The organism is Mycobacterium sp. E787, from assembly GCF_001668725.1.
In the GTDB taxonomy this organism is placed as follows: domain Bacteria; phylum Actinomycetota; class Actinomycetes; order Mycobacteriales; family Mycobacteriaceae; genus Mycobacterium.
In genome coordinates this window covers 114418-172088 of record NZ_LZKL01000084.1, presented here as the reverse complement: position 1 = coordinate 172088, position 57671 = coordinate 114418, and the positions used below count along the sequence as shown (strand labels likewise).

At 70.0% G+C, this 57671-nt stretch carries 49 protein-coding genes and 1 tRNA gene (1 of these 50 running past the window's edge); 33 read left to right on the top strand and 17 right to left on the bottom strand.

Annotated elements, in window-relative coordinates:
- The 4 genes from A5705_RS16475 to A5705_RS16460 all read left to right on the top strand — a co-directional run.
- Window positions 1–1052 carry the final stretch of a type I polyketide synthase gene (locus A5705_RS16475; RefSeq protein WP_068278624.1) on the top strand. Its footprint begins 5332 nt before the window's first position, so the window shows 1052 of its 6384 coding nt (coding positions 5333–6384); its start codon lies beyond the left edge, outside the window; the stop codon is at window positions 1050–1052.
- 18 nt (window positions 1053–1070) lie between these two features.
- The gene (locus A5705_RS16470; RefSeq protein WP_068278622.1) at window positions 1071–7427 is read left to right on the top strand and encodes a type I polyketide synthase; all 6357 of its coding nucleotides are present in this window, start codon (window positions 1071–1073) and stop codon (window positions 7425–7427) included.
- Between the two features lie 3 nt (window positions 7428–7430).
- A complete protein-coding gene (locus tag A5705_RS16465; RefSeq protein WP_068278620.1) occupies window positions 7431–10490 on the top strand; it encodes a type I polyketide synthase in 3060 nt (1019 codons plus the stop codon).
- Between the two features lie 185 nt (window positions 10491–10675).
- Window positions 10676–11737 (top strand): type III polyketide synthase, encoded by a 1062-nt coding sequence (locus tag A5705_RS16460; protein WP_067879172.1) that lies wholly within the window; start codon window positions 10676–10678, stop codon window positions 11735–11737.
- Between the two features lie 85 nt (window positions 11738–11822).
- Here the strand turns inward: A5705_RS16460 and A5705_RS16455 are convergent, their stop codons facing one another.
- The 10 genes from A5705_RS16455 to A5705_RS16410 all read right to left on the bottom strand — a co-directional run bounded on the left by A5705_RS16455 (window position 11823) and on the right by A5705_RS16410 (window position 22520).
- Complete coding sequence (locus A5705_RS16455; protein WP_068278618.1) at window positions 11823–12569, bottom strand: GDSL-type esterase/lipase family protein; 747 nt, start codon at window positions 12567–12569, stop codon at window positions 11823–11825.
- Window positions 12570–12576: 7 nt separating this feature from the next.
- Entirely contained in the window at window positions 12577–14349 is a 1773-nt protein-coding gene (locus A5705_RS16450) for an ABC-F family ATP-binding cassette domain-containing protein (RefSeq protein ID WP_068278615.1), read from the bottom strand.
- Between the two features lie 7 nt (window positions 14350–14356).
- Window positions 14357–15073, bottom strand: a complete 717-nt coding sequence (locus A5705_RS16445) for a PAS and ANTAR domain-containing protein (RefSeq protein ID WP_067878652.1) — start codon at window positions 15071–15073, stop codon at window positions 14357–14359.
- A 93-nt stretch (window positions 15074–15166) separates the two neighbouring features.
- Window positions 15167–16285, bottom strand: a complete 1119-nt coding sequence (locus A5705_RS16440) for an enolase C-terminal domain-like protein (protein ID WP_068278613.1) — start codon at window positions 16283–16285, stop codon at window positions 15167–15169.
- A gap of 10 nt (window positions 16286–16295) precedes the next feature.
- A complete protein-coding gene (locus A5705_RS16435) occupies window positions 16296–16748 on the bottom strand; it encodes a hypothetical protein (protein ID WP_067878658.1) in 453 nt (150 codons plus the stop codon).
- Window positions 16745–17746 (bottom strand): SDR family oxidoreductase, encoded by a 1002-nt coding sequence (locus A5705_RS16430; RefSeq protein WP_068278607.1) that lies wholly within the window; start codon window positions 17744–17746, stop codon window positions 16745–16747. Before A5705_RS16430 ends, A5705_RS16435 begins: the two co-directional genes overlap by 4 nt.
- 25 nt (window positions 17747–17771) lie before the next feature.
- A complete protein-coding gene (locus tag A5705_RS16425; protein WP_068278605.1) occupies window positions 17772–19565 on the bottom strand; it encodes a glycoside hydrolase family 15 protein in 1794 nt (597 codons plus the stop codon).
- On the bottom strand, window positions 19558–21279 hold the full coding sequence (locus A5705_RS16420) for a GMC family oxidoreductase (protein WP_068278603.1): 1722 nt from the start codon (window positions 21277–21279) through the stop codon (window positions 19558–19560). The genes A5705_RS16425 and A5705_RS16420 overlap by 8 nt, the downstream gene beginning before the upstream one ends.
- The gene (locus tag A5705_RS16415; RefSeq protein WP_068278665.1) at window positions 21279–22022 is read right to left on the bottom strand and encodes a gluconate 2-dehydrogenase subunit 3 family protein; all 744 of its coding nucleotides are present in this window, start codon (window positions 22020–22022) and stop codon (window positions 21279–21281) included. Before A5705_RS16415 ends, A5705_RS16420 begins: the two co-directional genes overlap by 1 nt.
- A gap of 15 nt (window positions 22023–22037) precedes the next feature.
- Window positions 22038–22520 (bottom strand): hypothetical protein, encoded by a 483-nt coding sequence (locus A5705_RS16410; RefSeq protein WP_068278601.1) that lies wholly within the window; start codon window positions 22518–22520, stop codon window positions 22038–22040.
- A gap of 496 nt (window positions 22521–23016) precedes the next feature.
- Here A5705_RS16410 and A5705_RS27850 point away from each other — a divergent pair, with 496 nt between their 5' ends.
- From A5705_RS27850 to A5705_RS16395, 3 genes are all read left to right on the top strand, one after another.
- The gene (locus tag A5705_RS27850; protein ID WP_156763143.1) at window positions 23017–23346 is read left to right on the top strand and encodes a hypothetical protein; all 330 of its coding nucleotides are present in this window, start codon (window positions 23017–23019) and stop codon (window positions 23344–23346) included.
- Between the two features lie 123 nt (window positions 23347–23469).
- On the top strand, window positions 23470–26478 hold the full coding sequence (locus A5705_RS16400) for an acyl-CoA synthetase (protein WP_156738364.1): 3009 nt from the start codon (window positions 23470–23472) through the stop codon (window positions 26476–26478).
- 2 nt (window positions 26479–26480) lie between these two features.
- The gene (locus A5705_RS16395) at window positions 26481–26705 is read left to right on the top strand and encodes a Trm112 family protein (protein WP_068278663.1); all 225 of its coding nucleotides are present in this window, start codon (window positions 26481–26483) and stop codon (window positions 26703–26705) included.
- On the opposite strand, the gene A5705_RS16390 is transcribed toward A5705_RS16395, so the two are convergent.
- From A5705_RS16390 to A5705_RS16375, 4 genes are all read right to left on the bottom strand, one after another.
- Window positions 26671–27294, bottom strand: a complete 624-nt coding sequence (locus tag A5705_RS16390; protein WP_068278597.1) for a TetR family transcriptional regulator — start codon at window positions 27292–27294, stop codon at window positions 26671–26673. The two genes, A5705_RS16395 and A5705_RS16390, sit on opposite strands and share 35 nt — an antisense overlap.
- Window position 27295: 1 nt before the next feature.
- Window positions 27296–28114 (bottom strand): ABC transporter permease, encoded by an 819-nt coding sequence (locus A5705_RS16385; RefSeq protein ID WP_197521286.1) that lies wholly within the window; start codon window positions 28112–28114, stop codon window positions 27296–27298.
- Window positions 28048–28812: an ABC transporter ATP-binding protein gene (locus A5705_RS16380; RefSeq protein ID WP_068278595.1), complete on the bottom strand. Its 765-nt coding sequence runs from the start codon at window positions 28810–28812 to the stop codon at window positions 28048–28050. The genes A5705_RS16385 and A5705_RS16380 overlap by 67 nt, the downstream gene beginning before the upstream one ends.
- Window positions 28813–28915: 103 nt before the next feature.
- Window positions 28916–30187: an ammonium transporter gene (locus A5705_RS16375; RefSeq protein ID WP_068278593.1), complete on the bottom strand. Its 1272-nt coding sequence runs from the start codon at window positions 30185–30187 to the stop codon at window positions 28916–28918.
- 68 nt (window positions 30188–30255) lie between these two features.
- Between A5705_RS16375 and A5705_RS16370 the strand changes: the two genes are divergently transcribed.
- Complete coding sequence (locus A5705_RS16370) at window positions 30256–30867, top strand: DNA-3-methyladenine glycosylase (protein WP_068278591.1); 612 nt, start codon at window positions 30256–30258, stop codon at window positions 30865–30867.
- Window positions 30868–30950: 83 nt separating this feature from the next.
- On the opposite strand, the gene A5705_RS16365 is transcribed toward A5705_RS16370, so the two are convergent.
- The gene (locus A5705_RS16365; protein ID WP_255381522.1) at window positions 30951–31877 is read right to left on the bottom strand and encodes a bile acid:sodium symporter family protein; all 927 of its coding nucleotides are present in this window, start codon (window positions 31875–31877) and stop codon (window positions 30951–30953) included.
- Between the two features lie 80 nt (window positions 31878–31957).
- On the opposite strand from A5705_RS16365, the gene tyrS reads away from it, so the two are divergent.
- The 13 genes from tyrS (at window position 31958) to xerD (ending at window position 45084) form a co-directional block, all read left to right on the top strand.
- Window positions 31958–33244 (top strand): tyrosine--tRNA ligase, encoded by a 1287-nt coding sequence (gene tyrS, locus A5705_RS16360; RefSeq protein ID WP_067878695.1) that lies wholly within the window; start codon window positions 31958–31960, stop codon window positions 33242–33244.
- 44 nt (window positions 33245–33288) lie between these two features.
- Entirely contained in the window at window positions 33289–33648 is a 360-nt protein-coding gene (locus tag A5705_RS16355; protein WP_067878699.1) for a DUF732 domain-containing protein, read from the top strand.
- 149 nt (window positions 33649–33797) lie between these two features.
- Window positions 33798–34586 carry a tetratricopeptide repeat protein gene (locus A5705_RS16350; RefSeq protein ID WP_156738365.1) on the top strand — a complete coding sequence of 263 codons (789 nt, stop codon included), beginning with the start codon at window positions 33798–33800 and terminating at the stop codon, window positions 34584–34586.
- A 1-nt stretch (window position 34587) separates the two neighbouring features.
- Window positions 34588–35595, top strand: a complete 1008-nt coding sequence (locus A5705_RS16345) for an HAD-IIA family hydrolase (RefSeq protein WP_067878702.1) — start codon at window positions 34588–34590, stop codon at window positions 35593–35595.
- Window positions 35596–35607: 12 nt separating this feature from the next.
- Window positions 35608–35793 (top strand): hypothetical protein, encoded by a 186-nt coding sequence (locus A5705_RS16340; protein ID WP_067878704.1) that lies wholly within the window; start codon window positions 35608–35610, stop codon window positions 35791–35793.
- Between the two features lie 8 nt (window positions 35794–35801).
- Window positions 35802–36611, top strand: a complete 810-nt coding sequence (locus A5705_RS16335; protein ID WP_067878706.1) for a TlyA family RNA methyltransferase — start codon at window positions 35802–35804, stop codon at window positions 36609–36611.
- Window positions 36608–37540 carry an NAD kinase gene (locus A5705_RS16330; RefSeq protein WP_067878708.1) on the top strand — a complete coding sequence of 311 codons (933 nt, stop codon included), beginning with the start codon at window positions 36608–36610 and terminating at the stop codon, window positions 37538–37540. The genes A5705_RS16335 and A5705_RS16330 overlap by 4 nt, the downstream gene beginning before the upstream one ends.
- 13 nt (window positions 37541–37553) lie before the next feature.
- Window positions 37554–39311, top strand: a complete 1758-nt coding sequence (recN, locus tag A5705_RS16325; RefSeq protein ID WP_067878710.1) for a DNA repair protein RecN — start codon at window positions 37554–37556, stop codon at window positions 39309–39311.
- 186 nt (window positions 39312–39497) lie between these two features.
- Window positions 39498–40679, top strand: coding sequence for a putative cytokinetic ring protein SteA (gene steA, locus A5705_RS16320; RefSeq protein WP_067878712.1), 1182 nt, complete (start codon window positions 39498–39500; stop codon window positions 40677–40679).
- 19 nt (window positions 40680–40698) lie between these two features.
- On the top strand, window positions 40699–41643 hold the full coding sequence (locus A5705_RS16315) for a copper transporter (protein ID WP_068278589.1): 945 nt from the start codon (window positions 40699–40701) through the stop codon (window positions 41641–41643).
- 132 nt (window positions 41644–41775) lie between these two features.
- Window positions 41776–43530: a CTP synthase gene (locus A5705_RS16310; protein ID WP_067878718.1), complete on the top strand. Its 1755-nt coding sequence runs from the start codon at window positions 41776–41778 to the stop codon at window positions 43528–43530.
- Entirely contained in the window at window positions 43523–44146 is a 624-nt protein-coding gene (locus A5705_RS16305) for an NUDIX hydrolase (RefSeq protein WP_068278659.1), read from the top strand. The genes A5705_RS16310 and A5705_RS16305 overlap by 8 nt, the downstream gene beginning before the upstream one ends.
- Complete coding sequence (gene xerD, locus A5705_RS16300; RefSeq protein ID WP_067878734.1) at window positions 44143–45084, top strand: site-specific tyrosine recombinase XerD; 942 nt, start codon at window positions 44143–44145, stop codon at window positions 45082–45084. The genes A5705_RS16305 and xerD overlap by 4 nt, the downstream gene beginning before the upstream one ends.
- Before the next feature lie 76 nt (window positions 45085–45160).
- Here the strand turns inward: xerD and A5705_RS16295 are convergent, their stop codons facing one another.
- The gene (locus tag A5705_RS16295) at window positions 45161–45913 is read right to left on the bottom strand and encodes an O-methyltransferase (RefSeq protein WP_068278587.1); all 753 of its coding nucleotides are present in this window, start codon (window positions 45911–45913) and stop codon (window positions 45161–45163) included.
- Window positions 45914–46112: 199 nt separating this feature from the next.
- Between A5705_RS16295 and A5705_RS16290 the strand changes: the two genes are divergently transcribed.
- The 12 genes from A5705_RS16290 (at window position 46113) to A5705_RS16235 (ending at window position 57022) form a co-directional block, all read left to right on the top strand.
- Complete coding sequence (locus A5705_RS16290; RefSeq protein ID WP_067878740.1) at window positions 46113–46976, top strand: ParA family protein; 864 nt, start codon at window positions 46113–46115, stop codon at window positions 46974–46976.
- The gene (locus A5705_RS16285; protein WP_067878743.1) at window positions 46973–47785 is read left to right on the top strand and encodes a segregation/condensation protein A; all 813 of its coding nucleotides are present in this window, start codon (window positions 46973–46975) and stop codon (window positions 47783–47785) included. The genes A5705_RS16290 and A5705_RS16285 overlap by 4 nt, the downstream gene beginning before the upstream one ends.
- Window positions 47786–47837: 52 nt before the next feature.
- Window positions 47838–48533 (top strand): SMC-Scp complex subunit ScpB, encoded by a 696-nt coding sequence (gene scpB, locus A5705_RS16280; RefSeq protein WP_067878746.1) that lies wholly within the window; start codon window positions 47838–47840, stop codon window positions 48531–48533.
- On the top strand, window positions 48533–49276 hold the full coding sequence (locus A5705_RS16275) for a pseudouridine synthase (RefSeq protein WP_067878748.1): 744 nt from the start codon (window positions 48533–48535) through the stop codon (window positions 49274–49276). The genes scpB and A5705_RS16275 overlap by 1 nt, the downstream gene beginning before the upstream one ends.
- The gene (cmk, locus tag A5705_RS16270; protein WP_068278585.1) at window positions 49273–49956 is read left to right on the top strand and encodes a (d)CMP kinase; all 684 of its coding nucleotides are present in this window, start codon (window positions 49273–49275) and stop codon (window positions 49954–49956) included. Before A5705_RS16275 ends, cmk begins: the two co-directional genes overlap by 4 nt.
- On the top strand, window positions 49953–51353 hold the full coding sequence (gene der, locus A5705_RS16265) for a ribosome biogenesis GTPase Der (RefSeq protein WP_067878752.1): 1401 nt from the start codon (window positions 49953–49955) through the stop codon (window positions 51351–51353). The genes cmk and der overlap by 4 nt, the downstream gene beginning before the upstream one ends.
- A 206-nt stretch (window positions 51354–51559) precedes the next feature.
- The gene (locus A5705_RS16260; protein WP_231982477.1) at window positions 51560–52318 is read left to right on the top strand and encodes an SDR family NAD(P)-dependent oxidoreductase; all 759 of its coding nucleotides are present in this window, start codon (window positions 51560–51562) and stop codon (window positions 52316–52318) included.
- Window positions 52319–52331: 13 nt separating this feature from the next.
- Entirely contained in the window at window positions 52332–53162 is an 831-nt protein-coding gene (locus A5705_RS16255; protein WP_067878758.1) for a cyclase family protein, read from the top strand.
- Window positions 53159–53908 (top strand): IclR family transcriptional regulator, encoded by a 750-nt coding sequence (locus tag A5705_RS16250; RefSeq protein ID WP_068278584.1) that lies wholly within the window; start codon window positions 53159–53161, stop codon window positions 53906–53908. Before A5705_RS16255 ends, A5705_RS16250 begins: the two co-directional genes overlap by 4 nt.
- 60 nt (window positions 53909–53968) lie before the next feature.
- Window positions 53969–54045 (top strand) — tRNA-Pro (locus tag A5705_RS16245).
- Window positions 54046–54588: 543 nt separating this feature from the next.
- On the top strand, window positions 54589–55314 hold the full coding sequence (locus tag A5705_RS16240; RefSeq protein WP_082956509.1) for a DUF2993 domain-containing protein: 726 nt from the start codon (window positions 54589–54591) through the stop codon (window positions 55312–55314).
- 301 nt (window positions 55315–55615) lie between these two features.
- Entirely contained in the window at window positions 55616–57022 is a 1407-nt protein-coding gene (locus A5705_RS16235) for a NarK/NasA family nitrate transporter (protein ID WP_082956508.1), read from the top strand.
- A 100-nt stretch (window positions 57023–57122) separates the two neighbouring features.
- Here A5705_RS16235 and A5705_RS16230 read toward each other — a convergent pair whose 3' ends face one another.
- Window positions 57123–57470 (bottom strand): thioesterase family protein, encoded by a 348-nt coding sequence (locus A5705_RS16230; RefSeq protein ID WP_067878767.1) that lies wholly within the window; start codon window positions 57468–57470, stop codon window positions 57123–57125.
- Window positions 57471–57671: the final 201 nt, after the last annotated feature.

Here is a 57671-nt window from a genome sequence, read left to right as displayed (position 1 = left end):
TGCTCGACGACGGGTTGATCTCCTCGTTGACCGCCGACCGGGTCGATGCGGTGTTGCGGGCGAAGGTCGACGGCGTCTGGAATCTGCACGAGCTCACCAAAGACCTGAATCTGTCGGCGTTCGTGGTGTTTTCGTCGATGGCCGGGATCGTCGGCACCCCTGGACAGGCCAATTACGCGGCGGCCAACAGCTTCCTGGACGGCCTGGTCGCGCATCGACGCGCGGGCGGGCTTCCGGGCTTGTCGGTGGCGTGGGGGCTGTGGGAACAGGCCTCGGCGATGACGGCCCACCTCGGCGAGCGGGACAAGGCCCGGATGAGCCGCATCGGGTTGGCGGCCCTGTCCACCCAGCAGGCGCTGGAGTCCTTCGATACCGCCATGCTGGTCGACCGCCCCGTGGTGGTGGCGGTGCGGGTGGATCGAATGGCCTTGTCCGACAACGCCGCCGGGCTGCCGCCCTTGTTGCGGGCGTTGGCGGCCCGCCCCACGCGCCGCGTCGTCACGGACACCGATCACACCCCGTCGACGACGGGCCTCAAGGCGCGCCTGCACGGGTTGAGCCCCGAGGCGCGCCGGCGCGAATTGGTCGACCTGGTCCGCGCCAACGCCGCGACCGTGCTGGGGCTGCCCAGCGGCGCCGACATCGCCGCCGACCGCGCGTTCCAGGAACTCGGGTTCGACTCCCTGACCGCGGTAGAGCTGCGCAACCGCCTCAAAGCGGCGGCCGGCCTTACGCTCTCGCCCACCCTGATCTTCGACTACCCCACGCCTGCGATCCTTGCCGACCACCTCGGCGCGGAACTGGCCGGCACCGCGGACGGGCCCGCCCTGGTGTCCCGCTTCGACGACATCGTCCGCGAATTGCAGGCCCTGCTGGGCTCACCCGACTGCAAGCCCGACGACAAGCTGCAGCTGAGCGCCCGCATCCAGCACCTGCTCGCCACCCTGACACCTACCGACGGCCCCGACCCCGAACACCTTGACGACGATCTCCACGCCGCCGACGAAAGCGAACTCTTCGCGATCCTCGACGAAGAACTCGGCCGCGACTGAACCAGGAATGACCCAGCGATGACGACGCCGAGCACCGAAAAGCACGTCGATTACCTCAAGCGCCTGACCGCGGACCTGCGGCGGGCGCGGCGACGGATCGCCGAGCTCGAGGGCAAGCTGTCCGAGCCGGTGGCCGTGGTCGGCATGGCGTGCCGCTACGCCGGCGGGGTGGATTCGCCGGAAGCCTTGTGGCAGCTGGTCGCCGAAGGCCGCGACGCGGTGTCCGATTTTCCCGCCGACCGCGGCTGGGAGGTCGACGCGCTGTACGACCCGGACCCCGACGCGCCGGGCAAGATGTACACGCGCCAGGGCAGCTTCTTGCGGAACGCCGGCGACTTCGACGCCGGATTCTTCGGCGTCGGTCCCAGCGAGGCGCTGGCGATGGACCCGCAGCAACGACTCATGCTCGAGGTGTCGTGGGAAGCGTTGGAACGGGCCGGGATCGACCCGTTGTCGTTGCGCGGCTCGCCAACCGGGGTGTTCGCCGGGGTCATCCACGCCGGCTACGGCGGTGAGGTCAAGGGCGAGCTGGAGGGCTACGGGCTCACCGGCTCCACGCTGAGCGTGGCATCGGGCCGGGTGTCCTACGTCTTGGGCCTGGAAGGGCCGGCGGTGTCCGTGGATACCGCGTGCTCGTCGTCATTGGTGGCCATGCACCTGGCGGCGCACTCGCTGCGCAGCGGGGAGTGCGATCTCGCGCTGGCCGGCGGCGTGACGGTCATGGCCACACCGGCCGCATTCGTGGAGTTCAGTCGGCAGCGGGCGCTGGCCCCCGACGGCCGGTGCAAGGTGTACGCCGGCGCCGCCGACGGCACGTCGTGGTCGGAGGGCGCCGGGGTGCTGGTGCTCGAGCGGCTGGCCGCCGCGCGCCGGCTCGGCCATCCGGTGCTGGCGGTGCTGGCCGGATCCGCGGTGAACCAGGACGGCGCCTCCAACGGCCTGACCGCCCCCAACGGGCCGTCACAGCAGCGGGTGATCCGCGCCGCGCTGGCCGACGCCGGACTGACCGCGGCGGACGTGGACGTCGTCGAGGGACACGGCACCGGAACCGTGTTGGGCGATCCCATCGAGGCGCAAGCGCTGTTGGCAACCTACGGGCAGGACCGGCCCGCGGACCGGCCGTTGTGGCTGGGGTCGATCAAGTCCAACATCGGTCACACGTCCGCCGCGGCCGGGGTGGCCGGGGTGATCAAGATGGTGCAGGCGATGCGCCACGAGCTGATGCCGCAGACGCTGCACGTGGATGTGCCGACGCCGCACGTCGATTGGTCCGCGGGCGCGGTGTCGGTGCTCACCGAGCCGCGGGCCTGGAAGTCCGAGCCGGCAACGAATGCGCCGCGGCGGGCCGGGGTGTCGTCGTTCGGGATCAGCGGGACCAACGCGCACGTGATCATCGAGGAGCCGCCCACCACGCCGGAAAGCGCGGCGCCGCAACGCGACACCGCCGATCCCGTCATCCCCTGGGTGGTGTCGGCCCGTTCGGAGCGGGCGCTGGCCGATCAGGCGGCGCGGCTCGCGGCGCACGTGGACGCGGACCCGGGCCTGGACGTCGTCGACGTCGGCTGGTCGCTGGCGACCACGCGGTCCGCATTCGAGCACCGGGCGGTGCTGGTCGGCAGCGACCGCGGGGCCCTGATGGAGGAGTTGGCGGGTCTGGCGTCCGGGCGTCCGGGCGCCGCGACGGTGGTGGGCAGCGCGCGGTCGGTGGGCAAGACCGCGTTCATGTTCCCCGGCCAGGGTTCGCAGCGGTTGGGGATGGGCGCGGCGCTGTACGGGCGCTTCCCGGAATTCGCCCGCGCCTTCGACGAGGCCGCCGAAGCACTGGACGGTCACTTGCGGTTGCCGCTGCGCCAGGTGATCTGGGGCACCGACCCGGAGTTGTTGGAAAGCACCGAGTTTGCGCAGCCCGCCCTGTTCGCCCTCGAGGTCGCGCTGGCGGCCTTGTGGCGGTCCTGGGGTGTGGTGCCCGACGTGGTGATGGGCCATTCGGTGGGCGAGCTGGCCGCGGCGCACGTGGCCGGGGTTTTGTCGCTGGCCGACGCGGCGAGCGTGGTGGCGGCGCGGGGCCGGTTGATGGCGCGGTTGCCCGCCGGCGGGGTGATGGTGGCCGTCGCCGCCACCGAGTCCGAAGTGGCTCCGCTGCTGACCGGGGGCGTGAGCATTGCGGCGCTGAACGGCCCTGAATCGGTGGTGGTTTCGGGTGAACGGGCCGCGGTCGACGCGGTGGTGGACCAGCTCGCGGAGCGGGGTCGTCGCGTGCACCGGCTGGCGGTGTCGCACGCGTTTCACTCACCGCTGATGGATCCGATGATCGACGACTTCGCCTCGGCGCTGGACGGTATCTCGGCCGGTGCGCCGCGGATCGCGTTGGTGTCCAACCTGACCGGGCAGCTGGCCGGCCCGGGGTATGGGTCGGCGGCGTACTGGCTGGCGCATGTGCGCGAGCCGGTGCGGTTCGTCGACGGGGTGCGGTCGGCCGAGTCGCTGGGCGCGACGGTTTTCGTGGAGGTGGGTCCCGGCGCGGCCCTGACGGCATCGCTGCCTGCGTCGCTGACCGCCGAACCGGCGGCGTCGGTGATCACGATCGCCAAAGACCGCCCTGAAATCGATTCCGCACTGCACGCCGCCGGCGGCCTCTACGTCATCGGCGTCGGCATCGACTGGGCCGCGGCGTATGACGGCCTCGGCGCCCGGCGGGTCGCGTTGCCCACGTACGCCTTCCAGCGGCGCCGGTTTTGGCTGCCGGCCGAGCTGGTCGGGTCGACCGACGTGAGCACCTCGGGGCTGGCCGGGGCGGAACACGGCTTGTTGGGTGCGGTGGTGGAGCGGCCCGATTCGGGAGGGGTAGTGCTGACGGGCCGGCTGTCGACCGCCGCCCAGCCGTGGCTGACCGACCACGCGGTGGCCGGCATGGTGCTGTTTCCCGGTGCCGGCTTCGTCGAGCTGGTGCTGCGCGCCGGCGACGAGGTCGGCTGTTCGGTGATCGAGGAGTTGACGTTGTCGGCGCCGCTGGTGCTGCCGACGGCCGGCGCGGCACGCGTGCAGGTGGTGGTGGGTGCCGCCGGAGCAGCGGGGCGCCGGGCGGTATCGGTGTATTCGGCCGGCGCTCAACCGAATTCGGGCTGGCTGCTGCACGCTGAGGGCGAGTTGAGCGCTGGCCCGGCGGAGCCGGTCGCCGATCTGTCGGTGTGGCCGCCGGTAGGGGCGACGACCGTCGACGTGACCGGGGGCTACGAGCGGTTGGCCGAGCTGGGCTACGAGTACGGCCCGGCCTTCCGCGGCCTGCGAGCGATGTGGCGGCGCGACCGGGAGATCTACGCCGAAGTCGCGGTGCCCGCCGGTGTCACGGTCGCCGGCTACGGGATACATCCGGTGCTGCTGGATGCGGCGCTGCATGCGCTGGGCATCGGCGACCCACACGCCCGGGCCGCCTTGCCGTTCTCCTGGCAGGGCGTGTGCTTGCACGCGGCCGGGGCGTCGCGGCTGCGGGTGCGGTTGGCCCCGGTGGGCGCGGGCGCGGTGGCGGTGGAGCTGGCCGATCCGGCTGGCTTACCGGTGTTGTCGGTGCGGGAGCTGGTGCTTCGTCCGGTGTCGGCCGAGCAGCTGTCGGCGGGCGCGGCCCGTACCGGCGGCGGGGGCCTGTTCCAGCCGGCCTGGTCACCGGTGCCGTTGCAGCCCAACGGCATCGGCGAGGCCACTGTGGTGTGGGAGCCGGGCTCGCAGAACGGCGCCGGCCTGCCGGGTTCGGTGTACGCGGCCACGCGCGAGGCGTTGGGGGTGTTGCAGTCCTGGCTGGGCGGTGACGGGCCGGGCGTGCTGGTCGTGCTGACCCGCGGGGCGGTGGCGTTCGGCGACGAGGACGTCACGGATCCCGCGGCCGCTGCGGTGTGGGGGTTGGTCCGTTCGGCGCAGGCCGAGCACCCGGGCCGGGCGGTGCTGGTGGATTCGGACGGGTCGGTCGACGTCGACGCCGTGATCGCCGGTGGCGAACCGCAGGTGGTCGTGCGCGCGGGCGAGGTGTATGCGGCGCGGTTGGTGCCGGCTGACGCCGGCTCGACCTTGGCCCTGCCGCCGGGGGAGTGGCGGTTGGCGGCCGGCGACGCGGGCACGCTGGAAGACCTGGTGGCGCGGCCCGAGCCGCGGGCGGAGGTGGCGCCCGGACACGTGCGGGTGTCGGTGGCCGCGGTCGGGGTGAACTTCCGGGATGTGTTGGTGGCGTTGGGAATGTACCCCGGCGCCGCCGAGTTGGGCGCGGAGGGCGCCGGGGTGGTCACCGAGGTGGGTCAGGGCGTGACCGCGTTGGCCGTCGGCGACGCCGTGACGGGGATCTTCGGGCTGGCGGGCTCCGAAGCGGTGGTGGACGAGCGCCTGGTGGTGCGGGTGCCGCCGGAGTGGTCGCTGGCCGAGGCGGCGGGGATGCCGGTGGTGTTCCTGACCGCGCTCTACGGGTTGTCGGATCTGGCGGGGCTGCGCGCCGGCGAGCGGGTGCTTGTCCACGCCGCCGCGGGCGGGGTCGGGATGGCCGCGGTGCAGTTGGCGCGGCACTGGGGCGCGGAGGTTTTCGCCACCGCCAGTCGCGGTAAGTGGGACACGCTGCGGGCCATGGGGTTTGATGACGACCACATCGGCGACTCGCGCACCCTCGAGTTCGAGGAGAAGTTCCGGTCCGCCACCGGCGGGGCCGGCGTTCATGTGGTGCTCAACTCGCTGGCCGGCGATTTCACCGATGCGTCCCTGCGGTTGCTGGTTCCGGGCGGGCGCTTCATCGAGATGGGCAAGACCGACCTTCGCGATCCGGCGGCCATCGCCGGGCAATATCCCGGCGTGGCGTACCGGGCGTTCGACCTGATGGAGGCCGGACCCGACCGCATCGCGGCGATGCTGGCCGAACTGGTGAGCCTGTTCGCCGCCGGCTCGCTGACGCCGTTGCCCGTCAAGGCTTTCGACGTGCGGCACGCCACGGAGGCCTACCGCTTTGTCAGCCAGGCCCGCCACACCGGCAAGGTGGTGCTCACCCTGCCCGACGGCCCGGGCGGCCTGGCCGGGGGTACGGCGCTGATCACCGGCGGTACCGGCATGGCCGGTTCGGCCCTGGCCCGCCACCTGGTCGAGCGGTATCGGGTGTCGCACCTGATGCTGGTGAGCCGCGGGGGTGAGCGGGCCGACGGCGCCGCCGAACTCGCGGCGGAGTTGCGGGAAGCCGGCGCATCGGTGTCGGTGGTGGCCTGTGACGTCGGCGACCGCGACGCGGTGGCGGGATTGCTGGCGGCGGTGCCCTCGGATCGTCCGCTGCGGGGCGTCTTCCACGCCGCGGGCGTCCTCGACGACGGGCTGATCGCCTCGCTGACCCCCGACCGGCTGGACACGGTGCTGCGGGCGAAGGTCGCCGGGGCCTGGAACCTGCACGAGCTCACCAAGGACCTGAACGTGCCCGCGTTCGTGATGTTTTCGTCCATGGCGGGCATCGTCGGGGCGCCCGGCCAGGGTAACTACGCGGCGGCCAACAGCTTCCTCGACGGGCTCGCGTCCTACCGGCGCGCGCAGGGATTGGCCGGATTGTCGGTGGCGTGGGGGCTCTGGGAAGAAGCCAGCGCCATGACGCGCCACCTCGGGGACAAGGACCGGGCCCGCATGAGCCGATCCGGGCTGGCACCGTTGTCCAGCCGGCAGGCGATGCAGCTCCTCGATGACGCGCTGGCGGCCGACCGCCCGGTGCTGGTGGCCGCGCGGCTGGACACCGCGGCGATGGGTGACGGCGCGATGCTGCCGCCGATCCTGCGCGGGCTGGCCACCCGCCGCTCGCGGCGCGTCATCGCCGATGCCGCCACGACGGCGGCCTCGACATCGGAGTTGCGTGCGCGACTGCACGGGCTCACCGCGGAACAGCGGCACCGCGAGCTCGTCGACGTGGTGTGCGGCAACGCCGCCACCGTCCTCGGCCACGCCACCGCGGACGTCAACGCCGACAGCGCTTTTCAGGACCTCGGGTTCGACTCGCTGACGGCGGTGGAACTGCGCAACCGCCTCAAGACGGCGACCGGGCTCACGATGTCGCCCACCGTCATCTTCGACCACCCGACACCGTCCGCACTGGCCGAGCACCTCGACGCCCAACTGGCCGAAACACCCGTCGACGACCGGCCCGACCGCATGGCCCGTTTCAACGACGTCGCGCGCGAACTGCAGGCGCTGATCGACCAACCGGGCTGGAGCCCCGACGAGAAAGCACGGCTGACCGCCCGGATCGAAACGCTGCTGGCCGCCTCGAGCGCCCCGGTCCCTGAGCTGGATCCCGGTGAGCTTTTCGACGACAGCCTCGACACCGCGACCGAAAGCGAGCTGTTCGCCATCCTGGACGAAGAAGTCGGGCCCTGACCCGTGCCAGCGACAGCCATCGCCGTCATCGGGCTCGCCTGCCGATTCCCGGGAGCCGGTAGCCCGGGCGACTTTTGGCGCCTGCTCCGCGACGGCGCCGAAGCCACCGGGTTGCCCGGTGACGTCGCCGAGTTCGACGCCGACTTCTTCAACGTCTCGCCGCGCGAGGCGGCCGCGATGGACCCCCGCCAGCGGCTCGCGCTCGAGCTGGCGTGGGAGGTCCTCGAAGACGCCTTCATCGTGCCGGAAACCATGCGCGGGCAACCCGTCGCCGTGTACCTGGGCGCGATGAACGACGACTACGGCGTGCTGACGGTCGCCCAGGAAATCGATCACCACTCCTTCGCCGGGATCAGCCGGGCGATGATCGCGAACCGGATCTCGTACGCGCTGGGGCTGCGCGGCCCGAGCTTGACCGTCGACTCGGGCCAATCGTCGTCGCTGGTGGCGGTGCACCTCGCGTGTGAAAGCATCCGCACCGGCGACTCGACCCAGGCCATCGCCGGCGGCGTCCACCTCAATCTGGCCGGCGAAACCGCCTTGCTGGAAACGGAATTCGGCGCGGTGTCCGCTTCGGGTCACACCTATGCGTTCGACGCCCGCGCCGACGGCTACGTGCGAAGCGAGGGCGGCGGGCTGGTGCTCCTGAAGCCGTTGCCGGCCGCCCTCGACGACGGGGACCGGATCCGCGCGGTCATTCGCGGCAGCGCGGTCGGCAACGCCGGGCACAGCGCGGCCGCGCAGACGGTGCCGTCGGTGCCCGGTGAGGTCGACGTCATCCGGCGCGCGTTGCGGACCGCCGGCCTCGACGCCGGGCAGCTGCAGTACGTCGAGGCCCACGGCACCGGAACCGAAATCGGCGATTCGGTGGAGGCGACGGCGCTGGGCGAGGTTTTCGGCGGACGACCCCGTGATCCGCTGGGCCTGGGATCCGTGAAGACCAACATCGGTCACGCCGGCAGCGCTGCGGGCATCGCGGGTTTGCTCAAGACCGTGCTCGCGATCGAAAACGCCGCCATCCCGGCAAGTCTCAACTATGCCGGCCCCGCGCCGGGTATCGATCCGAAGAGCCTGGGGCTGCGCGTCAATTCCGCGCTGGCCCCCTGGCCGGCGGGCGAGGGACCGCGGCGGGCGGGGGTGTCCTCGTTCGGCATGGGCGGCACCAACGCGCACGTCATCGTCGAACAGGCGCCCGCGCCCCCGAAAAGCGCCGCGTGTGACCATGACTGGGCGCCGACGGCGTGGGTGCTGTCCGCCCGTTCGGAACGGGCGCTGGCCAATCAGGCCGCGCGGCTGCTGGCTCACGTGGCCGACGACCCGGGGCTGGACCCCGGCGATGTGGCATGGTCGCTGGCGACGACGCGGTCGGTGTTCGAGCAACGGGCGGTGCTGGTGGGTGCCGACCGTGCGGCCCTCACGGCGGGATTGGCGGGATTGGCTTCGGGAAAGGCGCACCCCGAGGTGCTGGTGGGCCGTTCACGCGGCGCGGGCAAGACGGCGTTCGTGTTTCCCGGACAGGGCGCTCAGTACGTCGCGATGGGTGCGCAGTTGTACGGCCGGTTCCCCGCGTTCGCGCGGGCTTTCGACGAGGCCGCCGAGGCGTTGGACGAGCACCTGCGGCTGCCGCTGCGCGGCGTGATGTGGGGAGACGACGCAAAGCTGTTGGACAACACCGAATTCGCCCAGCCGGCGTTGTTCGCCATCGAGCATGCGCTGGCGGAATTGTTGGGGGACTGGGGTGTCGTCCCCGATGTGGTGATGGGCCATTCGGTGGGCGAGATCGCCGCGGCGCACCTGGCGGGGGTGTTGTCGCTCGCCGACGCCGCCAAGCTGGTGGCCGCCCGCGGCCGGCTGATGGCCGGGCTGCCCGCGGGCGGCGTGATGATCGCGGTCGCGGCCGGGGAGGCGGACGTGACCCCCTTGCTGACAGACGGACTGGCGATCGCGGCGGTCAACGGCCCGGACGCGGTGGTGATCTCGGGCGCGCATGCCCCGGCCGGCGCGGTCGCGGACACCCTGGCGCGGCGGGGCAGGCGAGTGCATCGGCTCGCGGTCTCGCACGCGTTTCACTCGCCCCTGATGGAGCCGATGATCGATGAATTCGCCGCCGTGGTGGCCGATGTGTCGCCGGCCGAGTCGCGAATTCCGTTGGTGTCCAACGTGTCCGGAGAGTTCGCGGGGCCCGGATATGGGTCGGCGCACTACTGGATTGAGCATGTGCGCAATCCGGTGCGTTTCGCCGATGGGGTACGCGCGGCCGAGTCGCGGGGTGCCGCCGTGTTCGTCGAGGTCGGTCCCGGCGGCGGCCTCGGCGCCGCGGTGGAGCAATCCCTGATCACCGAGCATCCCGTGGCGGTGGTCACGCTCGCCAAAGACCGCCCGGAAGCCGAAGCGCTGCTCACCGCGGGCGGCCGGCTGTTCACCGCCGGCGTGGCGGTGCGGTGGGGCGCCGCGCTGCGGCGCGGCCAGCGCGTACCGCTGCCGACCTACGGCTTTGCGCGCCAACGGTTCTGGTTGGGCGCCCGCACGGACAAGCCATCGCCGGTGGCGTCCAGGCCGGCCGAATTGGCCGAACGCCTGCGCCGGCTGCCGCGCCACGAGCAGCGCCGCGAACTGGTCGAACTCGTGTGCGGGCACGCGGCGCGCGTGCTGGGACATTCCGATAGCCGCGCCGTCGACGCCGAACGCGCATTCCAAGACCTCGGGTTCGATTCCCTGACCGGGGTCGAATTGCGCAACCGCCTCAAAGCGGACACGGGGCTGGCGCTGTCGCGCACCCTGGTTTTCGATTATCCAAACCCGGCGGTATTGGCCGAGCACCTCGCTCAACAACTGCTGGGCGACGGCGCAGACTCCGATGACGAAAAGTTCTGGGCCGCGCTGCGAAAGATTCCGCTCGGTGAACTGCGCAGGACGGGGCTGCTCGACAAGTTATTGCTGTTGGCCGGCGATCCGGAGAAATCGCTTGCGGATTCCGCGGTTGCCGATGACACGATCGACTCGCTGAGCCCCGAAGCGCTGGTCGCGATGGCACTCGACACCGACGAAACCGGTGGCGTTTGAATGATGAAACACCCGCCGGCGGAATTGATTGAAAAACGTGGCCGGCGCACGCAATTAGACAGATGTTGAATATCAACCAGATTGCGATGTCGCGTGGAAGCTTTTAAGCTTTTCGACGGTGCCGAGGAATCTCAGCCACCGATGCGTGGGTCTTCATCGGGTCGCGACCTAAAAGGGTAATGAGCATGAGCGTTATCGCGGGCGTCTTCGGCGCGCTGCCGCCGCATCGGTATAGCCAAAGCGAGATCACCGACCAATTCGTCGAGTTTCCCGGATTGAAGGAACACGAGGAGATCGTTCGGCGTCTGCACGCGGCCGCGAAGGTCAACAGCCGCCATTTCGTCCTGCCGTTGGAGCGCTACCCGACGCTGACCGAGTTCGGCGAAGCCAACGAGATCTTCATCGACGCCGCCGTGGACCTGGGCTGCGAGGCGCTGCTGGGGGCGCTGGACGAGGCCGGACTGGAAGTCGGAGACATCGACCTGATCGTCACCACCACCGTCACGGGCGTCGCGGTGCCGTCGCTGGACGCCCGGATCGCCGGACGGCTCGGCCTGAAACCGGACGTGCGCCGGATGCCGCTGTTCGGCCTGGGCTGTGTGGCCGGTGCCGCCGGGGTGGCCAGGCTGCACGACTACCTGCGGGGCGATCCCGACGGCGTGGCGGTGCTGGTCTCGGTCGAGCTCTGCTCGCTGACCTACCCGGCCGTCAAGCCGACCGTGTCCGGCCTGGTCGGCAGCGCGCTCTTCGGCGACGGCGCGGCGGCGGTGGTGGCCGTCGGCGAACGCCGCGCCGCGCAGGTTCGGGCCGGTGGTCCGGACATCATCGACTCGCGCAGCCGCCTCTACCCCGAATCGCTGCACATCATGGGCTGGAACGTCAATTCCTCGGGGCTCCAGCTGGTCCTGTCGCCCGAGCTGACGAAGGTCATCGACCGCTACCTGGCCGACGACGTCAAAGGGTTCCTCGCCACGCACGGGCTGACCAAGGACGACATCGGCGCCTGGGTGAGCCATCCGGGCGGTCCCAAGGTGATCGACGCCATCAGCAGGAATCTCGAGCTCGGCCCCGACGCGCTGGAGCTGACCTGGCGCTCGCTGGGTGAGATCGCCAACCTGTCGTCGGCCTCGGTGCTGCACGTCCTGCGCGACACCATCGCCAAGCCGCCGCCCAGCGGCAGCCCCGGACTGATGCTGGCGATGGGTCCCGGATTCTGCTCCGAATTGGTGCTACTGCGCTGGCACTAGATCGATGGTGGCTTCCCGCCGCGCCCGGCGGCGCCGCGCTTGCGATCAGCCACGAGATCGATTGGTGGCTTCCCGCCGCGCCCGGCTACGAGTCCAGGAACCGCTGAACGACCTCGGTCAGGATCCGGCCGCCGCGGGTGTTGAGATGAACGCCGTCGATGTGAAACTCCCACCCGTTCATTCGCGAAATCTCGTCGAAGCTGCGCCGTAGGATCGCTTCCCGGACCAGGTAGTCGCGGTAGAACGACCCGAAGGGAAACCGGGTGAACGGCTTCGCCGTCCCCGCGCGGTCCAGCTCTTCGACGAACGCCTCATGGAAGGCGATGTAGTCCGTCCCCTCGCGCGACGAGACGTCCCGGATGACGTCCGCGTAGGCGGCGAACAGCTCGTTCAGCCGGGACTGAACCGGATCCACCGAATGGGGGTCTTCGCCCACCGGCGCGAGGGAGCTCAGCGCGATCCTCGCCTCGGTCTCGCGCCGCAGCCTGCGGGTGATCAGGTGCAGGTTGTCCCGGAATCGCTGCACCGTGGGCTCGTGCGGCAGCCCCTTCCAGACCCGCACTCCCCTGCGGAAATTCGGAAAGACGCTCGCCAGGATGTCGTTCGTGCCGATCAGGACGATGACCCGATCGGGCCGGATGTCGATCACGCGGGGCAGACGCCGCACAACGTCGAAGGACAGGTCGCCGCCCACCCCGAGGTTGACGAACCGGAACCGGCTGTTCTGCGGCCGGCGCGCCAGTTCGGGGATCCACGGGTAGGTCCCCTTGGACGCGGTGGTGCTGGACCCGACGCACGCCACCGTCTCTGAGCCGTCCCGGCCGGAATTCACGGTTCGATTATTCGAGTAGCTCCGAGAGCTCCAGCCAGCGGCTCTCGGTGGCGGCGACCTCCCGTTCCAGGCCGCGCAATTCTCCCGTGAGCCGCGTCAGGCCGACGTGGTCGGACTGGTCGTGGTCGGCGAGCTCGTGGTGTTTGGCCGCGATCCGCTCGGCCAGCCGCGTCAGCTGGCGGTCGACGGCGGCCAGCTCCTTCTCGGCGGTGCGTCGCCGCGCCCCCGACATGGCTGCGGGAGCGGGCTCGCCCCGCGGGCGCTCGGGAGCGACCGGACGGTGCGCCGCCAGCCGCAGGTACTCGTCGATCCCGCCCGGCAGGTGCCGCAGCCGGCCGTCGAGGATCGCGTACTGCTGATCGGTGACCCGCTCGAGCAGGTAGCGGTCGTGCGAGACGACGATCAGGGTGCCCGGCCACGAGTCGAGCAGGTCCTCCACGGCGGTCAGCATGTCGGTGTCGACGTCGTTGGTGGGCTCGTCGAGGAGCAGCACGTTTGGCTCGGCAAGCAGTGTGAGCATCAGCTGCAGCCGCCGGCGCTGACCTCCGGACAGGTCGCCGACGCGCGCGGACAGCTGGCCGCGCCCGAACCCGAGCCGCTCCAGCAGCTGGGCCGGCGTCACCTCGCGGCCGTCGACCTCGTAGCCGCCGCGCAGCCCGCCCAGCACGTCGGCGATCCGGTCGCCGGCGAGCGCGGCCAGCTCCTCGCCCCGCTGGTCCAGCACGGCCAGCCGAACCGTCTTGCCGCGCTTGACGCGCCCGGTGTCCGGCGTGACGGTTCCGGCGATCAGCCCCAGCAGCGTCGACTTGCCGGCGCCGTTGGCCCCGACGATCCCGGTGCGTTCGCCCGGCGCGATCCGCCATTCGACGTCGCGCAGCACGGGCCGGCCGCCAAACGAGACCGACACGTCGAGCAGGTCGATGACATCCTTGCCGAGCCGCGCCGTCGCCAGCTTGGCCAGCTCGACGGTGTTGCGCAGCGGCGGCACGTCGGCGATCAGCTGGTTGGCGGCCTCGATCCGGAACCTGGGCTTGGAGGTGCGCGCCGGCGGTCCCCGGCGCAGCCACGCCAGCTCCTTGCGCATCAGGTTCTGCCGCTTGGCCTCGGTGGCGGCGGCCACCCGGTCGCGCTCGACGCGCTGCAGCACGTAGGCGGCGTAGCCGCCGTCGAACGGCTCGACGATCCCGTCGTGCACCTCCCACGTCGTGGTCGCGACCTCGTCGAGGAACCAGCGGTCGTGCGTCACCAGCAACAGCCCGCCGGTGTTGCGCGCCCAGCGGTCCCGCAGGTGGCCGGCCAGCCAGGTGATGCCCTCGATGTCCAGGTGGTTGGTGGGCTCGTCGAGGGCGATCACGTCCCACTCGCCGATCAGCAGCCGGGCCAGCTGGACGCGGCGACGCTGCCCGCCGGACAGGGTGTCGACTGTGGCGTCCCACACGATGTCTGACACCAGCCCGCCGACCACGTCGCGCACCCGCGCGTCACCCGCCCACTGGTGCTCGGGCGCCCCGCCGACCAGCGTCCAGCCCACGGTGTGCCCGGGGTCGAGGGTGTCGGCCTGGCTCAGCGCGCTGACCCGCAGCCCGCTGCGGCGGGTGACCCGGCCGGCGTGGGGCGGCAACTGGCCGGTCAGCAGGCCCAACAGGCTGGATTTGCCGTCGCCGTTGCGCCCGACGATGCCGATGCGCGCGCCGTCGTCGACGCCCAGGGTGACCGACTCGAACACCAGCTGATTCGGGTATTCCAGGCGTACGCCCTCGGCTCCCAGTAGGTGCGCCACCCGGCAATTATTGGAGGGTCAGCAGCGCGTGGTCGACGTGGGTTCGGGTGTCGGGCGAGGCCTTGCCCGCCACGGCGTCCAGGAAGCGGGTGGCGAGGTCCCGAACCTTCAGGTTGGTCTCCTGCGACCGCCAGACCAGGATGTCGAACGCGCGCTCCGCGGAGATGCCGTAGGCGGCCATGAGCACGCCCTTCGCCTGTTCGATCCGGGCGCGGGCGTCGGCCACCGCCTCCAGGACGTTGGTGATGTCGGTGTGCAGCGAGTCCGTGACGTCGACGTAGAAACCCGAGGTGCCGGCCAGCGCGCCCTTGTCGTCGACCATCCGGTCACCCGCGACGACGACGCAGCGGGTCTGTCCGGCGGTGTCGATGATCCGGTGCCGGCTGCTGAACGGCTTGCCCTTGAGCACGTGGTCCAGGACGGCCGCGACGCGCTCCCGGTCCTCGGGGTGCTTGTGCTGCAACAACAATTCCGTAGTGGGCTCGACCTGTCCCGGCTCGTAGCCGTGCATGCGCGCGACGGCGTCCGACCATTCCCAGCGCTGGCCGTCGAGGAAGAACCGGAACCGGCCCACGCGCTGCGGCTCGCCCAACCCCAGCACCATGTCGACCGCGCCCAGCTCCTGTTCCTCGACCACATCGGACATGAGTGCCTCGGAGGGTGCCGCGCGCTCGGCCTCCCCGTTGCGACGCTCGGCCGTCTCATCGTCGAAGTTCACACTCATCGCCTGTCTCCCCGGACTGCCTTGATGCTTGTTGCATATCAATGCCCGTTTTCAGGCAGCTTCATGCACGGGTTTACGACGCGCGGCGGCTCCTCAGCCGACCCGGTACTCCTCGGCGTCGCGGTGTTTGAACTCCAGCCCCAGGCCGGGCCGGTGCTGATCGGGCCGCAGCGCCCCGCCGTCGGGCGGCAGGGCCCCGTCGAAGAGCATGTGCTCGATGCGGTGGTGGTCGTGGAAGTACTCCAGGTGCCGCAGGTTGGGAATCGCGGCGGCGATGTGGGCATGCAGGTTGGGCGCGCAGTGCCCCGAAACGTCGACGTTGTGCGCGGCGGCGACGGCCGCGGCCCGCAGCCAGTCGGTGATGCCGCCGCAACGGGTGACGTCGATCTGCAGGCAGTCCACCGCCTCGGCGGACAGCATGCGGCGGAAATAGTTCAGGTCGTAGCCGTATTCGCCGGCGGTGACATCCGGGGTCACCTGGTCGCGCACCTCCCGCAGCCCGGCGAGGTCGTCGGACGAGACGGGCTCTTCGAACCAGGTGACGTCGTGGTCGGCCATGGCGTGGGCGACCCGGATCGCCTGCTTGCGGCGGTAGCCGCCGTTGGCGTCGACGTACAGTTCGGTGTCGGGGCCGATCACCTTGCGCGCCAGCGCGATTCGGTCGAGGTCTCGGCGCTCGTCGGAACCCGACGACTCACCGATCTTGATCTTCACGCGGGGGATCTTCCACGTGTCGACCCAGCGCTCCAGTTGGGTGCGCGTCTCGCGCTCGTCGTAGGTGGTGAAGCCGCCGCTGCCGTAGATCGGCAGATCCGGGCGCGCCACGCCGAGCAGGCGGCACACCGGGAGTTCGAGGAGCTTTCCCTTGAGGTCCCACAGCGCGGTGTCGACCGCCGAGATCGCGCAGGAGACCAGGCCCGGGCGGCCGCTGTTGCGGATCGCCCGGACCATCGACTCCCAGGCGCCGGGGATGTCGAGGGCGCTGTGTCCCTTGACCGCGCCGGCGAGCGGCCCGGTGATCAGCTCGCGGCAGGCGCCGGCGGCATAGGTGTAGCCCAGCCCGCGGCGGCCGCCCGCGACCACCTCGGCCAGGACCAGCGTGGTCGAAGACCACGCGAACGTGCCGTCGGCTTCCGGTGCGTCGGTAGGGATTTCGTACGCCTGCGCCGTGACCTCGTCGATGCAGGCGTCGCCCCGCGTGCTTGGTGACATGACGGGCTCCTCAGGTTTTCAGGGCGGCGCGAACGTCGCCGGGCATCGTGTACCGCGCGACGGCTTCGGCGATGCGGTGCCGAAGCCGGACGAGGGTGGCCAGCGCGTCGCCGGTCGGGCCGTCCGCCACCGCGGGCGTCCGACGCGCCTGGGCGGCGCCGGCGACGGCGAACAGGCCGGCGGTCGCGGCGCTCAGCAGCGTCAACCGTCGCGACCCGCGGTCAACCGCCGCCCAGAGGAGCATCGTGGCCGCGTGCACGAAGTCGACCTCGGCGCCCAGCGCCACGCTCACCGCGTCGGGCCGGATGTCGGTGACCGCGGCCTGGGTCAGCAGCCGCGCCCCCAGGACGCGGGTCACCGCGCGCTCGCGGGTGGTTGCCGTCTTGCCGGATGCGAGTCGCAGCAGCGGAGTCGGGGCCGCGAGGAGCGCCAACCCGTAGACGATTCGCGCCCAGGCCGTCATCGCGCCCGCCGCAGCGCCAGCAGCGCACCCAGCCCGAGCCCCAGCGCACCGGTGCCGCCGGCGAGCGGATGCTGGGACAACCACACCTGCGGGCTGTGGGAGTGCGACTTGCCGTCGAACTCGCCGTGCGCGCCGTGGTCGCTGCCGGGCTCCTGATCGACCGGCTGCCAAAGATTGTGCGGCTGTTGGCCGTTCACCCGCTCGTGGGTCTGCTGAGAGTCGAATCCGGTGCGGCCGAGGTAGCGATCGAGCAGCGGCGCGACGAACTTCTGCGCGAGGAGGGTGACCGCGGTGCTGTCACCGACCCAATACTGTTTGCGCCCGGGATGATCCGCGGCGTACACGACGCCCCGGGCCGCGACCTCCGGCTGGTAGATCGGCGGCACCGGCTGCGGATGCCGGGGCAGCCGGGACAGCACCCAGGAGAACTGCGGGGTGTTGACCGCCGGCATCTGCACGACGGTGATCCGCACGTTCGAGCCCTCGTGCAGCAGCTCGCAGCGCACCGATTCGGTGAACCCGTTGGTGGCGTGCTTGGCGCCGCAGTAGGCCGACTGCAGGGGGATCGACCGCTCGCTGAGCGCGGAGCCGACCTGCACGATGGTGCCGCGGTCGCGCGGGCGCATCTTGGCCAGCGCCGCCATGGTGCCGTGCACGTAGCCCAGGTAGGTCACCTCGGTCACGCGCTTGAATTCCTCGGCGGATATCTCCCAGAACGGCGCGAACACGGAGGTGAACGCGACGTTGACCCAGGTGTCGATGGGGCCGAAGGCGGATTCGGCCTCGTCGGCGGCGGCCTCGACGGCCGAGCAGTCGGCCACGTCGGTCGGGATGGCCAGCGCCTTGCCGCCGCCGGCCTCGACGTCGCGGGCCGCGCCTTCCAGCCCGGCCGCGCCGCGGGCGAGCAGGGTGACATTGGCGCCGCGCTGTCCGAACAACTGGGCGGTGGCGCGGCCGATGCCGGCGCTGGCCCCGGTGATCACCACGTTCTGTGTCATAGCGTCTGCCTTTCGTCTCGGCGGGTCAGTCGTGATGGATGGCGTCCTCGGCGAGGGTGGCCGTGCATTCGAGGAGCAGGGCGTGCGCGAACGCCTGCGGCAGGTTGCCGCGCAGCTGCCGCTGCCTGACGTCGTATTCCTCGCAGAACAGCCCGGGCGGCCCGCAGGCGGCACGGTTGCGTTCGAACCAGCGCATCGCGCAGTGGGCATGGCCCAGTTGGTGTTCCGCCAGGGCCATCATGAATCCGCAGAGTAGGAACGCTCCTTCGGCATCGCCGAGGTCGCGCTCGTCGTGCCGGAAGCGGTACACGAACCCGTCGTGGGTGAGTTGTGCGCGGACGGCGTCGAGTGTGGCGCGGGTGCGCGGGTCGTCGGCCGGCAGCGCGCCCCGCACCGGGGGCAGCAGCAGCGACGCGTCGACGCCCGAAATCCCGGGGCTGCGTTGCCAGTAGCCGTCCTGCGGGTGCAGGCTCTTGGCCGCGGTGTCGGCGAGAATGGCGTCGGCCAGCGAGGCGGAGGAGGAGACCTCCGTGCCGCCGCCGGCCACCTTGGCGATGGCGCGCAGCCCGGCCACACAGGCCAGGCGCGACTGCGTCCAGTACTCGTCTTGGAGTTCCCAGATCCCCGCATCCGGTTCGCCCCAACGCTTTTCGATCGCGGCGATCGCCATCTGGGCGGCGCGCCAGCCGTCCGCATCGAGCCGGTCGGCGGCGGCGGCCCTGGCCAGCAGCTGCAGCGACTCGCCGAAGACGTCGAGTTGGAACTGCTGGTTGACCCAATTGCCGATCTTGTCCGTGCCGCCCGGGTAGCCGGGCAGGTCGAGCGTTTCTTCGCTGGGAACCGGGGCGCCGCTGACGGTGTAGGCGGGCTTGAGCTTCGGGCCCTCGTCGAGCAGCCGGCCACCGACGAACTCGACGGCCCGGTCGAGCAGCTCGGTTGCCCCCACGGCCGCCGCGGCCATGCCGGCGTACACCTGGTCGCGGATCCAGGCGTAGCGGTAGTCGTAGTTCTGGTTGGTGTGCGCGCGTTCGGGCAGGCTCATCGTCGCTGCCGCGACCATGCCGCCGCCGCTGCTGGTCAGCCCGCGCAGCACCGCGTAGGAATGCCGCCCGTCGCGAGGGGCGATGGTGCAGTTGAGCTCGGGCATGCTGCGCTGCCAGGCGGCCGCGGTGGCGTCCCAGGTGGTGTCGGGGTCGGGTGGCCGGTCGGGCAGTTCGTGCTCGGACAACTCCAGCACGAGGTCGTGGTGCCGGCCCTCGTCGATGGTGATCTCGCACGCGAGCAGCTCATTGCGGTCGCGGGAGCAATGCGCGGCGCGCGCGTCGTCGCCGCCCGCCCACCGCCAGCGCAGCCGCCCCGATCGCCCGCTCCATATGCCGTCGTCGAGGCTGAGCTTCCCCGCGCCGTGTCGGCCGAATTCCGCGCTCGGCCGCAGCAGCACGCGCACGCGCCCGGTCCCCTGGCAGCCCATCAGCCGACGCAGCAGCACCACCCGATCGGGGTCGCCCGGAAAGGCCAGCGCCTCGCGGCATTCCACGATGCCGTCGCGGGTGATCCAGCGGTTGCGCCAGATCAGGCTGCCCGGCTCGTAGTAGCCGCCCCACACGTGCCGCGGATCGGTCGGGGTGATCGCGTACACCCCGTCGCCGCCGATGAGGTTGGAGAAGACGGCGTCGGAGTCCCAGCGCGGCGCGCACAGCCACGCGACGTCGCCCTGGGGACCGACCAACGCGCCCCGTTCGCCGTCGGCCAGCAGCGCGTACTCGCGCAGCACCCGCGGGGAAAACTCCGCATCGACGACGGTGGTCCGCTCAGCCACGGGCCGCCGCCTCGGACCGCACCGGACGGCTGCCACCGGGCGCCGCGGCGCAGATCTTTCCGGTTGCCATGCGCTCGGCCAGCCGCGAGGCCAGCGCCATGATGGTCAGCGCCGGGTTCGCCGAGCCCTGAGTCGGGCAGACCGAGCCGTCGGCGAGGAACAGGTTCGGCACGCCCCACACCCGGTGGTCGGAGTCGACCACCGAATTCTCCGGGCCGGTGCCCATCCGCGCGCCGCCGATCAGGTGGGCGAAGCGCTCGATGGTGAGCACGTCCTGCGCGTCGGCGGCGTGCAGGATGTCGCCGATCACCTTGGTGGAGTAGGCCATGTTGGCCCTGTCGTTGTCGCAGAGCGAGTAGTCGAAACGGGCCACCGGGATGCCGTACGGGTCTCTGGCCTCGGCCCCAGAGGCCAGGGTGACCCGGTTGTCCGGCCGCGGCAGCAGCTCGTTGAGCACCCCGATGGTCGCCCAGTGGTTGTAGTCGCGCATGTACTCGCGCAGCGCGCGGCCCCAGTGCCCGTCGGCCATCACGTGTTCGGCCCAGCCGATGGGCATCGGCGACACGGTCTGGATGGAAAAGCCGCGGGCGAAACCGCGATCGGGGTCGGTCTCGTAGAACTGTTCGGAGGACACCTCGGGGGGAGGCGCCTTGTACATCCGAACCTCCTCGGACCAGCGGCCCGCGGACTGGGTGGCGCCCTGCACCATCACGTAGCGCCCGACCTGATCGTCGTTGTTGCCCAGCCCGTTCGGGAAGCGGTCGCTGACCGAGTTGAGCAGCAGGCGCGGTGTTTCGATCGAATACCCTGCCACGGCAACGGCTTTGGCGCGTTGCAGGCGTTCGGTACCGCCCACCTCGTCGTAGTAGACCACGCCCCGTGCGGCGCCGCTGTCGTCGAGTTCGACGCGGGCGGCCATGCAGTTGGCGCGGATCTCCACGCCGTGGGCCAGCGCGTCGGGCAGGTGCGTGACGTACGGGCTGGCCTTGGCGTTGACCTTGCAGCCTTGCAGGCAGTAGCCGCGGTAGATGCAGTGCGGCCGGTTGCCGAAGGTTCCGTTGACGATGCCGACGGGCCCGACGCGCATCTCGATGCCGAGCTTCATCGCGCCGCGCCACAGCTTGGCGGCCGCCCCCGAAATGGGATGCGGGGCAAAGGAATAGCGGTGCTTATGGCCCCATGGCCAGTCCTGGCCGGCGACCGGCAACTCGAGCTCGACGCGCTCGTAGTGGGGCAGCACGTCTTCGTAGCGGATGGGCCAGTCCGCCCCGATCCCGTCGAGGGTGCGGGTCGCGAAGTCGCTGGGGTGAAACCGCGGGCAGTAGCCGGCATAGTGCACCATCGATCCGCCGACCCCGCGCCCGGAGTTGTTCTTGCCCAGCTCGATCGGGTCGTCGCCGCCGATGATGCGCTTCTGCGTCCAATACAGGGAATGGGAGCCGGCCTCGTCGGACACCCAGTCCTCGTCGGGGTGCCAGAACGGGCCGGCCTCGAGGATCACGATCCGCCACCCGGCGCGGGCCAGCCGTTGCGCCAGCACCGAGCCGCCCGCGCCGGCGCCGACGACGACCAGGTCCACCTCGTCGTCGTCACGGAAGCGCCGCATGGTCTTCTCGCCGGGCAGGTCGCGGGAGTGCACGTCGAGCAGGAACCGCGAATCGTTGTCCTTCGGGCCGACCGCACCCTTGAGCAGGCCGCGCAGGAAGTCACCCATCAGATCTCGCCCTTCTGCACGACTTCGACGGGATCCTCGTCGGTGGCGCCGCGGGTCTCGAACGGTTCACGCGCAGATGCCGGGCCGGTGGCGCCGCCGAGGCGCATGAAGCCGCGCGGGTAGGCCGGGCCCCCGAAGCCGATCTCGTTCCACGCCCACGGGTGGGAGTAGAAGCCCGCCAGCGTCATTCGCATGCACACCGACCAGGCGCGCTTGACGTTCAGGCGCTCCCAGGCCCCGCCCTCCAGCTCGCCCTGCGAGAACTGGTCGATGATCGCCTCGCGGGCGGCGGGCTCGGCCTCGGCGAACGCCCTGCCGTGGCGGCGCAGCGCGGTCTCGTCGAGGGCGCGCAGCACCAGCCGCCAGGTGTCGCGGTCGTCGGGCATGTCGGCGTACTGGTAGCCGTCGAGGCGCCCGTCGGCGAGCTTGGAGTCGACCGACTCGGCCGCCGGAACCCGCGGCTCGGCGTCCTGCGCCAGCACGGTGTCACAGAACGCCCGCAGGCAGGGCTCCTCCTCCGGGGTGAAAAAGCGCAGCGGGCCGGGCGGTTCCAGCCGGGCCAGCACCACCTTCCTGGTGGCGTCGTCCCACGAGTCGGCGGTTTCCAGCACGTCGAAATCGGGGTAGCGCCCGATCATTTGGGGCGTGGTGCCGCGGCGCTGTTTGGGAAGCCAGGACGGGTGCGGGGGCTGGCGATCGGCCCGCAGGTTGGGCAGGTGGTCGGGGCGGGAGGTGTCGGCCATCATGTCGAACCCCGCCTATCGCCGGAAGCTTTCGCGGCGCAGGAGCGAGGCGAGCAGCCCCATCCCGCCGACCATGCACATCAACCCGGGCGCCGCGATCGGCGGGCCCATCGGCACGTTGTAGGAGGCGTTCTTCCAGCCGCCCGGCTTGCGGGCGACCCCGCGCGCGTGCAGGTACTCGCCCATCAGGCCGTTGGCCGTGTAGATGCCGGCGGTGATCGGCAGCCACAGCTTGGCCCAGCGCCGTGAGAACACCCCGCCGATCCCGGCGACCACCACCGGCGGGGTGACCACGATCGGGCTCCACATCCACTTGTTGCCGAAGCTGGCCTTGTAGTGCTCGAAATAGATTTCCGCGGTCGTGACGACGGCCGCCATCGCCGTCAGGCCGGACAGCGAGCGTTCGAAGCGACCGTGCGCGACGTCGTACAGGGCCCGCTCGGCCAGATGTTCGGCCTCGCCGGCTTTGCGCCGTCCGCCGTTGCCTAGCAACAACATTTGGATTCCCTTTCCTGGCGTCCAGCGGGCAGCAGGGGGCCCGCGTGAATTGATTGGCGAATTGCGGGGTGCCCGGACGGCCGCCGGCGACCGCCGGTCAGAAAACTCGCGGATCGGGCCATCGTCGTGCTCATCAGGCCACCTCACTCCCGCACGGAAACACGCTCCAGCGGCCACCCCGACGACACCGGTTCAAAACGAGTCGAGATGACTGCCCAGAGAACTGGTTAAGCGCCCAGCTGCGTGTTTCAACCGAGGTGGTCCTGACGGCATGCGGGCACGCGTCGCGAACCATGCGCTTCGGTTAAATACCCGGATTCACGTCCGCTAATCATCGAATTCGGTCCGGTGTAGGCGTCGCGCGTATCACCATGGGAGGCAACGCAAATCGTCGCCGCCGGGTAGGCGCCGATCCGCCGGGACGGAAGCGTCGGGCCGGACGCGTTTCAGTCGCGCCATCCCCGTCAATCCTGCGGCCAGAAAGGACTGGGGCACAGTGAGCGCAGACAACGGACTCCAGGCCGGACCCGACCTCCAGGTATGGGATGACGTGGACGCCTTCCGCACCGGACAACGAGCCGAGCACGCGCGGCTATTGGCCAGGGCGGCGCAGCGATCCGCGGCCAAAAGCTTGGACAGGTCCGCGGACAGCCACGAGCGAACCGCGAACGCCTACGACGAGGCGGCCGAACACGACAATCCCGCAAGCGATGAGTACCGCGAACACGCGGCCGTCCACCGCGAGTTCGCGCGCGAAGATCGCCAGATCGCGGAGCGGCTGCGCCGGATGGCCGACATCGGACCGATGGATTTCGTGGTGCTGTAAAGCCCCGCCGGGCGCCCCTAAAATTGACGGCCCCGACGAATTCCGCGGGCGCACCCGAGCGCACGGGGCCGGGAGCGGGGGACGCTCCGGCAAACCGCCTGACCAAAACCGCCGGCCGCGCCGATGTGCCATGATGGCGGAGCTGTCAAGAGTCAGGGAGCAGCGGTGGATCTCAATTTTTCGGTGGTCACGCGGCCGGTCGGGCGTCTGGTGGCCACGGCACAAAACGGACTCGAGGTCTTGCGCCTGGGGGGGTTGGAAACCGGAAGCGTCCCGTCGCCGTCCCAGATCGTCGAGAGCGTCCCGATGTACAAGCTGCGCCGGTATTTCCCACCGGACAGCCGGCCCGGGCATGCGCCGGTGGGGGCGCCCGTGCTGATGGTGCACCCGATGATGATGTCGGCCGACATGTGGGACGTCACCCGCGAAGACGGGGCGGTGGGGATCCTGCACGCCGCCGGGCTCGATCCGTGGGTCATCGACTTCGGCTCGCCCGACAAGGTGGAAGGCGGCATGCGCCGCAACCTGGCCGACCACATCGTCGCGCTCAGCCAGGCGATCGACACGGTCAGGGACGTAGCGGGCAGCGACGTGCATTTGGTCGGCTATTCGCAGGGCGGAATGTTCTGCTACCAGGCCGCTGCGTACCGGCGTTCGAAGAACATCGCCAGCATCGTCGCGTTCGGCTCGCCGGTGGACACCCTGGCCGCGTTGCCGATGGGCATTCCGCCGAACTTCGCCGCGCCCGCGGCAAACTTCATGGCCGATCACGTCTTCAGCCGACTCGACATCCCGGGCTGGTTGGCGCGCGCCGGTTTTCAGATGCTCGATCCGCTCAAGACGGCCAAGGCCCGGGTCGACTTCGTGCGCCAGCTGCACGACCGCGAGGCGCTGCTGCCGCGCGAACAACAGCGCAGGTTCCTCGAGCGCGAGGGCTGGATCGCGTGGTCGGGCCCGGCGATCTCGGAACTGCTCAAGCAGTTCATCGCGCACAACCGCATGATGACCGGCGGCTTCGCCATCAACGGTCAGATGGTCACGCTCACCGACATCACCTGCCCGGTGCTGGCCTTCGTCGGCGAGGTGGACGACATCGGGCAGCCGGCCTCGGTGCGCGGGATCCGGCGGGCGGCGCCCGACGCCGAGGTCTACGAATGCCTGGTCCGCACAGGACATTTCGGTCTCGTCGTGGGATCCAAGGCGGCGCGGGAGAGCTGGCCCACCGTCGCGGCGTGGGTGCAGTGGCTGTCCACCGGCGGGGACAAGCCCACCGGCATCGACCTGATGGCCGACCAGCCGATCGACCACACCGACAGCGGCGTCGCGCTGAGCTCCCGGATCGCGCACGGCCTCGGGGAGGTCTCCGAGGCGGCGATGGGCGCGGTGCGCGGCACGGCGAACGCCGTCGTAGCCGCGAACAAGTCGATGCGCACCCTGGCCGTGGAGACGGTCCGGACGCTGCCGCGACTGGTCCGGCTGGGACAGATCAACGACCACACCCGCATCTCGCTGGGCCGCATCATCGAGGAGCAGGCGCACGACGCCCCGCAGGGCGAGTTCCTGTTGTTCGACGGCCGCGTGCATACCTATGAGGCCGTCAACCGCCGGGTGAACAACGTCGTCCGCGGGCTGATCGAGGTCGGGGTGCGGCAGGGCGACCGCGTCGGTGTGCTGATGGAGACGCGGCCCAGCGCGCTGGTCGCCATCGCGGCGCTGTCCCGGCTCGGTGCCGTCGCCGTGGTGATGCGCCCCGACGCCGACCTGGTCGCCTCGGTCCGCCTCGGGGGCGTGACCGAGATCCTGACCGACCCCACCAACCTCGACGCGGCGCGCGACCTGCCCGGGCAGATCCTGGTGCTCGGCGGCGGCGAGTCGCGAGACCTGCACCTGCCCCACGACTCCGACGTCATCGACATGGAGAAAATCGACCCCGACGCCGTCGAGCTGCCCGCCTGGTACCGGCCCAACCCCGGGTTGGCCCGCGACCTGGCGTTCATCGCGTTCAACGCGGCCGGCGGCGAGCTGGTCGCCAAGCAGATCACCAACTACCGGTGGGCGGTGTCGGCCTTCGGGACGGCCTCGACCGCCGCCCTGGACCGCCGCGACACCGTGTACTGCCTGACGCCGCTGCACCACGAGTCGGCGCTGCTGGTCAGCCTGGGCGGCGCGGTCGTCGGCGGCACCCGCATCGCGCTGTCGCGCGGCCTGCAGCCCGACCGGTTCGTGCAGGAGGTGCGGCAGTACGGCGTGACGGTGGTGTCCTACACCTGGGCCATGCTGCGCGACGTCGTCGACGATCCCGCGTTCGTGCTGCACGGCAACCACCCGGTTCGCCTGTTCATCGGTTCGGGCATGCCGACCGGGCTGTGGGCGCGCGTCGTCGACGCCTTCGCCCCGGCCCGCGTCGTGGAGTTCTTCGCCACCACCGACGGGCAGGCCGTGCTGGCCAACGTGTCCGGCGCCAAGATCGGCAGCAAGGGCCGGCCGTTGCCGGGCGCCGGCCGCATCGAACTCGGCGCCTACGACGCCGAGCACGACCTGATCCTGGAGGACGACCGCGGCTTCGTCCAGGTCGCCGCACCCAACCAGGTCGGGGTGCTGCTCGCGCAGTCCAACGGGCCGATCGACCCGAGTGCCTCGGTCAAACGCGGGGTGTTCGCCGCGGGCGACACCTGGATCGCAACCGAGTACCTGTTCCGCCGCGACGACGACGGCGACTACTGGCTGATGGGCCGGCGCGGCTCGGTGGTCCACACCGCGCGCGGGCTGGTCTATGCCGAGGCGGTCACCGACGCGTTGGGCTGCATCAACGGGGTCGACCTCGCGGTGACCTACAACGTGCCGGTGGGGGACCAGCAGGCGGCGGTGTCGGCGGTGACCCTGCTGCCGGGCGCCACCATCACGGCGGCCGACCTCACCGAGGCCGTCGCGAAGATTCCCGTCGGGCTGGGGCCCGACATCGTGCACGTGTGCCCGGAAATGACATTGAGCGCGACGTACCGGCCCACCGTCAGCGCCCTGCGCGCGGCCGGGATCCCCAAGCCGGGACGTCAGGCGTGGTACTTCGACGCCGCCGCCAACGAGTTCCGCCGGCTGACACCCGGAGCGCGGTCCGAACTGAGCGGCGCGTAGTGATGGTCGACGACGCCCTGCTCGCCATCCTGGTCTGCCCGGCCGACCGGGGCCCGCTGCTTCTGATAGACCCGGGCGATGGTGAGTTGCTCTACAACCCGAGGCTGCGGCGCACCTACCGCATCGAGGACGGCATCCCGGTGCTGCTGATCGACGAGGCCCGAGACGTCGACGACGACGAGCACGCCCGGCTCATGGCACGAGCCCGTCCGGCAGCTTCCCGGTGAGGTAGCGCTGCAGGTTGGGCGCGATGGTTCGCGCGATCTGTTCGGCCGGCAACGACGCGAACGGCTCGAGTTGAAATATGTAGCGCGCCATCACCACTCCCACCAGCTGGGACGCGACGAACTGGATGCGGATGACGCCGCTGCCCGGCGGATCGTCGACGCGCGAACCCACTTCAACCGCGATGATGTCCTGGATGAACGTGCGGAACAGGTTGACCTCCGCGCCGGCCAGGACCGACCGCAGCACCGCGATGAAGCCGGTGCCCAGCTCGGAATCCCACAGCGGCAACAACATCGACGGCAGCCGGTAGCCGATCTCCTCGATCGGGACCTCGCGCAGCGGGCCGATGATGTCCATCGGGTCGATCGGGATGTGGACGGCCGCGGCGAACAGCTTTTCCTTGGTGCCGAAGTAGTGGTGCACGAGTGCCGAGTCGACGCCTGCCGCCGCGGCGACCGCGCGGATCGACGTGTTGCGAATCCCCTTGCTGGCGAACAGCTCCCGGGCACTGCTCAGGATCCGCTCCCGCGTGTCGGACGCTCCGGCCGGTCGTCCGGGCCGCCGCCGCCCGGTGGTGGTATCCGTCATGCTAGGGCGTCCGCCGCCGCAGGGTCGCCGCGGCCAGGCACAGCGCCGCGATCGCGAAGCCCAGCACGACGACGATGTCGCGCACCGCGATGGAGGTCAGCTCGGAGTGCGCACCCACCTGCTGCAAGGCCTCCAGCGCGTAGCTGGCGGGCATCACGTTGCTGACCCACTGCAGCCAGTGCGCCATCAGCGCGCGGGGCACGATGATGCCGGCCAGCAGGAACTGCGGGACCATCACCAGCGGGATGAACTGCACCGCCTGAAACTCGGTGCGCGCGAACGCGCTACAGAGCAGGCCCAGCCCGACGCCCAGGATGGCGTTGACGATCGCGATCACGAACACCCACACCGGGCTGCCGGCCGTGTCGAAGCCGAGGAACCAGAACGAGACGATGCAGGCCAGAATCGCTTGCACCGCAGCGGCTATCGAGAACGCGGTGCCGTAGGCGATCAGCATGTCGAGCCGGCGCAGGGGAGTGGTCAGGATGCGCTCCAGCGTCCCGGAGGCCCGTTCGCGCTGCATGGTGATCGACGTGATGATGAACATCACGAACAGCGGGAACAGGCCCAGCAGGATCAGGCAGGCGTTGTTGAAAGGCGACGGCGTGCCCGGGCGGTGCGGCGCGTTCTCGAACATGAAGTACATCAGCGTGATGACCAGGATCGGGACGAACAGGATCAGCGCGACGCTGCGGTGATCGGCGGCCAGCTGGCGCAGAATCCGCGTGGTGGTCGCGGCGTACGCCTTGAGCCCTAACCCGCCTTTTGCTTCGTGCCGCGCTTGATGATGGACAGAAACGCGTCCTCCAGTGACGTGCATCCGGTGTCCTCTCGTAGTCGGGCCGGGGTGGTGTGGGCCACCAGGTGGCCCTCGCGCATGAGCAGCAGGTCGTCGCAGTGGTCGGCCTCGTCCATCACGTGGCTGGAGACCAGCAGGGTGGTGCCCGCGCGGGCCAGCTCGGCGAACTGCTCCCAGAGGTCGACGCGCAGCACCGGGTCCAGGCCCACGGTCGGCTCGTCGAGCACCAGCAGCTCGGGCTGGCACACCAGCGCGCATGCCAGCGACACCCGCGTGCGCTGCCCGCCGGAAAGGTTGCCGCAGAAGGCTGTCCGGTGATCGGTGAGGCCGACCCGGTCGATGGCGGCGTCGGCGGCGCGGTTGTCGAAGCCGTACAGCGAGGCGAAGTAGCGGACGTTGTCCACGATGCGCAGGTCGTTGTAGATCGTCGGGTCCTGCGGCATGTATCCGACGCGGCGGCGCAGCGCCGGGCTCCCGGCGGGTCGCCCCAGCACCGTGACGTCGCCCGACTTCAGGATCTGGGTGCCCACGATGCTGCGCATCAGCGTGGTCTTGCCGCAGCCGGACGGGCCGAGCAGGCCGGTGATCGTGCCCTGCGCGATCTGCACCGAAAAGTCATGCAGCGCAATGTGTTTGCCTCGGACGACGCGCAAATGCTCGACGCTGACGGCGACGCGGTGGCCCTGCGCAAGTAATTCATCACTTGATGAACTCATCATGCGATGAATAATCGTCCCCCCGATCGGGCTTGTCAAGGGGTGCCGAAAGTGCAATGACCGTCGGGCACACTCGCGGAATGCGTCGGCAGACGCACTCTCGCGGTTACGCGGAGGGCAATCCCGGCCGGCGCTGCGGAAGATGCCCGTACACACCTTCGGCGTAGGCGGTTTCGGCGTGCTGGGTGAGGTCGACGCCGGTGGTCTCGTCCTCGGCGCTGACCCGGAAGCCCATGGTCGTGTCGATCAGCTTCGCAAGAATGAACGACACGACAAACGCGTACAGCGCCACCACGACGATCGCGAGCGCCTGCTTGCCCAGCTGGCCGAACCCGCCCCCGTAGAACAGGCCCCGCGGGCCCGACGTCATGACCGCGGTGGCCAGCAGCCCGATCAACGACACGCCGACCACGCCGCCCACGAAGTGCACGCCGACCACGTCGAGCGAATCGTCGTAGTTGAAGCGGAATTTCGCGCCGACCGCGAAGGAGCACACGACACCGGCGGCAAGCCCCACGACCGCGGCACCGAGCGTGTCGACCGTCCCGCACGACGGCGTGATGGCGACGAGACCGGCGACCACACCGGACGCCGCGCCGAACGTCGTGGGCCGGCCGTCGCGGACCCGTTCGACCGCGAGCCAGCCGAGCATGCCGAGGCAGCCTGCGACGAGGGTGTTGAGGAAGATGGCCGCGGCGGTTCCGCTGGCGGCCAAAGCCGAACCGGCGTTGAACCCGAACCATCCGAACCACAACAGCCCCACCCCGAGCAGGACGAACGGCAGGTTGTGCGGACGCATGGCGTCCTTCTTGAAGCCGATCCGCGGCCCGAGCACCAGCGCCAGGGCCAACGCCGAGGAACCGGAGACGATTTCGACGACGAGGCCGCCCGCGTAGTCCAGCACGCCCAGCTTGGCCAGCCAGCCGCCCGGCCCCCACACCCAGTGCGCGACAACCGAATACACGACAATCGCCCACACCGCGACGAACGTCATCCAGGCCGCGAACTTGGCGCGGTCGGCGATCGCGCCGCTGACCAGTGCGGCCGTGACGATCGCGAACGCGAGTTGGAACGTCGCGTACAGCAGTTCGGGGACCGTGCCGTGGACGGTGTCGGGGCCGATGCCGAGCATCCCGACGTGTCTGAGGTTGCCGACGAGCCCGCCCGCTCCGTCGTCGGAGAACGCGATCGTGTAGCCGACCAGCAACCACGCGACCGTGACCAGCGGGATGGAGATGAAACTCATCATGATCATGTTGAGCACCCCGGTGGTGCGCACCATGCCGCCGTAGAAGATGGCCAGGCCGGGGGTCATCAACAGCACGAGTGCGGTGCTGGCCAGCAGCCACGCCGTGGCGGCGGGGTCGATCGCATGCATATTTTGGGCTCCTTTGCCACGCGGCAACCGGGATACTGCCATGTCCGCGGTGCCGGTAGGTTCGTTGGGTGGTTGCGGACCGGCTGGTGGTGGACCCGGTCGCGGCCGCCCATCGGCTGCTCGGCGCCACCCTCACCGGACGAGGCGTGCGCGCGATCGTCGTCGAGGTCGAGGCCTACGGCGGGGTGCCCGACGGCCCCTGGCCCGACGCCGCGGCCCACTCGTTCCGCGGCCTGTCCGGGCGCAATGCGGTGATGTTCGGGCCGCCAGGGCGGCTCTACACCTACCGCAGCCACGGGATCCACGTCTGCGCCAACGTCTCGTGCGGCCCCGACGGCACCGCCGCCGCCGTGCTGCTGCGGGCCGCGGCCGTCGAGGACGGCACCGACGTCGCGCGGGCCCGCCGCGGCGAGCTCGTCCGCACCGCGGCGCTGGCGCGCGGCCCCGGCAACCTGTGCTCGGCGCTGGGAATCACCATGGAGGACAACGGAATCGACCTCTTCGACGCCGCCAGCCCGGTCACCGTGGAACTACACGACCCGCTGAGCGCCGTGTCGGGGCCGCGCGTCGGGGTCAGCCAGGCCGCCGACCGGCCGTGGCGACTGTGGCTGGGCGGCCGGCCGGAGGTGTCGGCCTACCGGCGCAGCCCGCGCGCGCCCGCGCCGGGCCACAGTGACTAACCCGCCGAGAGTGGGTGATATGCACGAAAATTCCATCAAATCCGTACATGACTCCCACCCTCGGTGGGCAGGGGCGAGAGCGACTAGACGGCGGCTGGAGCGACGGCGCGGAAAGCGGGGTCGACGCGGCGCGCGAGGAGGATGAACGTCACGGCCAGCAGGGGCGCGACGGCACTGTATACCGCGGCCGGCGTGGCCATTACGGCGCTGTTGAGCAGCTGCGGGCTCAACGCGATGCCCATCGCCACCACGGCGTTGTGCATGCCGACCTCCAGGCTGACCGCGACCGCCTGCCGCGGGGCCAGCCGCATCAGGCGCGGCGCCAGGTAGCCGACCGTCAGGCTCACCGCGCAGAAGGCTACGACGGCCCCGCTCAGCAGGCCGATGTTGTGCCACAGCGTCGTTCGTCCCCCCGCGATGGCCGCGACGATGGCGAGCACGAGCAGCGTGATCGCGGCGATCCGGACCGGTTTCTGCAGTCGCCGGGCCAGCTCGGGGAAGCGGTGGCGGATGGCGACGCCGATCGCGATGGGAAGCAGCACCAGCCCGATCACCGCGAGGAACTTGTCCAGTGGCAGCGGCAGGAACCGCCCATGGCCGAGGAACCAGGTCATCGCGACCGCCAGGATCGCGGGCAGGGCGATGATCGACAGCACGGCGTTGATTGCGGTCAGCGTGAGGTTGAGCGCCAGGTCACCGTTGAACAGGTGGCTGAGCAGGTTCGACATCGTCCCGCCGGGGGTCGCCGCCATCAGCATGAGCCCGACGGCCAGGTGCGGTTCGAGATGAAAGGCCTCGGCGATCAGCAGGCACACAACCGGCAGCAGCAGAGACTGGCAGGCCAGCGCGACGACCAGCGGTTTGCGCAGCGTGGCGGCCCGCTTGAAGTCGTCGACCGTGAGCGTGAGCCCGAGGGCGAGCATGATGATCGCGACGACCAGCGGCCAGTATCGGTTGTCCATGACGCTCCGCGGTGTTGGTGCGCTGACGGGGAAAGGCGATAGCGCCACGATGCGCCACGTAGTTAGCTTGCCTTAGGGAGCGCCGCGGGGGCGAATCGTGCGCGCGAGAACGACTAAAGTCGTGCGCGATGTCTTCCGGGATCCTCGACGAGCTGCGCTGGCGCGAACTGATCGCGCAGTCCACCGACCTCGACGCGCTCGCCGCCGAAGCGCGGCGCGGGCCGATGACGGTCTACGCCGGCTTCGACCCCACCGCCGCCAGCCTGCACGCCGGCCACCTGGTCCCGCTGCTGACGCTGCGCCGGTTCCAGCGCGCCGGGCACCGTCCCATCGTGCTGGCCGGCGGGGCCACCGGCATGATCGGCGACCCGCGTGACGTCGGCGAGCGCACCCTCAACGAGGCGAACACCGTCGCGGAATGGACCGAGCGCATCCGCGGGCAGCTGGAGCGCTTCGTCGACTTCTCGGATTCTGGCGAGTCGCCGACGGCTGCCGTCGTCGTCGACAACCTGGACTGGACGGGCCCGCTGTCGGCCATCGAGTTCCTGCGCGACATCGGCAAGCACTTCTCGGTCAACGTGATGCTGGACCGCGACACCGTGCGGCGGCGCCTGGAGGGCGAGGGAATCTCCTACACCGAGTTCAGCTACATGCTGTTGCAGGCCAACGACTACGTGGAGCTGCACCGCCGCTACGGCTGCGTCCTGCAGATCGGCGGCTCCGACCAGTGGGGCAACATCATCGCCGGGGTCCGGCTGGTGCGCCAGACGCTCGGCGCTGCGGTGCATGCGCTGACCGTCCCGCTGGTGACCGCCGCCGACGGCACCAAGTTCGGCAAGTCCACCGGGGGCGGCAGCCTATGGCTGGACCCGCAGATGACTAGCCCGTACGCCTGGTACCAGTACTTCGTCAACACCGCCGACGCCGACGTGATCCGGTATCTGCGGTGGTTCACCTTCCTGTCGGCCGACGAGCTGGCCGAGCTGGAGCAGGCCACCGCCGAGCGTCCGCAGCAACGCGCCGCGCAGCGCCGCCTGGCCCACGAGCTGACCGTGCTGGTGCACGGCGAGGCGGCCGCCGAGGCGGTCGAGCACGCCAGCCGGGCGCTCTTCGGGCAGGGTGAACTCGACCGGCTGGATGAGCCGACGCTGGCCGCGGCGCTGCGCGAGGCGTCGGTGGCCGAGCTCAAACCCGGCGGCCCCGACGGGATCGTCGACCTGTTGGTGGCCAGCGGCCTGTCGGCCAGCAGGGGCGCCGCGCGGCGCACCATCGGCGAGGGCGGCGTGTCGGTGAACAACGTGCGCATCGACAGCGAGGATTGGTCGCCGCAGCCGTCGGACTTCCTGCACGGCAGGTGGCTGGTGCTGCGGCGGGGCAAACGCAACATCGCCGGGATCGAGCGGGTGGACGGCTGAACCTTTATCGCGTCGTGTCCCGGACGTGACCGCCGGCGACCACTGTGGTCACGGTGACTAGCGCGACACGGGTGCTGCGGGTCGTCGGAGTGGGCGCGGGCGTGGCGGGTTTGACCGCGCTGCTGGCCGCCCCCGTGCACGCCGACCTGCGGGGCAACGCGTTCCTGCGGGCGCTCACCAACGCCGGCGTTCCGGTGTCGCAACCGGACACCGCGATGGCGTTGGGCCAGTCGGTCTGCCCGATGCTGGTGCAGCCCGGCGGGTCGTTCGACTCGGTGATCGCCGCCGTCGCCGACGGCCACGGCATGTCCCCGGAGGTGGCGGGGGTGTTCACCATCGTCGCGATCGCGACCTACTGCCCGGCGGTGCTGGCGCCACTGCTGACAGACCGCGGCCCGGCCTAGGCGGACTCGCTCCGCAGAGTGTGAACTCACGGCGTTCGGTGTGTACTCAGGGCTGAATCCAAGCCGGTTTTCTCGCCCTGGAAGCGCACTCAAAGCCGTCACCGCACACTCAACGGCCGAGCCGCAGCCGCGTCCGTATCCTTTGCAGGGTGGTCGACGACAGGCAGGGGCGCGACGGTAGGCGGCGACCTCGCTCGGCATCCGGATCCTGGTCGGGCCCGGGCCGCGCCCGCCCGGTGCAGCCCCGCGGCGCCGGCCAGGACGGTCAAGACGACCACGGGGCGCCCCCCATTCCGCCCGGCATCGAGGCCCGGCAGCTGGCGCCCGACGTCCGGCGCGAACTGAGCACCCTGGACCGCGCCACCGCCGACGCGGTGGCGCGCCACCTGGTCGCCGCCGGAGAGCTGATCGACGAGGACCCGGAGGCCGCGCTGAGCCATGCCCGCGCGGCGCGGGCCCGCTCCAGCAGGATCGCCGCGGTCCGCGAGGCCGTCGGGATCGCCGCCTACCACTGCGGCGACTGGGCCCAGGCGCTGGCCGAGTTGCGCGCCGCCCGCCGGATGGGCAGCAAGTCGCCGTTGCTCGCGCTCATCGCCGATTGCGAACGCGGACTTGGCCGTCCGGAGCGGGCGATCGAACTGGCGCGCGGCGAGGAGGCCGCCCAGCTCTCCGGCGACGACGCCGACGAGTTGCGCATCGTCGCCGCCGGCGCGCGCGCGGACCTCGGCCAACTCGAGCAGGCGCTGACCCTGTTATCCACGCCGCAGCTCGACCCGGGCCGCACCGGTTCGACGGCGGCGCGGTTGTTCTACGCCTACGCCGACACGCTGCTGGCGCTCGGCCGCACCGACGAAGCGCTGCACTGGTTTTTGCGGTCGGCGGCCGCCGACGTCGAGGGCGTCACCGACGCCGAAGAGCGGGTCAGCGAGCTAGCCTGAGATGAAAAGCCTTGCCCAGCAATATGATTGCCTGCTCGTCGACCTCGACGGGACGGTCTTCCGCGGCGCCCAGCCCACCCGGGGCGCGGTGCAGTCGCTCGACGACGTGGACAGCCGCAAGCTCTATGTGACCAACAACGCCTCGCGCAGCGCCGACGAGGTTGCGCTGCACCTGCGCGACCTCGGCTTCACCGCCGCGGCGGATGACGTCGTCACCAGCGCCCAAAGCGCGGCCAGGCTGCTGGCCGATCAGCTTCCCGCGGACTCCCGCGTGCTGATCGTGGGCACCGACGCGCTGGCCAACGAAATCGCCGCCGTCGGGCTGCGCCCGGTGCGCCGCTACGACGACGAGCCGGTCGCCGTCGTGCAAGGCCTGTCCACGACCATCGGCTGGCCGGACCTCGCCGAGGCCGCACTGGCCATCCGGGCCGGCGCGCTGTGGGTCGCGGCCAACGTCGACCCCACCCTGCCCACCGAGCGCGGGCTGCTGCCCGGCAACGGATCGTTCGTCGCGGCGCTCCGGGCGGCCACCGGCGCCGAACCGCGGGTCGCCGGCAAGCCGGCGCCGCGCCTGCTGCAGGACGCGGTCGCCCGCGGCGATTTCCGCACGCCCCTGGTCGTCGGCGACCGGCTGGACACCGACATCGAGGGCGCCAACGCCGCCCGGTTGCCCAGCCTGATGGTGCTCACCGGCGTCAGCACCGCGCGCGACGCCGTCTACGCCGACCCCGTCCGCCGCCCCACCTACATCGGCCATGACCTGCGCTCGCTGCACGCCGACGGCGACCTGCTCGCGGTGCGGCCCCAGCCGGGCTGGCGCATCGACGTCGACGACAAGGCGGTGACGGTCAGCGCCAACGGCGCCGACGACGGCGACGGGCTGTCGGTCGTCCGCGCCGTCGCCAGCGCGCTGTGGGGCGTGCAGGGCCCCGGGCCGTTGCGCATCGAGGCCGCCGACGAGCGGGCGCGCGAGGCGCTGCAGCGCTGGTCTTTGGTGCGCGGCGACTAACGTAGGTACGCGATGACTATCGATCCCGATCAGCTTCGCGCTGAAATCGACGCCCTGGTTACCCAGCTGTCCGAGGTGGGGGATCCGGAAAACCCCGACCGCGAGCCGACTCTTGACGAGCTCGAGGAGATCGCGCGCCGCCTGTCCGAGGCGCACGACGTGCTGCTCGCCGCGCTGGAGTCGGCGGAGAAGGGCTGAGTCCGGCGGTGGCACGGCGCGCCCGCGTCGACGCCGAGCTCGTCCGCCGCGGGCTCGCGAGATCCCGCCAGCAGGCCGCGGAGTTGATCGGCGCCGGCAAGGTGAGCATCGACGGCCTGCCGGCCCGCAAACCGGGCACCGCCGTGGAGGTCACCGCCGCCCTGACCGTCCTCGACGACGGCGAGCGCGGCTGGGTGTCGCGCGGGGCGCACAAGCTCATCGGCGCCCTCGACGCTTTCGGCATCGGGGTCGCGGGCCGCCGCTGCCTGGACGCCGGCGCGTCGACGGGTGGGTTCACCGAGGTGCTGCTGGACCGGGGCGCGGCCGAAGTGGTGGCCGCCGACGTGGGCTACGGCCAGCTGGCGTGGTCGCTGCGCTGCGACCCGCGGGTGACCGTCGTCGAGCGGACCAACGTCCGCGACCTGACGCCCGAGGCGATCGGCGGGCCGGTCGAGCTGGTGGTGGCCGACCTGTCGTTCATCTCGGTGGCGAGCGTGTTGCCCGCGCTGATTGGATGCGCTTGGCCGGGCGCGGATATCGTTCCCATGGTGAAGCCGCAGTTTGAGGTGGGGAAGGGGCGCGTCGGCGCCGGCGGGGTCGTCCGCGACCCGGGCCTGCGCGCCGACGCGGTGCTGGCCGTCGCGCGACGCGCCGGCGAGCTGGGTTGGCGGACCGTCGACGTCACCGCCAGCCCGTTGCCGGGCCCGTCGGGCAATGTCGAATACTTCTTGTGGTTGCGCGCCGAGACCGATCGGGGGCTGTCGGCTGATGGGCTGGTGGACGCGGTGACGCGGGCCGTGGCAGAGGGCCCGCAATGACGCCCGAAAAGACCGACCACCGAACCGTGCTGCTGGTGGTCCACACCGGCCGCGACGAGGCGACCGAGACCGCCCGTCGCGTGCAAAAAGTGCTGGGCGACAACGGCATTGGGCTTCGACTTCTGTCCGCCGAGGCGGTCGACCGGGGCTCGCTGCACCTCGCCCCCGACGACATGCGGGCCATGGGCGTCGAAATCGAGGTGGTCGACGCCGAACCGTCGGCCGCCGAGGGCTGCGAACTGGTGCTGGTGCTGGGCGGCGACGGGACGTTCCTGCGGGCCGCCGAACTGGCGCGCAATGCCGGCATTCCGGTGCTGGGCGTCAACCTGGGCCGCATCGGGTTCCTGGCCGAGGCCGAGGCGGAGGCCATCGACCAGGTGCTGGATCACGTGGTGGCCCGCGACTACCGGGTGGAGAATCGCCTGACGCTGGACGTCGCGGTGCTGATCAACGGTCGCGTCGAACACGGGTGGGCGCTCAACGAGGTCAGCCTGGAAAAGGGCCCCCGGCTGGGTGTGCTCGGCGTGGTCGTCGAGGTCGACGGGCGCCCGGTGTCCGCGTTCGGCTGCGACGGCGTGCTGGTGTCGACGCCGACCGGCTCGACGGCCTACGCGTTCTCGGCCGGCGGCCCGGTGCTGTGGCCCGACCTCGAGGCGATCCTGGTGGTACCCAACAACGCTCACGCGCTGTTCGGCCGTCCCATGGTCACCAGCCCCGAGGCCACGATCGCGATCGAGACCGAGGCGGGCGGTCACGACGCCCTGGTCTTCTGCGACGGCCGCCGCGAGATGGTGATCCCGGCGGGCAGCCGGATCGAGGTGACCCGCTGCGACACCCCGGTCAAATGGGCGCGGCTGGACAGCGCTCCGTTCACCGACCGCTTGGTCCGCAAGTTCCGGTTGCCGGTGACCGGTTGGCGCGGAAAGTAACGGCGCTCGCACGGTGCTCACCGAGATCCGCATCGAGTCGCTGGGCGCCATCAGCGCCGCGGTGGGGGAGTTCGGCCGCGGCCTGACGGTGCTGACCGGCGAGACCGGCACCGGCAAGACGATGGTGGTGACCGGCCTGCACCTGCTCGGCGGGGCCCGCGCCGACGCCACGCGGGTGCGGTCCGGCGCCGAGCGCGCCGTCGTCGAAGGCCGTTTCACCACAACAGATCTCGACGACGCGACGGCGGCGCACCTGGATGGGATGCTGGAAGACCTGGGCGGGGAGCGCGACGAGGACGGCAGCGTGATCGCGCTGCGCTCGGTCAGCCGCGACGGACCCTCGCGCGCGTATCTGGGCGGCCGCAGCGTCCCCGCGAAGTCGCTGGGCGACTTCACCACCGAGCTGCTGACCCTGCACGGCCAAAACGACCAGCTGCGGCTGATGCGTGCCGAGGAGCAGCGCGGCGCGCTGGACCGGTTCGCCGGCGCCGGTGCGGCGCTCGAACGCTACCGCAAGCTGCGTGACGCCTGGCTCACGGCGCGGCGCGACCTGATCGACCGCCGCGACCGGGCCCGCGAGCTCGCCCAGGAGGCCGACCGGCTGAAGTTCGCATTGAACGAGATCGACACCGTCGACCCGCAACCCGGGGAAGACGACGCGCTGGTCGCCGACGTCCTGCGGCTGTCCGAACTGGACACGCTGCGCGAGGCCGCCGCCACGGCGCGCGCGGCGCTGTCGGCGGACGATGCGGACGAGCTCGGCCAAAGCGCCATCGACAGCATCGGAAAGGCAAGGGCCGCACTCGAATCCACCGACGACGCGACGCTGCGGGCGTTGGCCGGCCAGCTCGGCGAGGCGCTCACGGTGGTCGCCGACGCGTCGCACGAGCTCGGCGGCTTCCTCGACGAGCTGCCGGTCGACGCCAGCGCGCTGGAGTCCAAGCTGGCCCGTCAGGCCGAGCTGCGCACGCTGACCCGCAAATACGCCGCCGACGTCGACGGGGTGCTCGAGTGGGCCCGGGAGTCGCGCGAACGGCTCGCGCAGATCGACGTCTCCGAAGAAGGCATGGCGGCAATCGCGAGGCGGGTCGACGAGCTGGCCCGCGAACTGTCCGAGGCCGCAGCCGATCTCAGCAAGGTGCGGCGCAAGGCCGCCAAGCGGTTGGCCAAGGAGGTGACCGCGGAGCTGTCCGGGCTGGCGATGGCCGACGCCGAGTTCACGATCGACGTGAGCCTCGACGCCGCGGGCCAGGACGATCCGGGCACGCTGGCGCTGCCCTCCGGCGAGCTGGTCCGCGCCGGCGGTGACGGCATCGACCAGGTCGAGTTCGGCTTCGCGGCCCACCGCGGGATGACGGTGCTGCCGCTGGCCAAGAGCGCGTCCGGCGGGGAGTTGTCCCGGGTGATGCTGGCAATAGAAGTGGTCCTCGCCACTTCCCGTAAAGAGGCGGCCGGCACCACGATGGTGTTCGACGAGGTGGACGCCGGCGTCGGCGGCCGCGCGGCGGTGCAGATCGGCCGGCGGCTGGCGCGGCTGGCCAGCACCCACCAGGTCATCGTGGTCACGCACCTGCCCCAGGTCGCGGCGTACGCCGACGTGCACCTCGTGGTGCACAGCGCTGGACCCAAGGGGACCAGCGTGGTGCGGCGGGTCACCGACGGTGACCGGGTGGCCGAGCTGGCGCGGATGCTGGCCGGGCTGGGCGACTCGGACAGCGCCCGGGCGCACGCCCGCGAACTGCTCGAAACCGCGCAGAACGACAGGGACTGACCCGTCCCCATGCCGCGAGTGTGCGTGTTTGTACGCCGACACGCCGCGCAGCCCGTACAACTGCGCACCCTCGCCGCGACCAAGGCGTAATGGCTCTGTTACTGATGTGACTCTAGATAACTTATGAGGCGGATGTTACGGCGCGCCTACTCGCCTGTCCCGGGCTTCACGGACAGAATCGCCCCCATGAAGATGTCAGGTCTGCTATCGCGTAACACGTCCCGGCCCGGCCTCACCGGCACCGCCCGGGTCGACCGGAACATCGACCGCCTGCTGCGCAGGGTGTGTCCCGGCGACATCGTGGTCCTCGACATCCTGGATCTGGACCGCATCACCGCGGACGCACTCGTCGAGGCCGACATCGCCGCCGTCGTCAACGCCTCGCCGTCGGTCTCGGGCCGCTACCCGAACCTGGGGCCCGAGGTTCTGGTGAACAACGGCGTCACCCTCATCGACGAGACCGGACCCGAGGTCTTCAAGAAGGTCAAGGACGGCGCCAAAATTCGCCTCTACGAGGGTGGGGTGTACTCCGGCGACCGCCGCCTGGTCCGCGGCACCGAGCGCACCGACCACGACATCGCCGACCTGATGCGCGAGGCCAAGAGCGGCCTGGCCGCCCACCTGGAGGCGTTCGCCGGCAACACGATTGAGTTCATCAAGAGCGAAAGCCCGTTGCTGATCGACGGTATCGGCATCCCCGACATCGACGTCGACCTGCGCCGCCGGCACGTGGTGATCGTGGCCGACGAGCCCAGCGCCGAGGACGATCTGCGCTCGCTCAAGCCCTTCATCAAGGAGTACCAGCCGGTGCTCATCGGTGTCGACACCGGCGCGGATGTGTTGCGCAAGGCCGGGTATCGGCCTCAGATCATCGTCGGCGACCCCGACAAGATCAGCACCGACGCCCTCAAGTGCGGCGCCCACGTGGTGCTGCCCGCCGACGCCGACGGCCACGCGCCCGGGCTGGAACGGATTCAGGATCTCGGCGTCGGCGCCATGACGTTCCCGGCCGCCGGTTCGGCGGTGGATCTGGCCCTGCTGCTGGCCGACCACCACGGCGCCGCGCTGCTCGTGACGGCAGGCCACACCGCCAACATCGAGACGTTCTTCGACCGGACGCGTGCGCAAAGCAACCCCTCGACGTTCTTGACAAGGCTTCGGGTGGGGGAGAAGGTGGTGGACGCCAAAGCCGTTGCCACGCTGTACCGCAACCACATTTCGGCGGGCGCCATCGCATTGCTGGCGCTGACCATGTTGATCGCCGTCATCGTGGCGCTATGGGTGTCCCGCACCGACGGTGTGGTGCTGCACTGGATCACCCACTACTGGAACCACTTCTCCCTCTGGGTGCAGCACCTGATCACCTAGTTCGAGGACGGTGCGGTAAATGATCTCGTTACGCCAACATGCCCTGTCGCTGGCCGCCGTCTTCCTGGCGCTGGCCGTGGGAGTCGTGCTGGGCTCCGGATTCTTGTCGGACACCCTGCTTTCCAGCCTGCGCGCCGAGAAGCGCGACCTCTACACCCAGATCAGCGGGCTCAACGACCAAAAGAACGCGATGAACGAAAAGCTGGCCGCCGCAAACAATTTCGATAACCAGCTGGCCGGCCGGATACTGCACGACGCCCTGGGCGGAAAATCGGTGGTGATGTTCCGCACCCCCGACGCCAAGGACGACGACGTCGCCGCCGTCGCGAAGTTCATCGGTCAGGCGGGCGGGACGGTGACCGGAACGGTCTCGCTGACGCAGGAGTTCGTCGACGCCAACTCCGCGGAGAAGCTTCGGACGGTGGTGAACTCGTCGGTCCTGCCCGCCGGTCAGCAGCTGAGCACCAAGCTCGTCGACCAGGGTTCGCAGGCCGGTGATCTGCTGGGCATCGCCCTGCTCGTCAACGCCAACCCGGCCGTGCCGCCCGTGGACGATCCGCAGCGCGACACGGTGCTGGCCTCGCTGCGCGACACCGGGTTCATCACCTACCAGCCCGCCGAGCACCTCGGGCCGGCCAACGCCGCCCTCGTCGTCACCGGCGGCGCGCTGCCGCAAGACGCCGGCAATCAGGGCGTCAGCGTGGCCCGGTTCTCGGCCGCAATGGCCCCGCACGGCTCGGGCACCCTGCTGGCGGGGCGCGACGGTGCGGCGACGGGCGGCGCCGCGGTGGCCGTCACCCGGGCCGACGCCGGCATGTCGTCGGCCATCAGCACCGTCGACGACGTCGACGTCGCACCCGGCCGCATCACGGCGGTCCTGGGCCTGCACGACCTGATCAACGGCGGCCATGTCGGGCAGTACGGCACCGGCCACGGGGCCACCTCGATCACCGTGCCTCAGTAAGGGTGAAGTAGCGGGCGTGTTCCCCGCGACTCGGCGTCGTGGATGTTAGGGTGGATTTCCGTGGGTCGGCAGGCCCATCTAGTTAATCGCTAGACAAACTTCAAGCCCTGCCCGTCTTCACGGAGGTCGCCTGTGCGAAAGCACCCGCAAACCGCCACCAAGCACCTCTTCGTCAGCGGTGGGGTCGCTTCCTCGCTGGGCAAGGGTCTGACCGCCAGCAGCCTGGGGCAGCTACTGACGGCCCGCGGGTTGCACGTGACGATGCAGAAGCTCGACCCGTACCTCAACGTCGACCCGGGCACGATGAACCCGTTCCAGCACGGTGAGGTGTTCGTCACCGAGGACGGCGCCGAGACCGACCTCGACGTCGGCCACTACGAGCGGTTCCTGGATCGCGACCTGTCGGGCTCGGCGAATGTGACGACCGGGCAGGTGTATTCGACCGTCATCGCCAAGGAACGTCGCGGCGAGTATCTCGGCGACACCGTCCAGGTCATTCCGCACATCACCGACGAGATCAAGCGGCGCATCATGGCGATGGCCCTGCCGGATGCCGACGGGCATCGCCCGGACGTCGTCATCACCGAAATCGGCGGCACCGTGGGCGATATCGAGTCGCAGCCCTTCCTGGAGGCGGCGCGGCAGGTGCGCCACGACCTCGGCCGGGAGAACGTCTTCTTCCTGCACGTCTCGCTGGTGCCCTACCTGGCCCCCTCGGGCGAGCTCAAGACCAAGCCCACCCAGCACTCGGTGGCCGCGCTGCGCAGCATCGGTATCACCCCGGACGCGCTGATCCTGCGCTGTGACCGCGACGTCCCCGAGGCGCTGAAGAACAAGATCGCGCTCAGCTGCGACGTCGACATCGACGGCGTCATCTCCACCCCCGACGCGCCGTCGATCTATGACATCCCGAAGGTGTTGCACCGCGAGGAACTCGACGCGTTCGTGGTGCGCCGGCTCAACCTGCCGTTCCGCGACGTCGACTGGACCGAATGGGACGACCTGCTGCGCCGGGTGCACGAACCGCACGAGACGGTGCGGATCGCCTTGGTGGGCAAGTACGTCGAGCTGTCCGACGCCTACCTGTCGGTCACCGAGGCGCTGCGCGCCGGCGGGTTCAAGCATCACGCCAAGGTCGAGATGGTCTGGGTGCCGTCCGACGACTGCGCGCAGGCCCATGACGCCGCGGCCGCACTGGGCGACGTGCACGGGGTGCTGATCCCCGGCGGGTTCGGCATCCGCGGGATCGAGGGGAAGATCGGCGCGATCCGCCATGCCCGTGCGCGCGGGCTGCCGGTGCTGGGGCTGTGTCTGGGCCTGCAGTGCATCGTGATCGAGGCCGCGCGCTCGGCGGGTCTCACGGAGGCCAACTCGGCCGAATTCGAGCCGGGCACACCGGATCCCGTCATCTCGACGATGGCCGACCAGGAGCACATCGTCGCCGGCGAGGCCGACCTCGGCGGCACCATGCGGCTCGGTGCCTACCCGGCGGTGTTGGAGCCGGATTCGATTGTGGCCCAAGCCTATGGCGCCACGGAGGTGTCCGAGCGGCACCGGCACCGCTACGAGGTGAACAACGCCTACCGCGACAAGATCGCCGAAAGCGGCCTGCGTTTCTCGGGGACCTCGCCGGATGGCCACCTGGTGGAGTTCGTCGAATACCCGCCCGAGGTGCACCCGTTCATCGTCGGCACGCAGGCCCATCCCGAACTGAAGAGCCGGCCCACCCGGCCGCACCCGCTGTTCGTCGCGTTCGTCAAGGCGGCCCTCGACTACCAGGCGGGCGAGCAACTGCCGGTGGAGATCCCCGAGCAGCACTCGCCCAACGGCACCCAGCACCGAGACAGCGTTGAGCGGCCGCTACCCGAGCCCGCGGCCCGTGGCTGAACACGTTTTCGAGACGGCGTCATCCGAAACGGTGCACACCGGAAAGATTTTCGCGCTGCGCCGCGATCGGGTGCGGATGCCCGGCGGCAAGATCGTCACCCGTGAGGTCGTCGAGCACTTCGGCGCGGTGGCCGTGGTGGCCATGGACGACGACGGCAACATCCCGATGGTCTATCAGTACCGGCACGCGTTCGGGCGACGACTGTGGGAACTGCCCGCCGGGCTGCTCGACGTCGGCGGCGAGCCTCCCCAAGTGACAGCCGCGCGGGAGCTGCATGAGGAGGCGGGGCTGAAGGCCGACACCTGGCGGACGCTCGTCGACCTCGATTCCACGCCCGGCTTCAGCGACGAATCCGTGCGCATATATTTGGCCACCGAGCTCACCCAGGTGGACCGCCCCGAGGCGCACGACGAAGAGGCCGACATGACGCTGGCCTGGTATCCGCTCGAGGAGGCCGTCCGCAAGGTGCTCAGCGGCGAAATCGTCAATGCCATTGCGGTGGCGGGGATTTTGGCCGCGCACGTCGTCACCACCGAGTTCATGCTGACGCGGCCCGCGGACAGCCCGTGGATCGACAAGCCGACCGCGTTCGCCGCGCGAAAGGCCGCGCAATGACGGCGCCGGCGCTGGACGTGCAACTGCAGGGCTACCTCGATCACCTGACGATCGAGCGAGGGGTGGCGAAAAACACGCTCAGCTCTTATCGCCGCGACCTGCGCCGCTATTCGAAGCACCTGGCGGACCGCGGAATTCACGACCTGGCAAAGGTCGGCGAGGACGACGTCAGCGAGTTCCTGGTGGCGTTGCGCCGCGGCGACCCGGAGGCCGGGACGGCGGCGCTGTCGGCGGTGTCGGCCGCGCGGGCCCTGATCGCGGTGCGCGGCCTGCACCGGTTCGCCGCCGCCGAAGGCCTCGCCGAACTGGACGTGGCGCGGGCCGTGCGGCCGCCGACCCCCGGCCGTCGGCTGCCCAAGAGCCTCACGATCGACCAGGTGCTGGCGCTGCTGGAGGGCGCCGGCGGCGACAGCCCGAGCGACGGCCCGCTCACGCTGCGCAACCGCGCGCTGCTGGAATTGTTGTACTCCACCGGTTCTCGGATCTCCGAGGCCGTCGGCCTCGACGTCGACGACATCGACACCGAAGCCCGGTCGGTGCTGCTGCGCGGCAAGGGCGGCAAGCAGCGACTGGTGCCGATCGGGCGGCCCGCCGTGCAGGCGCTGGACGCGTACCTGGTGCGCGGCCGGCCCGACCTGGCGCGCCGGGGCCGCGGCACGCCCGCGATCTTCCTGAACGCCCGCGGCGGCCGGCTGTCGCGGCAGAGCGCGTGGCAGGCGCTGCAGGACGCCGCCGAGCGCGCCGGCATCACCTCGGGGGTGTCGCCGCACATGCTGCGGCATTCCTTCGCGACCCACCTGCTCGAGGGTGGCGCGGACGTCCGGGTCGTGCAGGAGTTACTCGGGCATGCCTCGGTGACGACGACGCAGATCTACACGCTGGTCACCGTGCACGCGCTGCGCGAGGTGTGGGCGGGGGCGCATCCCCGGGCCCAGTAGTTGGCGCGAGCAGACGCAAAAGCTCCCATTTCGTGCCGAAATAAGGGGCTTTTGCGTCTGCTCGCGGCGGGTACCGCTAGCCCAGGTATTCCGACTCGAGCACCAGGTCGGACACCAGCGACTGGTACTCGACGTGCGTCTTGTGCTCGACGGTGTTCCACCGCCGGCCCTGCTGCCCGCGCATGTAGTTGCGGTACTTCGGCGCGCCGGGGATTCTGACGTTGTCGGCGACGACGATCGCGCGCGGGCGCAGCCAGCCCCGGTCCACGATGCTCATCAGGTCGCCCAGGTAGGCGTTCTTGTCGTGGTCCAGGAACACGAAATCGACTGCGCAGGAAGCGAATCCATACTCATTGGCCAGAGCGTCCAACGTACGCCCGCCGTCACCGATGGTGCCGACCACGCACGTCACGCGGTCGGCGACCCCTGCGTGCTCCCAGATCCGTCGGGCGTTGGCGGCGTTGGCCTCGGCGAGCTCGACGGAGTACACCTTCGCTGTGGGGGCGGCACGGGCGATCCGCAGCGCGCCGTAGCCGCAGTAGGTGCCCAGCTCGAGCGCCAGCGCGGGATCGGCGCGCCGCACGGCCGCATCGAGCAGCAGCCCTTTCTCGTCTCCGATGCTCATCAGCATCGACTTCTCGTACGCGAACTTGTCCAGGGTGGCCAGCACGTCGTCGATGTCGCCGGCGCGGGCGTTCCGCAGCACGTATTCGGCTGCGGCGGCCTCGCGCCCGTCGCCGATCTGACCCGTCGTGGTGATGTTGCGCGCGCCGGTGGCCATCCGCCACACCGACCACCGCAGGATGGGCAGTCGCCGCTTGAGATCCATGTAAACCCACGATAGCGCCGGCCCCCGCCGCGACCGCAATGGTGCTGGTGTGACTGGAGTTAGCCCTGCGCGCAAAGGTGCGCTCCACCAGCGATTTCTGCACATATTGGCTGGTGACTCGCCCGCGCGGCGCCCGGCTTAAATGGTCGAAGCCGCTAGACTTTCGAGCGATGTTCACCTCCCGAACACGCCGGGCGTGATGACCGAGCACCCGGACAACGGCGTCGAGATCGGCTTGACGGGACGCCCCCCGCGGGCGATCCCCGAGCCGGCGCCGCGCACGTCGCACGGCCCGGCCAAGGTTGTCGCGATGTGCAACCAGAAGGGCGGCGTCGGGAAGACCACCTCGACGATCAACCTTGGTGCCGCGCTCGCCGAGTACGGTCGGCGGGTGCTGCTGGTGGACATGGACCCGCAGGGGGCGCTGTCGGCGGGCCTGGGCGTCCCGCACTACGAGCTGGAGAAGACGATCCATAACGTGCTGGTCGAGCCGCGGGTGTCGATCGATGACGTGCTGCTCCACACCCGGGTCAACCACATGGATCTGGTGCCCAGCAACATCGACCTGTCGGCGGCCGAGATCCAGCTGGTCAACGAGGTGGGCCGGGAGCAGACCCTGGGCCGCGCGCTGTACCCGGTGCTGGACCGCTACGACTACGTGTTGATCGACTGCCAGCCGTCGCTGGGGCTGCTCACCGTCAACGGTCTGGCCTGCTCGGACGGCGTGGTGATCCCGACCGAGTGCGAGTTCTTCTCGCTGCGCGGCCTGGCGCTGCTCACCGACACCGTCGACAAGGTGCGCGATCGGCTCAACCCGAAACTCGAGATCAGCGGCATCCTGCTCACCCGCTACGACCCGCGCACCGTGAATTCGCGCGAGGTCATGGCCCGCGTCGTGGAGCGCTTCGGCGACCTGGTGTTCGACACCGTGATCACCCGGACCGTCCGGTTCCCGGAGACCAGCGTCGCGGGCGAGCCGATCACCACGTGGGCGCCGCGATCGACCGGCGCGATCGCCTACCGCGCGCTGGCCCGCGAGTTCATCCACCGATTCGGCGCGTGAACGGCTTGCAAAATGGAGGGGCCAACGGTGAGGCGCCAGCCAAGGACGGCTTCCGGGTTCGCCTGACCAACTTCGAGGGGCCGTTCGACCTGCTGCTGCAGCTGATCTTCGCCCATCGCCTCGACGTCACCGAGGTGGCGCTGCACCAGGTCACCGACGACTTCATCGCCTACACCAAAGAGATCGGTTCCCAGCTGGGCCTGGAGGAGACCACCGCGTTCCTGGTGATCGCGGCGACGCTGCTCGACCTCAAGGCCGCCCGCCTGCTGCCGGCCGGGCAGGTCGACGACGACGAGGACCTGGCGCTGCTCGAGGTGCGCGACCTGCTGTTCGCGCGCCTGCTGCAGTACCGTGCCTTCAAACACGTCGCCGAGATGTTCGCCGAGCTGGAGGCCGCGGCGCTGCGCAGCTACCCGCGCGCGGTGTCGCTGGAGGACCGGTTCACCGAGCTGCTGCCCGAGGTGATGCTCGGCGTCGACGCCGAACGGTTCGCGCAGATCGCCGCGGTCGCGTTTACCCCGCGCCCGGTCCCGACGGTGGCCATCGGTCACCTCCATGAGCTGCAGGTCTCGGTCCCCGAGCAGGCCGAAAAGCTGCTGGCGATCCTGGAGGCCCGGGGCAGCGGCCACTGGGCGACCTTTTCCGAACTGGTCGCCGACTGTCAGGCGCCGATCGAGGTCGTCGGGCGCTTCCTCGCGCTGCTCGAGCTGTATCGGACGCGGACGGTAGCATTCGACCAGTCAGAGCCGCTCGGCGTGCTGCAAATTTCGTGGACCGGGCAGCGTCCGGTGGAAGTGCGGGACGAATAATGGACCGCGCCGCCGACGATGCAGCGCGCAGCGGTGAGGAGGAGCGGCGCAGATGACGGACGAGCTGCCCGAAGTCGATCTGGACTACGGCATCCCGGACATCGCCGAGGCGGCGCCGATGGACGCCGACGAGCTCGGCTCCGTGCTCGAGGCGCTGTTGCTGGTGGTGGACACACCCGTCACCGCGGAGGCGCTGGGCGCGGCCACGCAGCAACCCGTCTACCGCATCGCGGCCAGACTGCAGCAGATGGCCGCCGAGCTGACCGAACGCGACAGCGGCATCGATCTGCGGCAGACGAGCGAAGGCTGGCGGATGTACACCCGCGCGCGGTTCGCGCCGTACGTCGAGAAGCTGCTGCTCGACGGCGCGCGATCCAAGCTCACCCGGGCCGCGCTGGAGACGCTGGCCGTGGTCGCCTACCGGCAGCCCGTGACGCGGGCGCGGGTCAGCGCAGTGCGCGGCGTCAACGTCGACGCCGTCATGCGCACGCTGCTGGCGCGCGGCCTGATCACCGAGGCCGGCGTCGACGACGACACCGGCGCGACGACGTTCGCCACCACCGAGCTGTTCCTGGAGCGGCTGGGGCTGACGTCGCTGGCCGACCTCCCCGACATCGCGCCGCTGCTGCCCGACGTCGACACCATCGAGGACCTGAGCGAATCCCTGGACAACGAGCCACGTTTCATCAAACTCGCGGGCGGTTCGGCCTCCGCGGAGTCCTTGTCCTTCGACGTGGACAAGGATTGATGGACGACAGTCAAGGGGTCCGCCTGCAAAAGGTGTTGTCCCAGGCCGGAATCGCGTCGCGCCGCGCCGCCGAGAAGTTGATCGTCGACGGCCGCGTCGACGTGGACGGGCAGGTGGTCACCGAGCTCGGCACCCGCGTCGACCCGGACGCCTCGGTGATCCGCGTCGACGGCGTCCGGGTGCTGCTCGACGACTCGCTGGTATACCTGGCCCTGAACAAGCCGCGCGGCGTGCACTCGACCATGTCCGACGACCGCGGCCGGCCGTGCATCGGGGACCTGGTGGAGCGCCGGGTGCGCGGCACCAAGAAGCTGTTTCACGTCGGCCGGCTGGATGCCGACACCGAGGGGCTGATCCTGCTGACCAACGACGGCGAGCTGGCGCACCGGTTGATGCACCCCTCCCACGAGGTGCCCAAGACGTACCTGGCGACGGTGAGCGGCACGGTGCCGCGCGGGCTGGGCAAGAAGCTGCGCGCCGGCATCGAGCTGGAGGACGGGCCGGCGCGCGTCGACGATTTCGCCGTGGTGGACGCCATTCCGGGGAAGACGTTGGTGCGCTTGACATTACACGAGGGCCGCAACCGGATCGTGCGCCGGCTGCTGGCGGCGGTGGGCCACCCGGTGGAGTCGCTGGTGCGCACCGACATCGGCGCGGTGTCGCTGGGGGAGCAGCGCCCGGGCAGCATCCGCGCGTTGCGGCGCGACGAGGTCGGGCAGCTGTACAAGGCGGTTGGGCTGTGACCGGCGTGGTAGTTGCCATCGACGGCCCGACCGGCACCGGGAAGTCCTCGGTGTCAAAGGGTTTGGCGCGCGCGCTGGGGGCCCGCTACCTGGACACCGGGGCGATGTACCGGATCGTGACGCTGGCGGTGCTGCGCGCCGGCGTCGATCCCGCCGACGCCGAGGCGGTCGGTTCTCTGGCGGCGCAGGTGCAGCTGTCGGTCAGCTACGATCCCGATGCCGAACGGTGTTACCTTGCCGGCGAAGATGTTTCGGTGGAGATCCGCGGCGACGAGGTCACCCGGGCGGTCTCGGCGGTATCCGCTGTGCCGGCGGTGCGCGCCCGACTGGTCGCCCTGCAGCGGGCGATGGCCCAGGGGCCGGGCAGCGTCGTCGTCGAGGGCCGCGACATCGGAACGGTGGTCTTGCCCGATGCGCCGGTGAAGATCTTCCTGACCGCCTCGGCTGAAACCCGGGCGAAGCGCCGCGACGACCAGAACGTCGCGTCCGGCCTGCCCGGTGATTACGAGGCGGTGCTGGCCGACGTACGGCGCCGCGATCACCTCGATTCCACCCGGGCGGTGTCGCCGCTACGCGCGGCGCCCGACGCGGTGGTCGTCGACACGAGCGACATGACCGAGGCGCAGGTGATCGCGCACCTGCTCGCTTTGGTGCGGGAGAAGAGCGGGGCGGTGCGGTGACGCAGGACGGCACCTGGGTCGACGAAAGCGACTGGGAGGCGGTCGATTCCGAACTCTCCGACGTCGACGAGCCAGGCCCCGCGCCCGTCGTCGCAGTGGTGGGCAGGCCCAACGTCGGCAAGTCGACCCTGGTCAACCGGATCCTCGGCCGACGCGAGGCGGTGGTGCAGGACATCCCGGGTGTCACGCGCGACCGGGTGTCCTACGACGCGCTGTGGACCGGGCGGCGGTTCGTCGTGCAGGACACCGGTGGGTGGGAGCCCGACGCCAAGGGCTTGCAGCAGCTCGTGGCCGAGCAGGCGTCGGTGGCCATGCGCACCGCCGATGCGGTGATCCTGGTGGTCGACGCGACCGTCGGCGCCACCGCCGCCGACGAGGCCGCCGCGCGGATCCTGCTGCGTTCGGGCAAGCCGGTCTTCTTGGCGGCCAACAAGGTTGACAGCGACAAGGCCGAGGCCGACGTCGCCGAGCTGTGGTCGCTGGGGCTCGGCGAGCCGCACGCCGTCAGCGCGATGCACGGCCGCGGCGTCGCCGATCTGCTCGACGAGGTGCTGGCCGCGCTGCCCGAAGTGTCGGAGGCGGCGCCGGCGGCGGGCGGTCCGCGGCGGGTGGCTCTGGTCGGCAAGCCCAACGTGGGCAAGAGCTCACTGCTGAACAAGCTTGCGGGCGACCAGCGTTCGGTGGTTCACGATGTCGCCGGGACGACCGTGGATCCGGTCGACTCGCTCATCGAATTGGGCGGCAAGGTCTGGCGGTTCGTCGACACCGCGGGTCTGCGGCGCAAGGTGGGCCAGGCCAGCGGGCACGAGTTCTATGCGTCGGTGCGCACCCACTCGGCGATCGACGCGGCCGAGGTGGTGGTCGTGCTGATCGACGCGTCGCAGACCCTGACCGAACAGGATCAGCGGGTGCTGTCGATGGTGATCGAGGCCGGCCGTGCGCTGGTGCTGGCGTTCAACAAGTGGGACCTGGTCGACGAGGACCGCCGCGAGCTGCTGGAGCGCGAGATCGACCGCGAGCTGGCGCAGCTGCGGTGGGCGCAGCGGGTCAACATCTCCGCCAAGACGGGCCGCGCCGTGCAGAAGCTGGTGCCGGCGATGGAGACCGCGCTGGAGTCCTGGGACACGCGGATTTCGACCGGGCAGCTTAACGCGTGGATCAAAGAGGTGGTGGCGGCCACGCCGCCGCCGGTGCGCGGCGGGAAGCAGCCACGCATCCTGTTCGCCACCCAGGCCACCGCCCGCCCGCCGACGTTCGTGCTGTTCACCACGGGTTTCCTGGAGGCCGGCTACCGGCGTTTTCTGGAGCGGCGGCTGCGCGAGACGTTCGGGTTCGAGGGCAGCCCGATCCGGATCAACGTGCGGGTGCGCGAGAAGCGGGGAGCGAAACGCCGCTGAGCGCCTGGGATGCGCGCGGCTTTTCTGGACCATTAGGCGGCTCTCGAAAACGGTAGCGCCAGCGGTATAACTGAGCTGTTGATCCCGCAGTGTGGGATGTGAAAGCCGTATCACAGGACGATCTGTTGACTTTGCGCCGCCCGGCCTCCTACTGTCTCTTATAGTGCGGGTTGACATGCCCGCATCGTGGGAGTACGGAGGCAACCGTGTCGCGTTTCAGCGTGCAGGGCAAGTCGATCCTGATCACCGGCGCGACCGGCGCCCTCGGTAGCGTCGCCGCCCGGGCGCTGGCCGAAGCCGGCGCGCGGCTGACGCTGGCCGGCGGCAACGCTGCGGCACTGCGGGACCTCGGCATCGATGACGCCGCGGTGGTCACCCGTCGCGCCGACACCCCGGCCGACGCCCAGGAGATGGTCGAGACCGCCGTCGCCCGGCACGGCCGCCTCGACGGGGTTCTCGTGGCCTCGGGCATGAACCACGTCGCGCCCATCACCGAGATGGCCGTCGAGGACTACGACAAGGTGATGGGCGCCAACGCCCGCGGGGCATGGCTGGTGTGCCAGGCTGCCGGACGGGTGCTGCTCGAGCAGGGGTCCGGCGGCAGCGTCGTGCTCGTGTCCTCGGTCCGTGGCTCCCTCGGTCATCCCGCCGGCTATAGCGCCTACTGCCCGTCGAAGGGCGCCACCGACCTGCTGGCCAAGAGCCTGGCCGCGGAGTGGGGCCCGGACGGCATCCGGGTAAACGCCCTGGCGCCAACGGTTTTCCGCTCCGAGGTGACCGAGTGGATGTTCGCCGACGACGAGAAGGGCCGCCAAACCCGCGAGGCCATGTTCGCCCGAATCCCGTTGCGCCGCTTCGCCGAACCCGACGACTTCGTCGGCGCCCTGATCTACCTGCTCAGCGACGCGTCGAGTTTCTTCACCGGCCAGGTGATGTATCTCGACGGCGGCTACACCGCGTGCTGATCGAAAGGAAATCATGAGTATCACCTGGCCCCTCGGCGACGCCGAATCGAAGCTGGAGTTCTACGACCTGTCGCATCCGTGGGGGCATGGCGTGCCGGCGTGGCCGTACTTCGAGGACGTCAAGATCGAGCGCCTGCACAACATGGCACGAAGCCGGGTGCTGACCCAAAAGGTCACCACCGTCATGCATTCCGGCACCCACATCGACGCGCCCGCGCACGTCGTCGAGGGAACGCCGTTCCTGCACGAGATCCCGCTGAGCGCGTTTTTCGGCACCGGCGTCGTCGTCTCGATCCCGAAGAAGAAGTGGGAGGTCGTCACCGCCGAGGACCTGGAGAACGCCACACCGCAGATCCGGCCCGGTGACATCGTCATCGTCAACACCGGCTGGCACCACACCTACGCCGACAGCGCCGAGTATTACGCCTACTCGCCGGGGTTCTACAAGGAGGCAGGGGAGTGGTTCGCGGCCAAGGGCGTGAAGGCCGTGGGCACCGACACCCAGGCGCTGGACCACCCGATGGCCACCTCGATCGCCCCCCACGGCCCGGCCGAACACACCGGCGGCCTGTTGCCCTGGGCGGTAAGGGAATACGAGCAGGAGACCGGCCGCAAGGCGCTCGACGACTTTCCCGAGTGGGAGCCCTGCCACCGCACGATCCTGTCCAAGGGCATCTACGGCTTCGAAAACGTCGGGGGAGACCTGGACAAGGTCACCGGAAAGCGCGTCACCTTCGCCGCGTTCCCCTGGCGCTGGGTGGGCGGCGACGGCTGCATCGTCCGCCTGGTCGCGATCGTCGACCCGACCGGGACGTATCGCCTCGAGACCGGGCGGGCGGCGTGACGTCCGACGGCGCCGGCATCCAGGTGATCGCGCGTGCGGCCGAGATGCTGCGGCTGCTGCAGGCGCACCCTGGCGGACTCAGCCAGGCCGAGATCGGCGAGCGGCTGGGCATGGCGCGCTCGACGGTGAGCCGGATCCTGGGGGCACTGGACGACGAAGGCCTGGTGGCCTCGCGGGGTGCGCGCGGCCCATATCGGCTCGGGCCCGAGATCGCGCGCATGGCCGCCACCGTGCGGCTCGGCGTGGTGATGGACCTGCACCCGCTCATGGAGGAGCTGTCGCGCGAGCTCGAGGAGACCGTGGACCTGTCGATCCTCGACGGCGACCGCGTGACGTTCGTCGACCAGGTCGTCTCGCCGCACCGGCTGCGGGCGATCAGCGCGGTCGGGGAGTCGTTTCCGCTGCACTGCTGTGCCAACGGCAAAGCGCTGCTGGCAAGCCTGCCGCCAGAGCAGCGAGCGCAGGCCTTGCCCAGCCGGCTGGCCCGGCTGACCGACAACACCATCACGACGCCGGCGGCGCTGCGCCGGGAGCTCGAACGCGTCCGGATTGAGGGCGTCGCATATGACCGCGAGGAGCAGACCGAGGGCGTCTGCGCGGTCGGCGCCGTGCTGCCCGGCGTGGGCGAGCAACTCGTGGCGGTCAGCGTGCCCGTTCCGGCGCAGCGGTTCTACCGGCGCGAGTCGGAGCTAGCGGAGGCCCTGCTGGCCTGGGTGCAGGAGAGTCGCAGGTCACTCGGGCATTAGTAAGGTGGCGGGTCGTCTGCTGTAGGCTGTCGACCTGCTGCCGGTGATTCAGGCGGCATCCGGGCTGTGGCGCAGTTTGGTAGCGCACTTGACTGGGGGTCAAGTGGTCGCAGGTTCAAATCCTGTCAGCCCGACCATGTCAGTCCGAGGCACGAAACAGGCGCAAGTGCTCGGTCACGACACTCGACTCGAGGAGATGCCTCCCAGACCGCTGCGCCAGTTTGCCTTCAACGGGCAAACCCAGCGCCCGTATTCGACGAACCTCATGTCCGTCGCAGACGCGTTCATGTTGACAAGGCACAATGGCGCTAATGACAACTCCCCAGGGGCCCTCGCGCGGCGATTCCCCGGAATGGAATCGTCCCGCCGAGCCGCCCGGCCGCAGCGGGGGACCGGTACGTCCAGGGCCCCAGCCCGCGCCCCCATCGGGATCTCCGACCCGACAGATTCCTCAGGCCGGCCGGCCATACCCGCCGCCACCGCCGAATCGACCACAGCCGCCCGGCCGCCCGCCGACTCCGCAGCCGTATCCGCCGGGCCGCCCGCCGACCCCGCGGCAGCATCAGCCCGGCCCGCCGCCAAGACAGCCGGAGCAGGCGACCACTCGGCTGCCTACTCAGCAGCCGCGGAGCGAAGCGCCGGCCCCACGCCGACGCCGCTTCTGGGGCAACCGGCGGTCGATGGCTCTTGTCCTGGCCATCGTGCTGGTGGTCATCCTGGCCGCCGTGGTCGGTGCCGAGCTATTCCTCCGCCACCTGGTCGGCAGCAAGGTGGCAAGCGCAGTGGCGTGCGAGGTGCAGGACAGCGCCACCGTGTCGTTCGCCTCCATGCCGCCAATGCTCTGGCAGTACTTCAGCGGCCAGTATCCCGACATCTCTGTGCAGACTGCCGGCAATCAGGTGCGCAGCGCCAAGGGCATGAAAGTCAACATCAATATCAAGGACCTTCGCCTCAGTGACACCAACAACTCCAAGGGCACCATCGGCGCGCTCAACGGCACCATCACCTGGTCATCGGACGGCATCAAGGAATCGATCCAGAACGCCATCCCGGTGCTGGGCAGTTTCGTGACGAGCAAAGTCACCACCAACCCCGGCGATGGAACGATCCAGTTGAAGGGTCTCCTCGACAGCGCCACTGTCAAGCCGCAGATCGCCAATGACGGGCTGTCACTGCAGGTGGTCAACTTGACCGCGCTGGGCTCCAAGATGTCGACGGACAAGGTGCAGACGAATCTAGACAGTCTCACGTCCAAAGCGACCCAGAACTATCCGCTCGGCATTCACGCCGACAACGTCAAGGTCACGGATACCGGTGTGGAGGCAACGTTTTCCACCACCAACGCGACCATCCCGGCGGCATCGTCGTCGTCTCAGACCGGTCAAGACTGCTTCAGCGGAGTCTGATTCGGCTCAGCCCATCGCAGCGGGCGTGGGTGGGAGATCGCGCGGAGCGTAGCCATGGCGCCGACTGACGTTGTGGAGTGACGTGCTTGGGCCTCCTAGGCTGCTGTAAGGCGTTGCTGATTAACAAGTTTCGCTTATCGAAAGAGAATTGCCTTGTATCAATGGTGATTTCACTAGGGTCGTTGCGCCTGGCGAGCTGAATTCGTTGTCAACTCACAGCTACTCGTAGGGCACCGTGGAGCTTTCGTGCTTAGCGTCATCGAAGGCCGACCTTGATCACGGAAGTTCTGGGGGATTGCCGATGAGCCGGGCGCAACGCATTGCGAATTGGAATCCCGAGGACCTCGCGGCTTGGGAGGCGGGCAATAAGAAGATCGCCCGGCGGAACCTGATCTGGTCTGTGTTCGCCATGCACGTCGGCTACTCGGTCTGGTCGATCTGGTCGGTGATGGTGTTGTTCATGCCGAGGTCCGTGTACGGCCTTTCGCCGGCCGACAAGCTTCTGCTGGGTGCTACCGCGACCCTCGTCGGTGGCTGTCTGCGCATCCCGTACGCGGCGGCGGTGGCCAAGTTCGGCGGCCGCAACTGGATGGTGTTCTCTTCGCTGGCGCTGTTGATCCCGACGGTTGGCACGATCCTGCTGCTGGCCAACCCCGGTCGGCCGTTATGGATGTATTTGGTGTGTGCGGCGTTGACCGGCATGGGCGGCGGCAACTTCTCCGCTGCGGTCGCCAATGTCAACGTCTTCTACCCGCAGCGACTCAAAGGCGCGGCGCTGGGCATTGCCGGTGGCGGTGGAAACATCGGGGTGCCGATGATCCAGGTGATAGGTCTGGTAGTGCTCGCGACCGCCGGTAACCGGCAGCCCTACTGGGTATGCGCGATCTATCTGGTGCTGTTGTCACTGGCCGCGCTCGGGTCGGCATGGTTTCTGGACAACATGGAGCTGCCCCGCGCCGAACACAAACCCATGCGAGCGGCTCTGGTGCACCGCGACACCTGGATCCTGGCGGTGCTCTACGTCGCGACGTACGGCTCATTTATCGGATTCTCGTTCGCCTTCGGCCAAGTGCTGCAAATGAACTACATGGCCACCGGGCAAAGTGCGCTGCAGGCGTCGTTGCATGCCGCCCGCGTCGCCTTTCTCGGACCGCTGCTAGCGTCGCTGGCCCGGATGTATGGCGGCAGGCTCTCCGACCGCCTCGGCGGAGGCGCCGTCACCCTGGGAGCTCTGGTTGCCATGATTGCTGCTGTCAGCGCGCTGATCGAGGTGAGTGCGCACGCCGACAATCGCTCCGGCCCCTTGAGCGCCATCACCATGACCGGCTACATCGTCGGTTTCATGGCACTTTTTGTTTTGTGCGGGATCGGCAACGGCGCCGTGTACAAGATGATCCCGGCGGTTTTCGAATCGCGCAGCCGCGCCGTGAACGCCGCCGAGGCCGAACGCCGCCACTGGGCTCGTGCGATGTCCGGTGCCGTGATCGGAATCGTCGCCGCGATCGGCACGTTCGGCGGTGTATTGATCAATCTGGCACTGCGACAGTCCTATCTGACCACAGGCTCGGAAACGACGGCGTTCTGCTTTTTCTTGTTGTGCTACCTCATTGGGTCAGTGCTGACGTGGTGGGTCTACGTGCGGCGGCCCCCCGCCGAGGCGAAACCAGAGTTGCGCGAAACATCGCTTGTCGAGACCGGTGGTCCTTAGGCGCGCCGCGGTCACGGGTACTGACACGTCACGATGGGCGCGGCATCTCAATGCCCCTTCGCAGAATCCGCATGAGCCTCTGCACAAGATGAGTTGCTGGTCACCGGTCGAGGAACTTTTGGCGGTCAACGATTACGCGATCGATTTCACCGCGAGCAACAACCTGCCCTGAATCGTCGGTCGCCTTCACCTCGAACGTCAGCCGCCGCCCATCGACCGGCGATAGGGGCTCGGCAGTGACCTCTACCGTGCCGCCTACGTGGGTCGCGCGCCGGTGCTCGATGCGCACCGCGGTACCGACGGTCGTCTGGCCAGAACCGGCGAACGGCGCAGCGGCTTGCACGGTGGCCGCTTCCAGCCATGCAATGAGCCGTGGAGTCGCGAGCACCGGCACATCGCCGCTGCCGATCTGTGCGGCGGTGTCGGCGTCGGTCACTTGGTAGCGCATAACTACACGCTAACGCGTCCGCCAAAAGCCCTTGATCGCCGGCACCCAACCAGAACGGCCATCCCGACGATTCTGCGGGCACAGCGCGTAAACATCGGTGCGAGAACGCAACAGCCCAAGAGAACCGCACGTTATCAGCGGCGCCGGCACCCGTGGTCACCGGTGAGGCGGGTGCTCCCGTCGGTGTCGCCTGGTAACGCG

What these genes read in the sequence shown, in the direction of transcription:
- scpB (WP_067878746.1), top strand. Translation starts at nt 47,838, where the DNA reads ATGACGGACGAGCTGCCCGAAGTCGATCTGGACTACGGCATCCCGGAC.
- A5705_RS16230 (WP_067878767.1), bottom strand. Translation starts at nt 57,470, where the DNA reads ATGCGCTACCAAGTGACCGACGCCGACACCGCCGCACAGATCGGCAGC.
- A5705_RS16430 (WP_068278607.1), bottom strand. Translation starts at nt 17,746, where the DNA reads ATGACACAGAACGTGGTGATCACCGGGGCCAGCGCCGGCATCGGCCGC.
- tyrS (WP_067878695.1), top strand. Translation starts at nt 31,958, where the DNA reads ATGTCTTCCGGGATCCTCGACGAGCTGCGCTGGCGCGAACTGATCGCG.
- A5705_RS16295 (WP_068278587.1), bottom strand. Translation starts at nt 45,913, where the DNA reads ATGGATCTCAAGCGGCGACTGCCCATCCTGCGGTGGTCGGTGTGGCGG.
- A5705_RS16340 (WP_067878704.1), top strand. Translation starts at nt 35,608, where the DNA reads ATGACTATCGATCCCGATCAGCTTCGCGCTGAAATCGACGCCCTGGTT.
- A5705_RS16385 (WP_197521286.1), bottom strand. Translation starts at nt 28,114, where the DNA reads ATGCACGTCACTGGAGGACGCGTTTCTGTCCATCATCAAGCGCGGCAC.
- A5705_RS16275 (WP_067878748.1), top strand. Translation starts at nt 48,533, where the DNA reads ATGGACGACAGTCAAGGGGTCCGCCTGCAAAAGGTGTTGTCCCAGGCC.
- A5705_RS16380 (WP_068278595.1), bottom strand. Translation starts at nt 28,812, where the DNA reads ATGATGAGTTCATCAAGTGATGAATTACTTGCGCAGGGCCACCGCGTC.
- xerD (WP_067878734.1), top strand. Translation starts at nt 44,143, where the DNA reads ATGACGGCGCCGGCGCTGGACGTGCAACTGCAGGGCTACCTCGATCAC.
- A5705_RS16375 (WP_068278593.1), bottom strand. Translation starts at nt 30,187, where the DNA reads ATGCATGCGATCGACCCCGCCGCCACGGCGTGGCTGCTGGCCAGCACC.
- A5705_RS16330 (WP_067878708.1), top strand. Translation starts at nt 36,608, where the DNA reads ATGACGCCCGAAAAGACCGACCACCGAACCGTGCTGCTGGTGGTCCAC.
- A5705_RS16315 (WP_068278589.1), top strand. Translation starts at nt 40,699, where the DNA reads ATGATCTCGTTACGCCAACATGCCCTGTCGCTGGCCGCCGTCTTCCTG.
- A5705_RS16410 (WP_068278601.1), bottom strand. Translation starts at nt 22,520, where the DNA reads ATGTTGTTGCTAGGCAACGGCGGACGGCGCAAAGCCGGCGAGGCCGAA.
- A5705_RS16255 (WP_067878758.1), top strand. Translation starts at nt 52,332, where the DNA reads ATGAGTATCACCTGGCCCCTCGGCGACGCCGAATCGAAGCTGGAGTTC.
- A5705_RS16460 (WP_067879172.1), top strand. Translation starts at nt 10,676, where the DNA reads ATGAGCGTTATCGCGGGCGTCTTCGGCGCGCTGCCGCCGCATCGGTAT.
- A5705_RS16400 (WP_156738364.1), top strand. Translation starts at nt 23,470, where the DNA reads ATGTGCCATGATGGCGGAGCTGTCAAGAGTCAGGGAGCAGCGGTGGAT.
- A5705_RS16240 (WP_082956509.1), top strand. Translation starts at nt 54,589, where the DNA reads ATGGCTCTTGTCCTGGCCATCGTGCTGGTGGTCATCCTGGCCGCCGTG.
- A5705_RS16470 (WP_068278622.1), top strand. Translation starts at nt 1,071, where the DNA reads ATGACGACGCCGAGCACCGAAAAGCACGTCGATTACCTCAAGCGCCTG.
- A5705_RS16345 (WP_067878702.1), top strand. Translation starts at nt 34,588, where the DNA reads ATGAAAAGCCTTGCCCAGCAATATGATTGCCTGCTCGTCGACCTCGAC.
- A5705_RS16445 (WP_067878652.1), bottom strand. Translation starts at nt 15,073, where the DNA reads ATGAGTGTGAACTTCGACGATGAGACGGCCGAGCGTCGCAACGGGGAG.
- A5705_RS16420 (WP_068278603.1), bottom strand. Translation starts at nt 21,279, where the DNA reads ATGGGTGACTTCCTGCGCGGCCTGCTCAAGGGTGCGGTCGGCCCGAAG.
- A5705_RS16440 (WP_068278613.1), bottom strand. Translation starts at nt 16,285, where the DNA reads ATGTCACCAAGCACGCGGGGCGACGCCTGCATCGACGAGGTCACGGCG.
- A5705_RS16290 (WP_067878740.1), top strand. Translation starts at nt 46,113, where the DNA reads ATGACCGAGCACCCGGACAACGGCGTCGAGATCGGCTTGACGGGACGC.
- A5705_RS16415 (WP_068278665.1), bottom strand. Translation starts at nt 22,022, where the DNA reads ATGGCCGACACCTCCCGCCCCGACCACCTGCCCAACCTGCGGGCCGAT.
- A5705_RS16235 (WP_082956508.1), top strand. Translation starts at nt 55,616, where the DNA reads ATGAGCCGGGCGCAACGCATTGCGAATTGGAATCCCGAGGACCTCGCG.
- A5705_RS16390 (WP_068278597.1), bottom strand. Translation starts at nt 27,294, where the DNA reads ATGACGGATACCACCACCGGGCGGCGGCGGCCCGGACGACCGGCCGGA.
- A5705_RS16435 (WP_067878658.1), bottom strand. Translation starts at nt 16,748, where the DNA reads ATGACGGCCTGGGCGCGAATCGTCTACGGGTTGGCGCTCCTCGCGGCC.
- A5705_RS16395 (WP_068278663.1), top strand. Translation starts at nt 26,481, where the DNA reads ATGGTCGACGACGCCCTGCTCGCCATCCTGGTCTGCCCGGCCGACCGG.
- steA (WP_067878712.1), top strand. Translation starts at nt 39,498, where the DNA reads ATGAAGATGTCAGGTCTGCTATCGCGTAACACGTCCCGGCCCGGCCTC.